Source organism: Deinococcus arboris, from assembly GCF_009755355.1.
GTDB classification, from domain to species: Bacteria; Deinococcota; Deinococci; order Deinococcales; family Deinococcaceae; genus Deinococcus; species Deinococcus betulae.
The window spans coordinates 1-56695 of sequence record NZ_WQLB01000023.1; the positions used below are offsets into that span (position 1 = coordinate 1).

The 56695-nt window shown below is 67.6% G+C and carries 52 protein-coding genes and 1 riboswitch (1 of these 53 cut by a window edge); of the genes, 27 read left to right on the forward strand and 25 right to left on the reverse strand.

The genetic code is table 11. The annotated features are described in order from the left end of the window. Positions 1-404, reverse strand: a 404-nt coding sequence (locus tag GO986_RS15190) for a hypothetical protein (protein WP_157460158.1), incomplete at its 3' end; no start/stop codon positions are given. A 169-nt stretch (positions 405-573) separates the two neighbouring features. Here GO986_RS15190 and GO986_RS15195 point away from each other — a divergent pair. From GO986_RS15195 to GO986_RS15230, 8 genes are all read left to right on the forward strand, one after another. Then, complete coding sequence (locus tag GO986_RS15195) at positions 574-1512, forward strand: hypothetical protein (protein WP_157460159.1); 939 nt, start codon at positions 574-576, stop codon at positions 1510-1512. Next, positions 1509-2003: a hypothetical protein gene (locus tag GO986_RS15200; protein WP_157460160.1), complete on the forward strand. Its 495-nt coding sequence runs from the start codon at positions 1509-1511 to the stop codon at positions 2001-2003. The genes GO986_RS15195 and GO986_RS15200 overlap by 4 nt, the downstream gene beginning before the upstream one ends. Positions 2004-2173: 170 nt before the next feature. Then, a complete protein-coding gene (locus tag GO986_RS15205) occupies positions 2174-2962 on the forward strand; it encodes a TIGR00282 family metallophosphoesterase (RefSeq protein WP_157460161.1) in 789 nt (262 codons plus the stop codon). A 38-nt stretch (positions 2963-3000) separates the two neighbouring features. Continuing rightward, complete coding sequence (locus GO986_RS15210; protein ID WP_157460162.1) at positions 3001-5496, forward strand: phosphoenolpyruvate carboxylase; 2496 nt, start codon at positions 3001-3003, stop codon at positions 5494-5496. Between the two features lie 214 nt (positions 5497-5710). Further along, positions 5711-8677: an AfsR/SARP family transcriptional regulator gene (locus GO986_RS15215; protein ID WP_157460163.1), complete on the forward strand. Its 2967-nt coding sequence runs from the start codon at positions 5711-5713 to the stop codon at positions 8675-8677. Positions 8678-9116: 439 nt separating this feature from the next. Next, positions 9117-9275, forward strand: coding sequence for a hypothetical protein (locus tag GO986_RS15220; protein ID WP_157460164.1), 159 nt, complete (start codon positions 9117-9119; stop codon positions 9273-9275). Then, positions 9272-9607 (forward strand): hypothetical protein, encoded by a 336-nt coding sequence (locus GO986_RS15225; protein ID WP_157460165.1) that lies wholly within the window; start codon positions 9272-9274, stop codon positions 9605-9607. Before GO986_RS15220 ends, GO986_RS15225 begins: the two co-directional genes overlap by 4 nt. Positions 9608-9686: 79 nt before the next feature. Further along, a complete protein-coding gene (locus tag GO986_RS15230; protein WP_157460166.1) occupies positions 9687-12665 on the forward strand; it encodes an AfsR/SARP family transcriptional regulator in 2979 nt (992 codons plus the stop codon). A 285-nt stretch (positions 12666-12950) separates the two neighbouring features. On the opposite strand, the gene GO986_RS15235 is transcribed toward GO986_RS15230, so the two are convergent. The 3 genes from GO986_RS15235 to GO986_RS15245 all read right to left on the reverse strand — a co-directional run bounded on the left by GO986_RS15235 (position 12951) and on the right by GO986_RS15245 (position 14876). After that, positions 12951-13208 (reverse strand): NAD(P)H-dependent oxidoreductase subunit E, encoded by a 258-nt coding sequence (locus GO986_RS15235; RefSeq protein ID WP_157460167.1) that lies wholly within the window; start codon positions 13206-13208, stop codon positions 12951-12953. Between the two features lie 121 nt (positions 13209-13329). Further along, the gene (locus tag GO986_RS15240; protein WP_157460209.1) at positions 13330-14106 is read right to left on the reverse strand and encodes a TerC family protein; all 777 of its coding nucleotides are present in this window, start codon (positions 14104-14106) and stop codon (positions 13330-13332) included. Between the two features lie 179 nt (positions 14107-14285). Further along, positions 14286-14876, reverse strand: a complete 591-nt coding sequence (locus tag GO986_RS15245; RefSeq protein WP_157460168.1) for a TetR/AcrR family transcriptional regulator — start codon at positions 14874-14876, stop codon at positions 14286-14288. Between the two features lie 159 nt (positions 14877-15035). Here GO986_RS15245 and GO986_RS15250 point away from each other — a divergent pair, with 159 nt between their 5' ends. Continuing rightward, the gene (locus tag GO986_RS15250; protein WP_157460169.1) at positions 15036-15677 is read left to right on the forward strand and encodes a phospholipase A2; all 642 of its coding nucleotides are present in this window, start codon (positions 15036-15038) and stop codon (positions 15675-15677) included. Between the two features lie 362 nt (positions 15678-16039). Here the strand turns inward: GO986_RS15250 and GO986_RS15255 are convergent, their stop codons facing one another. Both GO986_RS15255 and lysA read right to left on the reverse strand, forming a co-directional pair. Beyond that, on the reverse strand, positions 16040-16969 hold the full coding sequence (locus tag GO986_RS15255; RefSeq protein ID WP_157460170.1) for a nuclease-related domain-containing protein: 930 nt from the start codon (positions 16967-16969) through the stop codon (positions 16040-16042). A gap of 59 nt (positions 16970-17028) precedes the next feature. After that, positions 17029-18177 (reverse strand): diaminopimelate decarboxylase, encoded by a 1149-nt coding sequence (gene lysA / locus GO986_RS15260; protein WP_369409404.1) that lies wholly within the window; start codon positions 18175-18177, stop codon positions 17029-17031. Between the two features lie 280 nt (positions 18178-18457). Here lysA and GO986_RS15265 point away from each other — a divergent pair, with 280 nt between their 5' ends. Beyond that, positions 18458-19123, forward strand: a complete 666-nt coding sequence (locus tag GO986_RS15265; RefSeq protein ID WP_157460172.1) for a GntR family transcriptional regulator — start codon at positions 18458-18460, stop codon at positions 19121-19123. Beyond that, positions 19116-19958: a sterol desaturase family protein gene (locus GO986_RS15270; protein WP_198170706.1), complete on the forward strand. Its 843-nt coding sequence runs from the start codon at positions 19116-19118 to the stop codon at positions 19956-19958. The genes GO986_RS15265 and GO986_RS15270 overlap by 8 nt, the downstream gene beginning before the upstream one ends. A gap of 1 nt (position 19959) precedes the next feature. Here GO986_RS15270 and GO986_RS15275 read toward each other — a convergent pair whose 3' ends face one another. The 3 genes from GO986_RS15275 to GO986_RS15285 all read right to left on the reverse strand — a co-directional run bounded on the left by GO986_RS15275 (position 19960) and on the right by GO986_RS15285 (position 21826). Further along, positions 19960-20433, reverse strand: coding sequence for a hypothetical protein (locus tag GO986_RS15275; protein ID WP_157460173.1), 474 nt, complete (start codon positions 20431-20433; stop codon positions 19960-19962). A 175-nt stretch (positions 20434-20608) separates the two neighbouring features. Further along, complete coding sequence (locus GO986_RS15280) at positions 20609-21196, reverse strand: hypothetical protein (protein ID WP_157460174.1); 588 nt, start codon at positions 21194-21196, stop codon at positions 20609-20611. Positions 21197-21376: 180 nt separating this feature from the next. Continuing rightward, positions 21377-21826 carry a hypothetical protein gene (locus tag GO986_RS15285; protein ID WP_157460175.1) on the reverse strand — a complete coding sequence of 150 codons (450 nt, stop codon included), beginning with the start codon at positions 21824-21826 and terminating at the stop codon, positions 21377-21379. A 64-nt stretch (positions 21827-21890) separates the two neighbouring features. After that, positions 21891-21974, reverse strand: a riboswitch (cyclic di-GMP riboswitch). Positions 21975-22227: 253 nt separating this feature from the next. Between GO986_RS15285 and mnmA the strand changes: the two genes are divergently transcribed. After that, positions 22228-23406 (forward strand): tRNA 2-thiouridine(34) synthase MnmA, encoded by a 1179-nt coding sequence (mnmA, locus tag GO986_RS15290; protein WP_157460176.1) that lies wholly within the window; start codon positions 22228-22230, stop codon positions 23404-23406. 449 nt (positions 23407-23855) lie between these two features. Here the strand turns inward: mnmA and GO986_RS15295 are convergent, their stop codons facing one another. From GO986_RS15295 to GO986_RS15320, 6 genes are all read right to left on the reverse strand, one after another. Then, positions 23856-24224, reverse strand: coding sequence for a hypothetical protein (locus GO986_RS15295; protein WP_157460177.1), 369 nt, complete (start codon positions 24222-24224; stop codon positions 23856-23858). Positions 24225-24520: 296 nt separating this feature from the next. Continuing rightward, complete coding sequence (locus GO986_RS15300) at positions 24521-25444, reverse strand: D-2-hydroxyacid dehydrogenase (RefSeq protein WP_157460178.1); 924 nt, start codon at positions 25442-25444, stop codon at positions 24521-24523. Positions 25445-25800: 356 nt separating this feature from the next. Continuing rightward, positions 25801-26370, reverse strand: coding sequence for a GNAT family N-acetyltransferase (locus GO986_RS15305; protein WP_224572958.1), 570 nt, complete (start codon positions 26368-26370; stop codon positions 25801-25803). Then, complete coding sequence (locus tag GO986_RS15310; protein ID WP_157460179.1) at positions 26363-27424, reverse strand: 3'(2'),5'-bisphosphate nucleotidase CysQ; 1062 nt, start codon at positions 27422-27424, stop codon at positions 26363-26365. Before GO986_RS15310 ends, GO986_RS15305 begins: the two co-directional genes overlap by 8 nt. After that, on the reverse strand, positions 27405-28178 hold the full coding sequence (locus tag GO986_RS15315; protein WP_157460180.1) for an endonuclease III domain-containing protein: 774 nt from the start codon (positions 28176-28178) through the stop codon (positions 27405-27407). The genes GO986_RS15310 and GO986_RS15315 overlap by 20 nt, the downstream gene beginning before the upstream one ends. A 476-nt stretch (positions 28179-28654) precedes the next feature. After that, positions 28655-29227, reverse strand: a complete 573-nt coding sequence (locus tag GO986_RS15320; protein ID WP_157460181.1) for a hypothetical protein — start codon at positions 29225-29227, stop codon at positions 28655-28657. Positions 29228-29379: 152 nt separating this feature from the next. Between GO986_RS15320 and GO986_RS15325 the strand changes: the two genes are divergently transcribed. Beyond that, complete coding sequence (locus GO986_RS15325; RefSeq protein WP_157460182.1) at positions 29380-30549, forward strand: ATP phosphoribosyltransferase regulatory subunit; 1170 nt, start codon at positions 29380-29382, stop codon at positions 30547-30549. Then, a complete protein-coding gene (gene hisG / locus GO986_RS15330; protein ID WP_157460183.1) occupies positions 30546-31196 on the forward strand; it encodes an ATP phosphoribosyltransferase in 651 nt (216 codons plus the stop codon). The genes GO986_RS15325 and hisG overlap by 4 nt, the downstream gene beginning before the upstream one ends. Positions 31197-31237: 41 nt before the next feature. On the opposite strand, the gene GO986_RS15335 is transcribed toward hisG, so the two are convergent. Further along, a complete protein-coding gene (locus GO986_RS15335; RefSeq protein ID WP_157460184.1) occupies positions 31238-32425 on the reverse strand; it encodes a MalY/PatB family protein in 1188 nt (395 codons plus the stop codon). Between the two features lie 61 nt (positions 32426-32486). Here GO986_RS15335 and GO986_RS15340 point away from each other — a divergent pair, with 61 nt between their 5' ends. From GO986_RS15340 to GO986_RS15350, 3 genes are all read left to right on the forward strand, one after another. Beyond that, positions 32487-33206, forward strand: coding sequence for a 5'-methylthioadenosine/adenosylhomocysteine nucleosidase (locus tag GO986_RS15340; RefSeq protein ID WP_198170708.1), 720 nt, complete (start codon positions 32487-32489; stop codon positions 33204-33206). A 10-nt stretch (positions 33207-33216) separates the two neighbouring features. Further along, positions 33217-34161, forward strand: coding sequence for an LrgB family protein (locus GO986_RS15345; RefSeq protein WP_369409405.1), 945 nt, complete (start codon positions 33217-33219; stop codon positions 34159-34161). A gap of 355 nt (positions 34162-34516) precedes the next feature. Continuing rightward, the gene (locus GO986_RS15350; RefSeq protein WP_157460187.1) at positions 34517-35125 is read left to right on the forward strand and encodes a TetR/AcrR family transcriptional regulator; all 609 of its coding nucleotides are present in this window, start codon (positions 34517-34519) and stop codon (positions 35123-35125) included. 82 nt (positions 35126-35207) lie between these two features. Here GO986_RS15350 and GO986_RS15355 read toward each other — a convergent pair whose 3' ends face one another. After that, complete coding sequence (locus GO986_RS15355) at positions 35208-35960, reverse strand: helical backbone metal receptor (RefSeq protein WP_157460188.1); 753 nt, start codon at positions 35958-35960, stop codon at positions 35208-35210. Between the two features lie 101 nt (positions 35961-36061). Between GO986_RS15355 and GO986_RS15360 the strand changes: the two genes are divergently transcribed. The 3 genes from GO986_RS15360 to sppA all read left to right on the forward strand — a co-directional run bounded on the left by GO986_RS15360 (position 36062) and on the right by sppA (position 39355). Beyond that, complete coding sequence (locus tag GO986_RS15360; protein WP_157460189.1) at positions 36062-36703, forward strand: c-type cytochrome; 642 nt, start codon at positions 36062-36064, stop codon at positions 36701-36703. A 184-nt stretch (positions 36704-36887) separates the two neighbouring features. Further along, entirely contained in the window at positions 36888-37742 is an 855-nt protein-coding gene (locus GO986_RS15365; protein WP_232337832.1) for a group III truncated hemoglobin, read from the forward strand. A gap of 8 nt (positions 37743-37750) precedes the next feature. Continuing rightward, positions 37751-39355 (forward strand): signal peptide peptidase SppA, encoded by a 1605-nt coding sequence (sppA, locus tag GO986_RS15370; protein WP_157460190.1) that lies wholly within the window; start codon positions 37751-37753, stop codon positions 39353-39355. A gap of 49 nt (positions 39356-39404) precedes the next feature. Here the strand turns inward: sppA and GO986_RS15375 are convergent, their stop codons facing one another. The 4 genes from GO986_RS15375 to GO986_RS15390 all read right to left on the reverse strand — a co-directional run bounded on the left by GO986_RS15375 (position 39405) and on the right by GO986_RS15390 (position 42949). Continuing rightward, positions 39405-41195, reverse strand: coding sequence for a M3 family oligoendopeptidase (locus GO986_RS15375; protein ID WP_369409406.1), 1791 nt, complete (start codon positions 41193-41195; stop codon positions 39405-39407). Positions 41196-41301: 106 nt separating this feature from the next. Then, positions 41302-41604, reverse strand: a complete 303-nt coding sequence (locus GO986_RS15380) for a YciI family protein (protein WP_157460191.1) — start codon at positions 41602-41604, stop codon at positions 41302-41304. 142 nt (positions 41605-41746) lie between these two features. Continuing rightward, entirely contained in the window at positions 41747-42337 is a 591-nt protein-coding gene (locus GO986_RS15385) for a phosphate signaling complex PhoU family protein (RefSeq protein WP_157460214.1), read from the reverse strand. A 327-nt stretch (positions 42338-42664) separates the two neighbouring features. After that, complete coding sequence (locus tag GO986_RS15390) at positions 42665-42949, reverse strand: hypothetical protein (RefSeq protein WP_157460192.1); 285 nt, start codon at positions 42947-42949, stop codon at positions 42665-42667. A 130-nt stretch (positions 42950-43079) separates the two neighbouring features. Between GO986_RS15390 and GO986_RS15395 the strand changes: the two genes are divergently transcribed. The 4 genes from GO986_RS15395 (at position 43080) to queG (ending at position 48627) form a co-directional block, all read left to right on the forward strand. Next, positions 43080-44027 carry a LysR family transcriptional regulator gene (locus GO986_RS15395; RefSeq protein WP_157460193.1) on the forward strand — a complete coding sequence of 316 codons (948 nt, stop codon included), beginning with the start codon at positions 43080-43082 and terminating at the stop codon, positions 44025-44027. A gap of 120 nt (positions 44028-44147) precedes the next feature. Then, on the forward strand, positions 44148-45626 hold the full coding sequence (cysS, locus tag GO986_RS15400) for a cysteine--tRNA ligase (protein WP_198170710.1): 1479 nt from the start codon (positions 44148-44150) through the stop codon (positions 45624-45626). Positions 45627-45873: 247 nt separating this feature from the next. Beyond that, a complete protein-coding gene (locus GO986_RS15405) occupies positions 45874-46449 on the forward strand; it encodes a YcjF family protein (protein WP_198170711.1) in 576 nt (191 codons plus the stop codon). A gap of 1041 nt (positions 46450-47490) precedes the next feature. Then, positions 47491-48627 (forward strand): tRNA epoxyqueuosine(34) reductase QueG, encoded by a 1137-nt coding sequence (gene queG / locus GO986_RS15410; protein WP_369409407.1) that lies wholly within the window; start codon positions 47491-47493, stop codon positions 48625-48627. A gap of 295 nt (positions 48628-48922) precedes the next feature. Here queG and GO986_RS15415 read toward each other — a convergent pair whose 3' ends face one another. Continuing rightward, on the reverse strand, positions 48923-51154 hold the full coding sequence (locus tag GO986_RS15415; protein ID WP_198170713.1) for an alpha-glucosidase: 2232 nt from the start codon (positions 51152-51154) through the stop codon (positions 48923-48925). A gap of 140 nt (positions 51155-51294) precedes the next feature. Between GO986_RS15415 and GO986_RS15420 the strand changes: the two genes are divergently transcribed. Continuing rightward, complete coding sequence (locus GO986_RS15420) at positions 51295-52092, forward strand: glutaminyl-peptide cyclotransferase (RefSeq protein WP_439648715.1); 798 nt, start codon at positions 51295-51297, stop codon at positions 52090-52092. Between the two features lie 193 nt (positions 52093-52285). On the opposite strand, the gene tmk is transcribed toward GO986_RS15420, so the two are convergent. Then, entirely contained in the window at positions 52286-52942 is a 657-nt protein-coding gene (gene tmk, locus GO986_RS15425; protein WP_369409409.1) for a dTMP kinase, read from the reverse strand. Further along, positions 52939-53727, reverse strand: coding sequence for a Nif3-like dinuclear metal center hexameric protein (locus tag GO986_RS15430; RefSeq protein WP_198170715.1), 789 nt, complete (start codon positions 53725-53727; stop codon positions 52939-52941). Before GO986_RS15430 ends, tmk begins: the two co-directional genes overlap by 4 nt. A gap of 265 nt (positions 53728-53992) precedes the next feature. On the opposite strand from GO986_RS15430, the gene GO986_RS15435 reads away from it, so the two are divergent. After that, entirely contained in the window at positions 53993-54211 is a 219-nt protein-coding gene (locus GO986_RS15435; RefSeq protein ID WP_369409410.1) for a hypothetical protein, read from the forward strand. A gap of 254 nt (positions 54212-54465) precedes the next feature. On the opposite strand, the gene mqnC is transcribed toward GO986_RS15435, so the two are convergent. Beyond that, complete coding sequence (mqnC, locus tag GO986_RS15440; RefSeq protein WP_157460198.1) at positions 54466-55644, reverse strand: cyclic dehypoxanthinyl futalosine synthase; 1179 nt, start codon at positions 55642-55644, stop codon at positions 54466-54468. A gap of 230 nt (positions 55645-55874) precedes the next feature. Here mqnC and gnd point away from each other — a divergent pair, with 230 nt between their 5' ends. Continuing rightward, positions 55875-56695: the 5' portion of a phosphogluconate dehydrogenase (NAD(+)-dependent, decarboxylating) gene (gene gnd / locus GO986_RS15445; RefSeq protein ID WP_157460199.1), read on the forward strand. It continues 256 nt past the right edge of the window; 821 of the gene's 1077 nt are visible here — the first part of the coding sequence; the start codon lies at positions 55875-55877; the stop codon falls past the right edge of the window.

The window sequence follows — 56695 nt, forward strand, 5'->3', positions numbered from 1 at the left end:
GCGACCAACAAGACGGTCTGCTGCAAACCATCTATCTGGAATGGAGCCGCGTGCGCCCACCTGCACAGCCCCTCACGGCTGAAGGCAACGCAGCCAGACTCCAGCAGTTCCGGCAGAAGTACCAACCGCTGTTTACCCAGTTTGATCAGTTGGCGCGTATAGAAGATGCCCGTGACTACCTGCACGCCCAGTATCCAGAGGTGGCCCTGCTGTCCAAGAAACTTGGGTCTCCTGGACTGGCGGCAGCCCCCAACACTGCAGCAGCGAACGCCAAACTGGGCGGCCTGCTGAACACGGAATATGGCAAAGCCCGCCAGGCTATTGTTGCCCTGCGCACCAAGCTTCAAGGCGGCCACTTGCCCATTCAGCACATGGACGTTTTGCTGTATCAGGTGACTCAGCAAGAAGGCATTCAGACGGGCCCTGCGTCACCCAAGAGCCAGGCCGTGACGGCTTGGCTGGACAGTCAGAAACCTGTGGACCGATCTCGGGCTGACGTTGGCGTCAATAGGCTTTACCATTGCTGCTCTGCTCGCGCCGGAGTTTGTCTTGGCGGGCGCAGCGGCACTAGCTGTGACCGGGACCCTGACCACCCGCAACTTGTTGAGCAGTCAGACGCAGCGCGGAGTCTCCAATGCGCAGGCGATGGGCGGCCAGCCTCTGACGAGCGTAAGTCCGGAAGCGGCGCAGGCGCAGGTGGTGCTGGCCCAGGTTGACGCTCTGATGATGGGCGCTGGAGTCGCCGCAGCGGGCGCAGCAGGACTGAAGAACTTGGGGCCTTTATCAAAGAGTGTGCAGGGCCTGAGCAGCGGAGGCCGTTACCGCTGGGCGGCCGGCGAGGTCAATGCTGGCCGCCTGGGGGGCTACATTGCTGATGCCAGCCAAGATGCACGACTGGCAAAATTCCCAAGGAACGAGTGGCCCGCTGCAAAAGATTTCTGGCCAACTCTTCGGACGAGAACAGACGACGTACCCAAAATTGCCAAGCTGGTCGGTATGCCGGAAGAAGAGGTCCTTCTGGCCAAGCAACACCTGATGGTGCGGTATCAGCTCATACGGCTGGACGACGGCATTATCAGGGTTTCCAGATTTGAGCCTAATGTGGAGGACGCTATTCTCTGGCAGCGAGTTACGAACGGAGAAGAACTAAAGGAAATAGAAATAAAATATCTAAGAATGCTTGTCAAACATGAGCACGAGGAGGCAAAGATACTAAGTATCCATCCCGGTTTGATGACTGAATTCTTGGAAAAGGGAGACCTATTTGAAAGATTAGTGGTAGACTTAAAAATCAAGGGGCTTGATACGGATAAATTGCTTCTCGATGAAGGAAAATTAAGACCGGTTACTCCATATCGCTATGCTCATATTATCGCCCATCAGAGCGGAGCAAGGCAGCCCAATATTAATATAGGCGATATATACTCAGATATGGGCTTAATTGATGTTGATCTAAGATATCAACAATATATGCCTACAGCAAAGGGCAAAACGCTTTTAGGATTGAAATGAATAGAGATGATTTACTCTTACCGAAAGAACTTATAAATACTACTCCGGATAATCTAACGCTCCCTGTTGAAGGAATTTATACTCCAGAATTCTTACTTATAATTCAATTACGCTATTACTGTTTTTCCTCTGAAAATTACCCCCCCGATGAGTGGCTACCTAATATTAATCCATCATGGACACCTGTTAACGATGAGGAATTTTTTACTAAGCTTGAAACAATCTTAAAAGATTTAGTTGATTTAATTAAACGTGTTAAATATATTGACGAGGCGATAGATTTTATCAATAGAGATGAGCGAAATATTCCTCTTATTCGAGAAATAGTCAATCTCTCACGGGTACAATATAGAGAAATGCGCAAAATTGGCTTTGATCCCAAAAAGCTCCATAGAGCATCTCTTATTATATTCAAATTCATTAGTATAGTTGGTGATGGGTCAGAAGATGAGTTGAGAGAATTCGTTGGTGAATTGAATGAGTATAAATGACTTATTTTTTAAAATTTACGCTCCAATCATAAAAACTTAGCAAATTTTAATAGGTATTTTTAAATCATTCGAATAGTTCGAACAACGGTCGCCCAAACAAATATCAACTCGCATGGTGAATTTTGTCTGGCTTTGCCAACCTTCGTCCCTGCCGCGCTACCCTACGCTCCATGCGTGTGCTGTTTTTAGGGGACGTGTTCGGTCAGCCGGGGCGGCGGGTGCTGAGCGCCCACCTGCCTCAGCTGCGGGCTCAGGCCGATTTTGTCATCGTGAATATGGAGAACTCGGCGGGCGGCTTTGGGCTGCACCGTGAAGCCGCCGACGCCGCACTGAAAGCCGGGGCCAATTGCCTGACGCTGGGCAACCACGCCTGGCACCACAAAGACATCTTTACGATGATGCAGGACGAGGGCACCTATCCCATCGTTCGGCCCCTGAATTACAGCGATCCCAGTACACCCGGCGTGGGCTGGCGCACCTTCAACGTCAGGACGGCGGCCGGGCTAGAGAAACTCACGGTGGTCAATCTGCTGGGCCGGGTCTTTATGGAAGCGGTCGGCAACCCCTTTCTGGCTATGGACGACCTGCTGGAGCGGGACGACCTGGGCACGGTTTTCGTGGACTTTCACGCCGAGGCCACCAGCGAGAAACAGGCGATGGGCTGGCACCTGGCTGGGCGCGTGGCCGCAGTGATCGGCACCCACACCCACGTCCCCACCGCTGACACCCGCATCCTGAAGGGCGGCACGGCGTACCAAACCGACGCCGGGTTTACTGGACCGCACGACTCGGTGATTGGCAGCGGGCGGGACGGTCCCATCCAGCGCTTCCTGACCGAGCGGCCCCACCGCTTTGGGGTGGCCGAAGCCAGCCGCGCGGAACTGAATGGGGTGTTTGTCCAGATAGAGGGCGGCCGGGCCACCGGGATTGAACGGTACCGTTACATCGAAGAAGGCTAAGTGCGGGCCCCTGGCCCCACCCTGCCCGGAGGGCGCCTATGAGTATTCGGAGCGATGTCAAAACGCTGGGCCGCATGCTGGGCCAAGTGCTGAAAGAGCAAGAAGGCGAAGCGTTTTTCAATCTGGTCGAGCGCACGCGCGCCCTGGTGCGCGAGGTGCGTGCCGGCGGCGACGACCACGAACTGCGCGCCATGCTGGCCGAGCTGTCAGGTGCCGACGCGGGCAACCTGGCACGCGCCTTTACCTGGTATTTCCAGCTGGTCAATCTGGCCGAGGAATACGAGCGGGTGCGGGTGCTCCGCGCCGCTGGGGGCGTGAGGCCCCAGAGCCTGGAACAGGCGATGCAGGAACTCAGAACCCAGGGGCTCAGCGCCGAGGAGGTCGAGGCCCTGCTCGCCCGCCTGGACCTGGGCCTGACCTTTACAGCCCACCCCACCGAGATGCGGCGGCGCACCGTGCGGCGGCATCTGGAACAGGTGGCCCGCGCGCTGCCGGGGCTGGCAGAGGGCGGCGCCGAGGGAACGGCTGCCGAGCAGATCGCCGCCCATGTGGAGGCCCTGTGGCGCACCCCCGAACTGCGCCGCCTCAAGCCCACCGTGCTGGACGAGGTCAAGGGCGGCCTGAACTACGTGTCTAGCATCGCCGAGGCCCTGCCAGGGCTGCAGCGCGACCTGCAGCGCGCTTTCCGCGAGGTCTACGGCCGCGACACGGCGGCGACCCTGCCCCTCAGCTTTTCCTCGTGGATGGGCGGGGACCGCGACGGCAACCCGTTCGTGACGCCGCAGGCGACGCGTGAAGCGCTGGCCCTGCACCGCGAAAGGGCGCGTGAGGTGCTGCTGGGCCTGATCCGCCAGGCGTTTGCCGACCTCAGCCAAGCCGATGAGGACGGTCAGGAGGGCACACGCACCGAGTTACAGGCCCTCTTTGACGCCGTGCAGGCGGGTGAGACGGTGGCGCTGGTGCCGCGCCTAGAAGCCCTGGACGCCAGCCTCAGAGCCCAGGGCCAGCGCCGCAGCGCCGAACAGCTGCTGACGCCGCTGCTGACCGCCGCGCGGGTGTTCGGGCAGCACCTCGTGAGCCTCGACATCCGCGAGCACTCGGCGCAAACTGGGGCGGCGGTGGCGGAATTGCTGCGCGCCTCGGGGGTGGAGGCCGACTATCTGGCCCTCCCCGAACACGCCAAGCAGGAACTGCTGACACGCGAATTACGGTCTCGCCGGCCGCTGTGGCCGGCAGGCGAACCCCTACCCGAGGCGCTGGAAACCGCCATCGGCCCCATCCGCGAGGTGCAGGATGCCGTGCGCCAGGCTGGGCCGCGCGCCTTCGGCCGTTACGTCATCAGCATGGCCGAGTCCGTCAGCGACGTGCTGGAACCGCTACTGCTGGCGCGAGAGGTGGGCCTGCGGATTCTGCCCGTGCCGCTGTTCGAAACCCTGGACGATCTGACACGCGCTCCGCAGGTGGTCTGGGAACTGCTGAGCCTCCCCGAATACCGCACGGTTCTAGGCAGTGACGTGCAGGAGATCATGCTGGGCTACAGCGACTCCAACAAGGACGCCGGATTTCTGGCCGCCAACTGGGCACTGCACGAGGCCCAGCGCCAGATCAGCGAGGTTTGCCGCCGGGCGGGCGTGCGCTGGCGCTTTTTTCATGGGCGCGGCACCTCCATTGGACGCGGGGGCGGGCCCGCCAGCCGGGCCATTCTGGGCCAGCCGGCCGGCACTATTGACGCGGGCCTGCGCATCACCGAACAGGGCGAGGCGCTGGCCGATAAGTACAGCCACCCGGTGCTGGCGCGGCGCAACCTGGAACAGGCCCTCTACGGCCTGCTACTCTCGGCGGCGCGGCAGAGCAGTGACCTCAACCCCAGCTGGACCGATGCCATGACCCGCGCCGCCCGCGCCAGTGCCGGGGCTTACCGCGCTCTGGTGGACGACCCCGGCTTCCTGCCGTTTTTTGAGGCCGTGACGCCTATCCACGAGATCGCGCGCCTGAACATCGCCAGCCGACCGGTGCGCCGCCCCGGCGCCCCCACCCTGGGCAACCTGCGCGCCATTCCCTGGGTTATGAGCTGGACACAAAACCGCGCCAACCTCCCCGGCTGGTACGGGCTACTGGAAGGGTTAGACGCCATTGGGCTGGACACCGCCCGCGAGATGTACGCCGCCTGGCCCTTTTTCCGCACGGTGCTGGACAACGCGCAGATGAGCCTGGCCAAGAGTGACCCCCTGATTTTCGACGAATACCTGCGGCTGGACGGCGCGGGCGCACACCCATTAGCCGCGCAGCTTAAAACTGCCTACGCCCGCACCGCCGAGGGGGTCGCGGCGGTGGTGGGCGCGGAACTCATGGCCAACGAGCCCCGCCTGAAAGAAAGCATCAGCCTGCGCAATCCCTACATTGACCCTATCCACCGCATTCAGGTGGAGCTGCTGCGCCGCAGCCGCAGCCAGGAGGGCGGCCTGGACGCCTTCGAGCGGCCGCTTCTGCTGACCATTCAGGGCATTGCGGCGGGGGTACGGAACACCGGCTGAGATAGAGCGCCCCTGATCGGCTGAGTCAAGGAGAAGCCATCAGACCTTCGAATGAGCTGCGTCTGCTCACCCGAGCACGCTTGAGGACTCAACATCATTCGGAGTGCTGCTGACCCAGCAGCTTGCGGCAGAGCACCGCTCTAGAGAACATCCCCTCCACCTTGCTGCTCGGGCAGTCAGTGAGCTGACGCGGCCCTCTATACTGGAAGCTCCCATGACTGCCTCAGCGCCCGTTCATCCGTCTGTGGTCGTGCCCCGGCCTCTGCGGACCGAACTGGGGCGCTCGGCGCTGCTGACCACACTGGCCGCGCCTGGCCCAGAGGTGGTCGCGCTGCTGGCGCCGTCAGGCTACGGCAAGACCACGCTGCTGGCCCAGCACGCCCGCGCCCTGGGCCGGGAAGCCCTGTGGCTGAGCCTGAGTGCCAGCGACTCCGAGGTGGAATTCTTTGTGGCCTCGCTGACCCGCGCCGTTCGGCGGCTGGGGCCAGTGCCTGAACTGGCCGCCGGCACCGCCCCCGAGCGCGCCGCTGACGCCCTGGCCGGGCACCTGCTGGACCACTGGCCGGGCGTGGGCCTCTACATTGACCGCACCGAACTGCTCAGTCCCCTGACCGGGCAACTGCTGGCCCTCTTTCTGGAGCCGCTGCGGGGCACGCGGGTCTTTCTGAGTGGCGTGGCGATGGACACGCTGCCGCTGGCCCGCTGGACCGCTGCCGGGCAGGCGACGGTGCTGGGCGCCGCACAGTTGGCCTTCAGCGCGCTGGAAAGCGAGGCCTTCCTGCAGGCGCGGGGGGCCGCCCAGGAAGCGCAGGCGGTGGTTGCCGCCCTGGAAGGCTGGCCGGCGGGGGTGGCCCTGGCCGCCGGGGGCGCCCACACGACCCTGGACCCCAGCGACCTGATGCGGGAGGCCCTGAATGTGCTGCCGGGCGCCCTGCGCAGCGGGCTCCCCGAGGCCAGCGTCCTGAGCGAATGGCACGACGATCTGGTGCGCGAGCTGGGTCTGCAGTTGCCCGGCGGCTGGCTGGACACGGTGCGCCGCGCGGGCCTGCCCGTCACGCCGCTGGGACGCGGCTGGTACCGGCCGCATGGGCTGCTGCTAGGCACCCTGGAAGCTCAGTTGAGGCGCGACCCCGCCCGGTTTGAGGCGCTGCACGCGGCCCAGGCGCGGCGCCTGGCGGCCACCGACCCCCTGGGCGCACTGGGGCACGCCACGCTGGGACAGGCCCACACCCTGACCCTGGAACTGGCGGCGCAGGTGCTGCCGCGCCTGAAAGACCGGGGCGAATTCTCGCTGATGCACGCCACTCTGGAAGGCCTGCGTCTGCCAGACGAGCCGGCGTGGCTGCGCGAATACCGCGCCGTGGCCCGCATCGAAGCGGGTCAGCCTGGGGCCGGAGAAACTGAACTGCGCGCCCTGCACGCCGAGGGTCAGACAACTGCACTGGGCTTTACCTCGCTGGCGCTGCTCGCCACGCGCCGGGGTGAATTTGCCGAGCAGCTGCGGCTGGCCGAACTGGGTCTGGCGCTGTTTCCACCCGAGCAGACCCGCTCGCTGACCCTGCAGCGGGCTGTGGCCCTGATTTCGCTGGGGCAGGTTCACGACGGCCTGCGCGTCTGCGAGGCCGCCGCCGCCGAGGCCAGAGCGCGCGGCGCCCCGCTGGACGAAGCCGCCGCCCTGACCATGAGCCAGTACGCCCACCAGATGCTGGGCCAGTGGCCCGAGCGGGCGCAGGCTGTCGCGCGGGCGTCGGCCCTCTTGCAGGAGCAACGTCAGGGCGCGCGGGCCGTGCCACTGCTGAACATCCTGGCTGAAGAGGCCCTGCTGCGCGGCGAGCAGGCCCAGGCGCACACGCACCTTGCAGAAGCGCTGGAGGTCGCCCGGCGCAGCAGCCCCGTCATGGAGCCGCAGCTGCTGCTGACCCGCAGCCAGCAGGAGGCCGCCGCTGGTGACCTGAAGGGCGCGCAGGCCACACTGGACACCGCGCTGGACACCGCCGGGCGGCTGCGCCTGGATGTTCTGCGGCCCTTCCTGCGGCTGGCCCAGTTCGAGGTGCTGCTGAATCTGGGGGCGGCGGACGAAGCTGAAGCCGCCTATCAGGACGCCGCCGCCCTGCTGAGCGGCAGCGGGCGGCAGGCGGCGCTGCTGCCTTTTGCCAGCGGACTGCGGGCCTGGACACGCGGCGAGTGGGCACTGGCCCAGAGTGCCCTGACGGAAGCCACGCAGCAGCCGGGGCGCACCCAGCCGGTCCGGGCGCAGCTGTATCTGCTGGACCTTGAACGCCGGCAGCGGCCCCTGACCGCCGCCGATGCCCAGCACGCCCGAGCCTGGCTGCTGGGCCTGAATGCCGGCGCCCTCCTGGCCCTGGACCGGGTGGCGCTGGCCCCTCTGGCCGCCAGCCTGAGCGCGCTGGACCCAGGGCACCCGCTGGCCGTGCTGGCAGGGGACGCGGCCCCGCCGACACCCGGACCCCTGCTGGCCTACCCCCAGCTGGACGTGCGGGCGCTGGGGCGGGTCCAGGTGACGGCCAGTGGTCAGGCCGCGCGCCTCCCGCTGGCCAAATCCGCCGAGGTGCTGGTGTGGCTGGCCTGGCACGGCGCGGGCAGCTCCGCTGAGATCATGAACGACCTGTGGGACGGCTCGCGGCAAAGCAAGCACCACGAGTATTTCCGGGTGGCAGTGCGGCGGCTGCGCGCCGCCCTGACACAGGCAGGCGGCTGGACCTTTGACCCCGTGCCCTACGACGGCCAGCGCTACCGCCTGCACCCCGACCTTCAGGTCACGCTGGACGCCCGCACCGTGATGACCGAAGCGGCGCGGGGCGTGGACGGCCTGACTGCCGCCTTAGATGCCTACAGCGGTGACCTGCTCCCCGGCGCCGAAGGTGAGTGGGCGCTGCGGCTGCGTCAGGAGGTGCGCGCGGCCCTGCTGGATGCGGTGATGGACGCTGCCCGCGCCCATCCCGGCGAGCAGTCGCTGGGGGCGCTGCGCCGCGCCGCTCTGCTGGAACCGGCCGCCGAGGACATCAACCTCACCCTGATTGAGACCCTGCTGCCGGGTCAGCCGCAGGGCGCCCTGGCGGCGTTCCGCACCTACGCCCGGCAGCTGCGCGCCCTGGTGGACGAAGATGTCCCCGAAGCACTGGTGCGGCGCCTGCGCGGTCTGGGCCTGCCTCTGCCCTGAAGCCGCGTCTCCATCGGTAGAGCTGAAGGTGTTGAAGTCGAGGGCTGTTCTAGGTTGGGTCAAACCACTCACAGCGGAAGCCAGAGCGGCTGAGGAGACTTCTCAGCCGCTCTGGGCAAACGACAGGCCTTCCTGAAAGAGGCAGAAGGGGAATGAAGGGGTGCCGTTGGCTTCGAGCTGAAACTGACAGCTGCTGTCAGAGTCTCGGCCCTGGGACAAAGGAACGCCACAGAGCAACCTCTTGCTCAGCGTTGGCGGTTCCTGGGAACTGGCGCCCAGGCCAGGCCATCAGTGCGCTTCTAGAGGTTTGCTGCCGAAGTCACACAAGCCCATCCCCTCACTGGGAATATGAAGATCAGCCTAAGCTCCGCTCAAGAGTTTCCCAGGGTATTCCCAGGGGGTTTCCTAACCTGAACTCACTTCAGGACAAGGAGACACCATGAACATCATTCGCACCCTGCTGTCGACGCTGGCCCTGCTCCTCATGTTCGCTCAGCCCCCAGCCCAGGCCACCAGCGCGCCGCCCCAGGTCCAGATGGAAGGCGACCAGACGATTGACCCGGTGTGGCCGCCCATCTGGTGGCCCTTCTGCCCATGACCGCCTCCACGGCGCCGCGCCGGTATGACCTCGCCCTGGATCTGGCCTGCCAGACCATCGCGGCCTGCCTGGACCGCGCGCGCCTGGCGGCCCCCGAGCGCACCCGGTTGCACGCTGCCCTTCAGGACCTGCGCCGCACCTGGGGCACACCCGCGCCGCTTGAGCCTCTGCTCCAGACGCTGGGGCTGGCGCTGGCCGACCTGCCCGACGACTGCGCCCTGCCGGCCCGCGTCAGCCTGCACACCATCCGCCAGTGGCGCTGCGAGGTGCAGGAGCCGGGTGCCCTGGGGGCCGTGGGGTGGCCCAGCGGCCTGGCCAGCGCGGCTTCCTGATTCTCTGCGTCTCCTATTGCCGTTGTCCTGGTCAGCCCTTCCCTCTCGCCCCTGCCCTGCCCACCGGAGGCCACCGCGTATGACCGTTTCCCCGTCTCCACGCCACGCCCCAGCCAGCGCGCAGGTGCCAGCGCCGCTGCCCGGTGAGCTGCCGCGCGCCGCGCTGCTGGCCGAGGTCACGCAGGCCAGCCGGCGCATCACCGCCCTGATTGCTCCGGCGGGCTACGGCAAGACCACGCTGCTGGGTCAGCTGGCCCGCGCGGCGCAGGCAGACGGGCAGGCCACCGTGTGGCTGACCCTGACCCCAGAAGAGGCGGACCCGGCGCGGCTGGCGCAGGAACTGGCGCGGGTATGCGCCGCTCTGCCCGGCTTCCGGGACGACGCGCTGCGCCGGGCACTGGCAGCGGGTGGACCCAGCGAGCCGCTGGCCCAGGCCCTGGCCCGCGACCTGAACGACCTGCCGCACAACCTCCTGCTGATTGTGGACCAGACCGAGGCGCTGGGGGCAGCGGGCAGTGCGTGGCTGGGCAGCCTGCTGGGCGCGCTGGGCGAGGGTCACCGCAGTGCGCTGGCCGGCTTTGACCTGGGGCCGCTGCGCCTGGGCCGCGTGCTGGCCGGCGGCGGGCTGCACCTGCTGGACAGCGAGCGACTGGCCTTTAGCCCGGCGGAAGCCGCGCAGTTCTGCGCGCAGCATCCGGGCGCGGTGAGCGCAGTTCATGACCGCTGGCCGCTGGGGCTGGCCCTGTGTGCGGCAGGCGCCGAACTGGGCAGCGCCCTGACGCCGCAGGCCTACCAGGAAGACCTGCTGGCCTTGCTGCCGCCCCCCCTGGACAACCTGCTGGACGCCGCCGCCGTGCTGCCCGTCTGGACCGCCGCCGAATTCCGCGCGCTGGGCACCGAGCCGCCCGGCGACTGGGCCCAGACCCTGCTGGGAACGGGCCTGCTGCTGCGCGCACACGGCGACGGCACCTACCGCCCCCACGACCTGCTGCTGGCCGCCCTGCGCCAGCGCCTGGACCGCCGTCCCGACGCGCGCCCGGCCCTGTGCCGCCGCGCCGCCGCGCGCGCCGCGCAGGATGACCGCCCCCTGGAAGCCATCCGCCTGTACCTGCAAGCGGGCGACCCCGCGCAGGCGGTGCAGGTTGCCCAAACCTACGCGCCGGCCCTGGAAGAGCAGTGGGCCTTTGACCTGCTGCGCGAAGTGCTGGCCAGCCTGCCCTACGCGGCCCTGACCCCCGAACTGCGCGTCAAGTTCTGCCTGTGCCTGCTGCATTTTGGCGAGGTGGTGCGCGCCGAGGCGCTGCTGCGCGACCTGCGCGGCCTCCCCGAGGTGCGGGCTGAAGCGCTGTTTCTGCTCAGCGTGGTGGCCTCGCGGCGGGGCGACAGTGCCCGGCAACTGGCCCTGGCCGAAGATGGCCTGAGTGCCCAGCCCAGCGACCGCGTCCGCACACGCCTGATGCGGGTGCAGGCCAGCGCGCTGAATGTGCTGGGCCGGAGTCAGGACGCCCTGCCCATCGCCCACGAGGCCCTGGCCCTGGCCCTGGACACCGCGCAGCCCGGCGAGCGGGCGCACCTGCTGGCCCTGCTGAACGCCCTGCACGCCTTTACCCGCACGCCCCTGGCCGAACGCGAGGCCGTGATTCGCGCGGGAGTGCGCGCCTACCAGCGCGCGGGGCTGCCGCAGGCCTGCACCCGGCTGCACGCCTCTTTGGCCTACCTCTACCGCCTGCATGGCCGCCTGCAAGACGCGTGGAATGAGTTGCAAGCCGCCCTCACCCTGGAAGGCACCCACCCCACCCCGGACGGCTGCCTGATGCTGGAGGCCCAGGCCGACCTGCATCGCTGGAACGGCGACGACGCGGCTGCCGGCGCCGTGTATGCCCAGGCCCTGGCCGCCGCCGAGGCGCAGGGCGTCAGCTATGTGCAGGCCGCACTGGGCTACAAGCTGGCTGAACTGGCCCTGCGGGCGGGCGACAGCGCCCAGGCCGGCGCGCACCTGACCCAGGCCCGGTCCTGGGCCTACGAACAGCCCGGCACCTGGACCCAGGGCGCCGCCCGCTTTTACGAAGGCCTGTTTGCCGCGCTGCGCGGCGACGACGCCGCCGCCCAGGCGCATCTGCGCGTGGCCCTAACCGACGCGCGCCTGGGCCTGGAAGAACAGGTGCGCGCCCGCGCCTGGCTGCTACACCTGGCCCCCACCGACCAGCCGCTCCCGGCCGACGAGGTGGCCGCCCTGGGCGACCTGCTGACCTTTCTGGGCAGTTGCGCCGCCCTGCGGCTGGATCAGCCAGCCCTAACCCCGCTGTATGCGCGGCTGCCGGGCCACTGGCCGGGGCTGGAGGCCCTGACCGGCGGCGCCGCTGCCCCGCCGGCCACCCCCCTGGAACACCAGCGGCTACCACTTCAACTGTCTGTGCTGGGCGGCGGCGTGCAGGTGCAGATCGGCGGGGCCCCCGTGCGGATCGCGCACAGCAAATCGGCCGAGCTGCTGGCGTGGCTGGCCCTGCACGGCCCGGCCACCCGCGAACAACTGGTGGACGCCCTGGCCGGTGGCGGCAGCGAGCAGCGGCACATTGATTACATCAAGGTCTCGGTGCGCCGCCTGCGCGCGGCCCTGAGTGAAGCGCCGGGGGTGGGGTTCAATCCCCTGGAATTTCGCGCCGGGCAGTACGCCCTGGCCGACGCCTTCGAGGTGCAGGCCGACGCCCTGACGGTGCGCGCCGCGCGCTGCAGCTGTGACCCGGCGGTGCTGACGCGCGCCCTGGACGCCTATACGGGCCCCCTGCTGCCCCGCCTGGACAGCGCCTGGGCCGACGAGGACCGGCTGGAATTAGAAGAGGAAGTGGTCGCCTGCGCCCTGCGCCTGGCCGAACTGGTGCGGGCGACAGACCCTGAACTGGCCGCGCGCGCCTACCGCCGTGTGCTGGACCTGGACCCCCTGCAAGAAGACGCCGCCGAGGCGCTGGTCAGCCTGGTCGGGGACCACGGCCGGGCCAGCGAGGCGAAGCACCTGGGCCGCATTTGCCAGCGCCGCTTAGAGGACGGGCTGGGGGCATAGGCGGCAAGGAGCGGTCTACCAGATGAGGAGGGCTTCCCTTTCGGGCCACGTAAGTACGGCGCCTCCAATGAACTCTGGCCTGTGACAGGTCACAACGGTTCATGCCGAGTAACCCTGAACATCTTGAGAGCAGTTCAAGCAGGCAACAAAGCAGTCTGAGAGGCCCGGCGTGGGCAATCCAAGGCTGTTCTGAGGTGTGGGAGGCATAGACAAAACTCCCTACATCCAGCACCCAGAGGAGCTTTCACCCCGCAGCAGTTTGACGCGGGTGGGCGACGCCCAGTCCTACCGCACCCAGCGTTTCATCAGGGTCAGGAGGCGCTCTGGGGTCACCTGGCGGTATTCCACCTCGCCCACGCGCACCAGCGGCGCGTCCTCGGGACGAACGCCCGCGCCGCACTGCGCCAGCACCAGTTCCACGTTTCCGTCGGCTGTCACCATGCCAGGGCTGATGCGAAGAGCCGTCCACACGGCGTCCAGCAGGTTTTCGCGGTCTTCGGGGGCAAGGTATTCGGTGCAGATTTCCAGACGGGTGACGGGCAAGGGGTCGGCCTCCTTCAGGCGCGCCCATGCTAGCCCATCTGCCGCCGGGGCACCGCAGATGGGCCGCCCGGTGAACGCTGGGCGGCCCTCCTCAACTGCCAAATCGCTACTGTCTTTGCACCTACGAGGCGTCTGGGTGACGGCCGCTTTCGTGCAGAGGCACAGGCTTGCCCCGGCGCGCCCGCAGGTTCAGCATCTCGACGGCAATGGCAAAGCCCATCGCAAAGTACGTGTAGCCCTTGGGAATCTTGAAGCCAAAACCGTCGGCAATCAGGTTCACGCCAATCAGGAGGAGAAAAGCCAGGGCCAGCATCTTGACGGTGGGATGGGCCTGCACGAAGTCACCGATGGGCCGCGCCGCCACCAGCATAATCATCACCGTCACGACCACCGCCGCCACCATCACGCCGATGTCGTCAGCCATGCCCACCGCCGTAATCACCGAGTCCAGGCTGAACACGATGTCCAGCAGCATGATCTGCCCGATGATGGCCGCAAAATTGGCCCCGGCGACCTTGCCCGCCGTCGGCCCCGCGTCATGGGCGCCGGGACCCTCAAGCTGCTCATGCATCTCCTTGACGGCCTTGTACAGCAGAAAGAGGCCGCCGAAAATCAGGATCAGGTCGCGGCCACTGAACCCCTGCCCAAAGACCGAAAAGAGATCGTCTTTCAGGCGGTAAATCCAGGTGATCGAGAACAGCAGGCCCAGGCGCATCACCATGGCGCCCAGCAGGCCGATGGTGCGCGCCCGTTGCTGCTGCTCGGGGGGCAACTTGCCCGCCAGAATCGAGATAAAGATGACGTTGTCGATGCCCAGCACCACTTCAAGCAGCAGCAGGGTGCCGAAAGCCAACCAGGCTTCCGGCTGGGAAATCCAACCGAACAGGGTTTCCATCAGTTCAGGCTCCAACGCAGAGGAAAGACAGACGCTGCCACGCACGCCTGAGGATGCCGCTGGGGTCAGAGACCGAAACCGCGCCCGTGCGGCGCGCCGACCTCATGGTGGCGGGCTAACCGCCGGGGGTTCATGTGTACTGGCTTAAGAGGCTTTTAGACTGAGGGGCAGGTCCGGTGCCGTCAGGCGTGAGCAGCAGCGCCATCCAGAAAGACGGCCAGCAGCGCGCGGGCTGTGCCCTGGGGGTCAGCGGCCGGCGCCCCTGTGACCAGCGGGTAGGTCAGGGCGAGAAAGGCGCGGGCCAGTGTGGCGGGCGCGATATCACCGCGTAGCTCGCCGCGCGCCGAAGCAGCTTCAAAGAGGGCGCTCAGGCCGCCCACCCAGACCCGGCGGTAAGCCTGTTCAAAGGCTGCGCGGCGCTCCGGCGAGACGTGGCGCAGTTCACCGGCCAGTTGCAGGCCCACGCGCTGCTCGGGGGCGGTGGCCAGCAGTTCGTGAACCAGGGTGTCCAGTTGTAGGCGGATGCCCACCTGCGCCTCGGCCGAAGCCACCAGGCGGCTCAGGCCCGCCAGCGTGCCGTCCAGCATGGCCAGGAACAGCGCTTCCTTATCGGCGTAGTGGTGGTACAGGGCCGGCTTGGTCACGCCCACCGCCTCGGCGACCTCACGCATGCTGACCCCGTGGTAACCGCTCTGCACAAACAGCCGCGCGGCTTCCTGCTGGATACGGGCGCGGGTGGTGTCGGCAGGCGCAGTCACGGGCGGAACGGTCATCGCCCTGCATGATACCCGCCGCGCCCAGTCCCTCCCGCAGCAGTGGCCCCGCCTGCGCGGCTGTGACTTTTTAGACTCCCATTCTAGACATCCACCTGACAAACGTTTATAGAATTAAAGACGCACCACAATTCAAAGCCTGCTCGACAAGGAGTCCTTATGCGCCGAACCCTGGTTCCCGCCGTCATCCTTTCTGCCCTTCTTGCCGCCTGTGGTCAGACCGCACCCCAGACGGCGGCTACCGGCAGTGAGGTCAGCGCCTACGCCGCCCGCCCCGAACTGCAGGACGCCGACAGCCAGGCGATTCTGGCGCGCTACAGCAATGACCCCGAGCTGCTGAAGTCCCTGCAAGAAGCCTACGGCGAGCGGCCTACGGCGCTGAGCCTGCCTGCTGTGCCGGCCCTGACGGGGCTGGACTACGCCAGTGACCGCCTGGCGTATGTCAAGCGTGTGGGCTGGGGCACGGTGAGCAACTACAACGGCCAGTACAGCGCCTATGCGGGCACGTCCTCGCCCTACACCGGCCTGGACTGGAGCCGCGACGGCTGCAGCGCCCCCGACGGCCTGGGCCTGGGCTACCGCGAGGATTTCCGCCCGGCGTGCAACGTCCATGACTTCGGCTACCGCAACCTCAAGGTGTACCAGCGCACCGACGCCAACCGCAAAACCACCGATGAGGCCTTTCACACCAACATGAAGACCATCTGCGCGGCCAAGAGCTGGTATGCCCGCCCAGCCTGCGTCAGCGCGGCCTATGCGTACTACCAGGCTGTGCGCGTGGGCGGCAGCGGCAGCTTCTAACACAGGGGACGCGGCTGGCGGAAGACACTGCTGGGGACAGGGTCACTTCACCCTGTCCCCTTTTGGTATGGCACCGTGGCGGCTGAACCTAGAGCAGAAAGCCTGGGTCAGGCGCACAGCTGCACCGGGCTATGGTACGCCACGGCCTCCTACCTACACCAGTCGGGCCGCCGAGCAACGCCCTCATGCGGATGCCGCTTCATTGCAGCACAGCAAAGACAGGCACCGTCTGCGCTTCTATATCACGCAATCCACAGCTGTTCCTTCTCGCTCTCCTGCGGCGCTTTTCAAGTCTGCTGCGCCGCTTTCCAAGTCCGCTCGGATTCCACCCAGCATGCTGCTCGGTTCAATCGGCGTCCGGATCAGCCGGGGTTTGTCCAGTAAGACCAGCGGTGCCCGCCAGAACAGGTGGCCGTGAACTGTAGCCCCGCCTTGCTGAGACGGGCTGGCTGACCGCACTCGGCACAGACCGGTTTGGCGGGCGTATTGCCCGAGCAGTCGCCGCACTTCAGGTAGTAACCGTATTTGCCGTACTGCACGCTGAGGTGGGTGGAGTGACAGTCGCGGCACCTCACCGGGGGCTGCGGGCGGGCCTGCGCCTGCCTCTCCTGCGAAGTGCGCACCGGCGCGCTAGCGGCAGGGCGCTGCGGCGGCTCGGGAGCAGCCTCAGCCGGGGTGTGCTGGGCACGCAGAAACGCCTGTATGCGCGTCAGCTCTGCTTCGGTCAGGCCGAAGGTGCCGAAAGTTTTTTCAGCCTCCCGTTCAATAAGGCTCTTAACGCGGTCTGGGATCTGGTCGGCCTTGACCAGTTCGGGCACGTCCCGCTTGCGGGTAATGCGGCCCCCATCGGAAATAGCCACCAGCACGTCCCGCCTGACACCCGAAAAGGTCCGCTGTTTGAGGCCCAGCAAAGAGCGGTCCATCAGGTCTGTGGTGTGGTCAGCCAGCAGGGCCAGGAGTAAATCAAGTTGCCGCCGCGCCTGCAAGACCGGCGAGGCCATACCGCGCCCCTGGCGGTTCCACCAGCGGGTCCATTCCCCCTGCTCGTTGATGCTGACCTGGCCCGCCACACTCTTGCTTTCGACCACCACCAGGCCGTACCGGTGCAGCACGAGATGGTCCAGTTGCGCGACCTCGCCTTTTCGCTCCAGACGCAGATTATGAAAAACGAATTTGCGCGGGTCTTCACCAAAAGCCCTTTTCAGGTAAAAGGCCATCTGCCGCTCGGCCTCATAACCTGCCCGGCGCAGGGGATCAGTGAACTGCTGCGGTTCCAGCTCTTTGACGATCATGACCCGCCAAGCCTAGCGCGAAGCAGGCCAAAAAGCCCCTGTCAGCCGTGAAAAAAGCCTCATGCTAGGCTTTCTTCCAACCGCCAGATGTCCTGCGGCGTCTCGCGCCCGCGAATCACCGTCCACGCGCCGGCCTCGTACAGCACCTCGGCGGGGCGCGGGCGGGTCAGGTAGGTGCTGCTCATGGCCGCGCCGTAGGCGCCGGCCTCGTCAATGGCCAGGAGGTCGCCAGGCTGCGGCGCCGGCAGCGGCACGCCCCGCGCCAGCAGATCGCCGCTTTCACAGGCGGGGCCAGCTAGGTCCCAGGGGCCGGTGCCGGGGCGCGACCACAGGGGCCGAACCGGATGCTGCGCGCCGTACAGCATGGGGCGCAGCAGTTCAGTCATGCCGGCGTCCACCAGGGCAAAGGGGCGGCCCGTGACCTTGGTGCCCACCACGCGGGTCAGCAGCGTGCCGGCCCCTGCCACCAGGTAGCGCCCCGGTTCCACCCACAGCTGGGCGCCAAAAGCGGCGGCGGCTTCGTGGGCGGCGCGGGCGATGCCGTGTAGATCGGCGTCCAGGCTCCAGCCGCCCCCAGCATCCAGCACTGCCAGTTGCCCCGTGTGCGGGCGCAGGGCGCTCAGGCGCGCGAAGGCGGCCGTGAAGTCCCCAGCGTCCCGAATCGCGCTGCCGATATGCACGTGGAGCCCCAGGGCCTCGTGCCCGGCGTCCCGCAGGGCCTGGAGGACGCGCGGCGCCTGGTCGAGAGTCACCCCGAACTTGCTGCTGGCGGCCCCGGTGGCCAGGTGGTCGTGCGTGCTGACCTTCAGGGCCGGGTTAACCCGCACCAGCGCCCGTGAGGCGGGGGGCAGCAGCCCCACCTCCTCTTCCCGGTCCAGAATGAAAGTGGCGCCCAGCCGCCCGCCCTCGGCGTATTCCAGGGCCGTTTTGGCCGGACCGTTAACCAGCACCTGCTCGCCTCCTGCGCCGGCATGGGCGGCGCGGGCCAGTTCTCCGGCGCTGACGCACTCGAAGCCCACACCCGAGGCGTGCAGGCGGCGCAGCAGGCTCAGGTTGGGGTTGGCCTTCATGGCGTAATACACCTGCGCGCTGCCGAACGCCGCCCGCACGCGGGCCAGAGCGGCGTCCAGTTCGGCGGCGTCGTAGACGTACAGGGGCGTGCCGTAGGTCTGGGCTGCGGCGTGCAGGGCAGAGTCGGGAATCGTCACGCGGCGAGTGTAATACGGACACCGGTGCAACCGGTTGCACCACCCGTGAAACCCGAGCGGACTCCCAAAACGGCGCAGCACGCCCGGAGAGGTGCGCAGAGCAGCGAGCAGGAGGACAGCGGGCGCCAGGCGTGGAGTTGAGTCATTCGCGCTCTCCCGCCCGGTCAGCAAGGTAGACGCCATTCATCTCACTGGCCCCACCCCGCTTGACAGGCCGCAGAGGTCAGCCCAAACTGGTCAGACCACTGACCACTCTGCTTAATCCTCCGGAGGCCCACCCATGACCCTGCCCCTGCGCCCCGCCCTGCACGCTGAAGACACGCTGCTGTCGCGCCTGCTGGACGGCACCTACCCACCCGGCAGCCTGCTGCCCGCCGAGCGCGAACTGGCCGCCAGCCTGGGTGTCACCCGCCCGACCCTGCGCGAAGCCCTTCAGCGCCTGGCCAGAGACGGCCTGCTGGAGATTCGCCAAGGAAAACCCACCCGCGTGCGGCACCCGGAAGAAGGGGGGCTGCGGGTCCTGGCCCACCTGTCGCGCACGGGCGACCTGGGCAGCCTGGTGCCGCACCTGCTGGACCTGCGCGCCGCGCTGCTGCCGCACTGGATGGCCGCTGTGCACGACCCGGCCCGCTTGCAGGCCCACCTGGCCGCTCCACCCACCACCGAAGCCCCCGAGGACTTCACCGCCTTTGACTGGACGGTGCAGCACCTGGCCGCCGAGGGCAGCGGCAATCCCCTGGCGCCGCTGCTGCTGGGCGCCTTTCATGAGGTCTACGGGCGGGCCGGGCCGCTGTACTTTGCTGCCCCCGCCGCCCGCGAGCGCGCCCGAGACCACTACCGCGCCCTGCACGCCGCGCTGGCACTGGGGCCAGCCGCCGCGCGCCAGGTGGCCCTGACCACCGCGCTGGATAGCGTGGCGCTGTGGCAGGAGGCGGCCCGTGGTTGACCTGCTGCAAAAGGCCGTGCCCATCTTCGTGCTGTCACTGCTGATCGAGTGGGCCGCCTACTATTTTCTGCGGGACGACCATGATGGGGACAGCGCCGACCCCAAGAAGGGCTACGCTCTGCGCGACACTGCCACCAGCCTGAGCATGGGCGTGGGCAATCTGCTTATCAACGTGGTCTGGAAGGGTGTGGTGGTGACCATCTACGCCGCGCTGTACGAACTGACCCCGCTGCGGCTGCCGCCGGGCGCCTGGTGGGTGTGGGTCCTGCTGTTCTTTCTGGACGACTTTGCCTACTACTGGTTTCACCGCATCAGCCACGAGGTGCGCCTGTTCTGGGCCAGCCACGTCGTTCACCATTCCAGCCAGCATTACAACCTCTCCACGGCGCTGCGCCAGACCTGGGTGCCGATGACCGCGCTGCCCTTCTGGCTGCCGCTGGCCCTGCTGGGCTTCGAGCCGTGGATGATCTTGCTGGCCCAGTCGTGGAACCTGCTGTACCAGTTTTTCGTTCATACCGAGCGCGTGGGGCGCCTGCCCCGCCTGATCGAGTACGTGTTCAACACCCCCAGCCACCACCGCGCCCACCACGGCAGCAACGACGTGTATCTGGATAAAAATTACGCGGGCATCCTGATGCTCTGGGACCGCCTGCTGGGCACCTTTCAGCCTGAAACCGAGCGGGTGCGCTACGGGCTGGTGCAGAACATTCACACCCACAATCCTGTCGGCGTGGCCTTCCATGAATTTGCAGCCCTGTGGCGTGACGTTCGGCACGCACGCGGCTGGCGCGAGCGCCTGAACTACCTGCTGCGCCCGCCCGGTTGGAAACCGTGACCTACTGACCCCAGCGCAGCGTGCTGGCCACCTGCGCGGCCAGCCTGTCCCAGACAGCCCGCCGCGCGACCGGATAGACCACCAGCACCGCCGCCTCTTCCCCGTTCCTGACCAGCACTTTCTGATAGAAGATGCGCCCGTCTTTCTGAAAGCCGCTCAGGACAAACGCGCCGGGCAGCAGCCGGCGGTAGGTCAGGCGCGCACCCTGCTCCCGCCAGCCCTGCGCTGAGTGGGCCATCCAGGCGGCCGGGGTGGCCTGATTCAGCACGCCCGGCGCGTGGCTGCCCCAGACGCTGACCTTCACCTGCCCGTCGGCACTTTGCCAGCTCTGGCCGTCGCCGTTGTCGGGTGAGCGCTGGGCCTGTAGGCCCGCCGGCGCGGCCACAAGGTAGCCAAAGCGGGCGTTGCCATACGCCGTCAGGGGCGCGGCCAGGGCCGCAGAAGCCAGAACAAGAGCGGCAGGCCACAGGCGCATGCGCCCAGCCTACCGCGTCTGTCTTACGGGCTCCGGTAGAACCGGGCCTTCTCCCTGGTGAAAGTCGAGCAGAGTGAGTAGGAGAAACGACGGACAGCCGCGAGACAGAGGCGCAACCGGCGCCCTTCTTTTCTGTCTTGAAGCGGCCGTCTGTGTCACCCCCAGGGGCGCGCCCCTACCACGACATATTGACGCCCACGCCGCCGCCGACCTGCCCCGTCTTCGTGTCCACGCTGAGGTTCACCGAGGCGTTCCAGCGCAGGTCCAGCGGTGACTGGGGCACGCCACTGATTCCATAATTCATGCTGGCGCGGCTGGATGAGGGCGAGTAATTGAGAGACAGCGACTGGTTTACCGTTTTGGCCGCCGCCACCGTGTACGGGGCCGAAGCCACCAGTTGCCCTTCACTGTTCAGAAACGACAGCACGCCTGAATGCGGGGCCGTTGCCAGCAGGGTCACGCTTTGCAGGGTGTTGGCACTCAGGATCAGGCGCTCGTCGCCCGCCTGGCGCGGTGTCAGGCGGGCGTCACTGGCGCGCACGCGCACCTCGGCATTCACGGGGCTCAGGACCGAAAAGGTCAGCATGCCGGCGCTGTGGCCGGGGGCCAGCCGCAGGGCCAGCGCCGCCGGCTGCACCCCAAGCGTGCGCGCCACCTCCAGTTTGGGGGCGGCGCCTTCTTTGACCGTAATGCCCACGGGCGGCGCCGAGAACTGTGCCTGCGCGCCGCCCAGACAGCAAAGAACCAGGAGGAATCGTTTCATGGCTTCCCTTACGGCTTCCGGCTAGAACGCCACCACATCGCAACAGCACCGATATGCAACCTCCACGCCCGGAACCCGTCTTTCTCTCTGTGGTCGGATAGAGTCGTCGTTGCCAACGAGTCAACCGGAGCCCGGATGAGGTGGCGCGCCGGGCGGCTCTGGTCCCGGCGCGCCCGCCCCTCAGCTGTAGTCGCTCGTGCCTTCCAGGCTGAAAGTCACGGTGACGGTCTTGCCCGCCGTCGCCGAAATGGCGGCGTCGCTGGGCAGGCCGATGGTGTACTGCAGTTCGCCCGTGCCGCCGGGGGCCAGGGTCAGGCTGCCCGTGACGGCCGTCACGATCACGTTGCCCTGGTAACTGCCCGTGACCGCCGAAGTGCCGGTGACCACGATGGGCCGGTCGGTCGTGTTGGTGACTGGCACGCTGATGGTGTAGGTGGCTCCAGGCCGCAAGGCCGAGGCGTCCAGATTCAGGGCTGTGTCGGGCACCTCAAAGTTCACGGCCTCGCCGTAGGCGCCGCTGGCGGTGACCGTCATGGAGGCGCGGTCGTAGGTGTCGCCGGTCGAGGTCTCGGCCAGGGCAGAGGGCAGCAGCAGCAGGGTGGTCAGGGCCAGCACAGAAAATTTACGCATGGGGAAACTCCTTGCCAGACGCAGGGTCTGGACAGTTATCGCTGGCCTGCCTGAGACAGAAACAGCGTGGAAAAGCCGGTCGCACCACTGGCTCGGCGCGTTCCAGGTGCCCGGATACAGAACGCGTTTCGTCGCCTCTTCTCGTCTGGAGGGTCCGGAGCGAGATGGGGCAACTATAGCCGCGCCTTCTCACACCCTCGTCACGCTGGGCTCAGGGTTTGAGGATGAAGGCGGAGGGAGTATCCGCCGTCTGGGTGAGTGTTTTTCGGGCTTCGCTTTTGAAACCGCTTCCTGACTGCGCTTTGTCAGACGAATCGGGCACAAGATGAAGGCCGCCCGGCTGGCAATTGCCGCGCGCCTCACTCCGGGTTGTGCGCCCCTCTGCTAAGCTGCCCGGCTGTATGAGCGCGCCTGCCCCCCTGCCCCAGCCGGTCTCCTCTCCTGCCACAGCCGCCGGGGAGCGCGTGCTGTGCGCCATGTCCGGCGGGGTGGACAGCAGCGTGACGGCGGCGCTGCTCAAGGACCAGGGCTATCAGGTGGTGGGCGCCATGATGCGTTTCTGGCCCGACGACAAGCGGGTGGACACGTTCGACACCTGCTGCTCGCCCGACGCCGCCTACGAGGCCCGGCGCGTGGCCGAACAGGTGGGCGTGCCGTTTTACCTGCTGGATTACCGCGAGCAGTTTCAGCGCCACATCGTGGGGCCGTTTCTGGATGAATACAGTAAGGGGCGCACGCCCAATCCCTGCGTGAACTGCAACACCAAGGTCAAGTTTGACGAGCTGGTGAAAAAAGCCAAGATGCTGGGCTGCCGCTACGTGGCGACCGGGCACTACGTGAAGCGCGTGGAAAATGCGGCGGGCGAGGTGGAATTCTGGCGGGGCGACGACCCCCGCAAGGACCAGACTTATTTCCTGTGGGGCACCCCGCGCGACGCGCTGCCGTACATTCTGTTTCCGGTCGGCGAGCTGGAAAAGCCGCGCGTGCGTGAAATTGCCGAGGAACGCGGCCTGCTGACCGCCCGCAAACCCGAAAGCCAGAACATCTGCTTCGTGCCGGGCAAGGTGCAGGACTTTGTGGCCGAGCATCTGCCCCAGGCCCAGGGCTACATCCGCGAGATTGCCAGCGGCGAGGTCGTGGGCGAACACCTGGGCACGCAGTTTTACACCCTGGGCCAGAAGAAGGGCCTTGGGCTGTACCAGACCCACCGCGTCCGGCATGTGGTTCACCTGGACCCGGCCACCAACACGGTCTGGGTGGGCGACCACGACGAGTGCCTGTGGCCAGGACTGCGCGCCAGTAGCGCGAACTATCTGGTGGACCTGGCCGAATTGCCGCAGGAGCTAGATGTGCAGGTGCGCTACCGCACGGCGCCCGTCAAGGCGCGTGTGGTGCGGGCCGATGAGCACGGCTTTGAGCTGGCCTTTGCCGAGCCTCAGTTTGCTGTGGCCCCTGGTCAGAGCGCCGTGCTGTACGCCGGGCCGCGCCTGCTGGGCGGCGGGCTGATTGAAGACCATACCCGCGAGCTGCCGCCCCTAAAGCCCGCCCCGAAGAAGCGTCCCGCTGTACAGCTGAGCTGAGGGCAAAGGCCGAAGAGGCACTGACGCTTAAGGTAGGAGATGACAGAGGGCGGCTGCGGCGATAGCCAACGGTCCCGCTGGCAGAGAACGCCAAACAGCAAGCTGAAGATTCCAGCGGCTATTCGAGCTGCTGCTGGCTCTGCTCAGGTGTGGCCACATCTGGCCCCCGGCCACGCTCATACGGCTTCCGTCTGTTTCTCTGGCAAACCGGGAGAGCGCCAGGTGGCATACCCCACGCCCGAAAGCCGTTTGGCACCTCATCACACTGCGGCGCAGCTTTTCAAGTTCGCTTGGATTCAAGCGTTTTTGTAGACGATTGAATCCGGGTCCGTCTCATAGCGGAACTCAGCGTGGTTGAGAGGTATGATCTTCAACCACGCTAAGGCGAACACAGTTAGTCTCTGCAACAGACAGCGGCAAAAGAGGAGTGAAGAGGCGTCGCTGGCCCCTCAATGGAACTGGCAGCCGCTGTCAGGCCCCGTAACCTTCAGATGCCGACGAACCTCGGCCAGACCCATCAGCAACCCAGCCCGGCTGATCAGGCCAAACGGCAGAATCTCGGGCAGCAGAATCAGGGGCAGACTTAGCCACAGCCACCGCCGCCCCGTCACCACCAACAGCGCGCCGTACAGCACCACCGAGGCCAGTCGGGTGGCGTACATCACCCCAAACGCAACCACCTGACCAGAGCGCCCAACCGTCAGCATGGGCAACACCACCAACAGCACCCCCAGCACACCAAACCTCAGCGTCCAGCGCCACAGCCGCCAGCCTCGCTGCTGGTGCTGGCTATCCAGGCGGGTCATTCGGGGCGTCATCTCAGGGCCACCGGGGGACATAGCAAGCTGTGCGGGCGCAGGCGGCGGGGTAAGCCGGATAACTCCGGGTCAGGGCGGCCTCCTCGCGCCCAGCCTTGACGGGATGACATCCCCAGTAGGAAGGGCCACACTCTAGCAGTGCTCCCCAGTCACCAGGTCTAGCAGGGGCGTCAACTGTCGGCTCAGGATAAAGGCACTCCAGACGGGCAGCTGTGGGTCTCCGCGTCTGACCAGTCAGCCGTTCAAGCACCGGGACTGCCCATGTCACCCCTCACTCAGCAGCGGCTGGGCCGACATCAGTACGCCTGGCCCGGCTCCACGCGACCTTCGGGGTCGCGGCCCTGTTGCAGGTCAATCAGAAAGTCGCGGGTCAGCGCGGCGCCTCGCGCCACGAGGTCAGCGGTGGTGCTGGCAATGTGGGGGGTCAGAATGACGTTTGGCAGGGTCCACAGCGGGTGGTCAGCGGGCAGCGGCTCGGGGTCGGTCACGTCCAGCACCGCGCCGCCCAGGTGGCCAGCCTCCAGCGCCGCCACCAGGTCGGCCGCGACGACCAGGCCGCCGCGCCCCACGTTGCACAGCCACGCGCCGGGATTCAGCCGGGCCAGCACATCGGCGTTCACAAGTCCCTTTGTCTCCGGCGTCTGCGGCAGCAGCAGGACCACCCAGTCGGCCTGCGACAGCAGTTCGTCGCGCTCGGCCTCAGAGGTGCCGCTGCGAATCCCACTGACCTCGGCGCCGTGCGGCGTGAGCAGCGCCTCCAGCTCACGGCCAATGTGCCCGTGTCCCCACAGCACGACCCGCGCGCCGTCCAGGGTGGCCAGCCCCGACTGCCCCGGCGAAGGCGGGGGTGCCCACTCACGGCGGGCCTGGGCGTCCCGGAAGAGGTGCAGGCCGCGTGACGCCGCCAGCACTCCGGCCAGCGCGTGTACCGCCACCGCGCGGCTGTGCAGGCGGCTGGCGTTGTACAGGGTCACCCCCTCTGGCAATTGCCCCTGCACATGCTCGATGCCCGCTGTCAGGGTCAGCGCCCAGGCCAGCCCCGGCACCGCCAACAACCGGGCGCGGGTGTCCGGGCCAGTCAGCCACAGCACCGCGCCGTCCGCCGCCCCTTCGGGCACCTCGGTACGGGTGTAGAACGCGAGGTCCACGCCAGGGACGCCGCCCTCATCGTGGGCTGCCAGGGCACGGAAGTCGGGCAGGTCGGGAACAAGAACGCGCATGTCCCGTATTTTGCCCCGTTCCTCAGACGCCGCAGAGCAACCTCAACCGGCGCTCAAGACTTCAGGGGGAGGACATCTGAACATCGTCCATCTCTCCCTGTACCACGCTGGCTGTTCACATGAGAGACCGATTCCGTCTGCTTCGTTGAAACATCGGAAGAGAATCAACGTGTCAACTTCACGCCTGTCAGCCCAGTTTTTCTTCCTCACGCTCTGCTGCGAAGCGCTCCGAGCCTGCTGGGCTGCTTTCCAAATCCGCCCGGATTCCATCGGGTGTGCAAACGACTGAAGCCGAGTTGATATGACACTCGTCTCAGGCTGCGGAGTGCTGTATCAGAGTCCCCAGACCCTGCTCGTCAACTCTCACCAGCCTCGCCCTGCGCTGTCAGCCAGGCCTGCCGGGTCAGCTCCATATGGACGTCGGTGCGGCCGGGGCGGGTGGTGCGGCCCACCTCGTGAAAGCCGCAGGCAGCAAAGGCCCGCTGCGCGCGGCGGTTGTGGGCAAAGGTGGTCAGGCGAATACGGGTCAGCGGCGTGTCGCGTTCCTCAAAGGCCCAGCGCACCAGCGCCCCCACAGCGGCGCGGCCGTAGCCCTGACCCCACAACGCCGGCAGCCCAATCATGACGCCCAGGGTGGCGGCCGTGGGGGTCAGCGGGGGCGGCGGGCGCAGGTCGTACAGTTCGGCGCTGCCGATCAGCTGCCCGGCCTCGTCCAGCACGCCAAAGCCAGCGCGCTCGCCGGTGCGTTCCTCGTCCTGCATGACGCGGCGAAACAGCCATTCCGGCATGCGGATGGGCCGGGCGTCGTTCCAATCGGCCAGTTCGCGGCTGCGAAAAAACCCGTGCAGCGCGCGCCACTCCGGCGGCGTGAAGTCCAGCACCGGCTTGAGGCTCACGCGCGGCACTCCTGGCGCGGCTTCAGTCACGTGGAGGGCTCGCCTCCGGCCCCGGCTGCACCGTGCCCAGCGCGCGGGTCACGTCGCGGGTCAGCCGCTCCAGATGAAAGGCGTCGCCCTCCGCGCGCTCGACCCGGCGGGTCGGCAGGTCCATGACGAGCAGCGCCAGGACCTCGCCCCCGGCATGGCGCATGAACACGCCAGGGTGCTCTGCCAGCGCTTCTTGATCCGCCGCGCCCAGCAATGACCAGGCCGGATCGGCAGGGGTCAGCCCCAGGTGAGCGGTGGGCAGGCGGTGGGCGCTCAGCGCGCCGTCCAGCCACGCCAGGGCGCCGGGTTGCCCACCGATCAGCCCCTGCTCGATGTGCGGGCGCGGCTGGTTGTAGCGAACCGGGCGACCGTCGCGGCGGCGCAGGTCGCCCCCAGCGGCGCGCAGCAGGGCGTGCCCGGCGGCAATATCCCACTCGCTGCGCGGCGACATGGTAAAGGTCACGTCGGCCTGACCAGCGGCAATGCGGGCCAACTTCAGGGCAATGCTGCCGCTGGGCACCATGCCGGGCAGCGGCACGGCGTGCAGTTCGCGGCTGTGCTCGGTGTCCGACACCGCCACCCGCCACTCCGGGCCAGCCGCCGCCGGGGACACGGGTTGACCATTCAGGGTCACGCCGGCCCCCACCACGCCCGCAAATAATTCATCGGTGGCCGGGGCATAGACCACGCCCAGCACGGCTTCACCGTCCACAGCCAGGCCGATACTGACGCAGTAGTCGGGACTGCCGGTGGAAAACTCCTTGGTGCCGTCAATGGGGTCAATGATCCAGACCCGACTACGGGTCAGGCGCTCGGGGCTGTCGGCCTCCTCTTCTGACAGCAGGCCGTCATCCGGAAAGGCCTGCGCCAGGCCGCGCGTAATCAGCGCAGAGGCCTCGCGGTCGGCAGCGGTGACCGGGTCGTCGGCGCTGGTTTTGTGTTCCACGGTCAGGCCCACGCGCAGGTGAGAGAGCAGCAGCGCGCCGGCCTCGCGCGCCAGCCGCTCGGCGGCCTTTTGCTCAGGGGCTAAGAGGTCAGAAGAAAACGTCGTCATCTGCCTCCGAGGATAACGGCCGGCCCCCGGACTTCGGCCCCAGCAGCGCCGCCGAGGGGCACAGCTCCTGCAGGACACAGCGGTCGCAGCGCGGATGGCGGGCGGTGCAGGTGGCCCGGCCATGCCGCACCCCGGCGACATGTAGGGCCAGCCGGTCGGGGGCCGTGCGCGGCGTCACTGCGTCGTACCAGCGCGTGACGCGCGCGGCACTCCAGGCGTCCGGCACCCACTCCAGCCGCCGCGCCAGCCGGTCCAGATTGCCCTCGACCGGCATGGCCGCGCGGTGCAGGTCAAACAGCAGCAGCAGGCTGGCGGTGTGCCGGCCCACCCCCGGCAGACTTTCCAGGGCGGCGCGGGCCTGCTCGTCCGTCAAGTCGGCCAGGTCGCCCAGACCCAAGGGGTGGCCACCTGCCTGGGCGCGCTCGGCCAGGGCCGTCAGAAGGCCGTACAGGTGCGCCGCTTTGGCCCGGTGCAGGCCACCGCCCGCACCCTTCAGGGTGGTTTCTATACCGTCGGGGCCGTCCAGCAGCGCCGCTTCCCAGGCGGGATAGGCCGCCCGCAGCGCACGAAACTGACGGTCGGCAGCCTCACGGGTATTTTGCTGACCCAGGATGGTGCGAATCAGTTCATTCAGCAGGTCCGGCTGACGGGTGCGGGGCAGCGCCGCGCCGTCCGGCAGATAGGCTGCTGCCAGGCGGCGCGTGACTTCCGCGAGGGTGTCAGGCACCGAGAACACTTCAGGAACGCGCGGCATCTCTGGCAGGCTAGGACGGCGCCGGCACAGACACCGTGGCGGCGGGCGCGGTTGACTGGCACCACGGGGAAATCGGGCGGCCGGGTCCTGGGCAAACCTCAGCGGATTTCACACGGCTCCCGAAAAATTCTGGCAATGCACTGCGGAATTTTTCCGACCAGACCTGGACAGCGGCGCCGCAGGCTCGGAGAGCTTCGCAGAAGAGGGGGCAAGAGAATGGACCTCCGCGCCTTGGAGAAACCTCTGGTGGTGGCCCGGAGATTATAAAAATGGACGGAGGCCACATCAATGGCGCCTACGCCGCCTGCCGGCTGACCCTACTGTTTCATCCGCTCAGTGCTGTCTTTGCGGCGAGACCCTTTCATCTACTGTTGTGGCTCAAATCCAGTCTCAAGCCTAATCGCATGAACCACGACAGCCCCCGAAGGAACCTATTCACTATGTCACCCTCTGAGCCGTCTCTCTTCCTTCAGGCCTTACCGGGCGCGCAGGGCGGTGCGGTTGCCGGCTGTATCAATAGCCTGAATATCGGCCCAGATGCCGGTGGTCTCGGCGTAAAACTCCACGCTCTGCCCCGGCGTGATGTTCAGGCGGTTGCCGTCCACCGTGATTTGCGCCACCCGCACGTTGTCCGTCACGGTGCCGGCCACGCGAATCACGGTGCCGCTGCGTTCAAAGCGCGTGACCTTGATGACCGGGCGCGTGGGGTCCACGCTGACGGGCAGGACCAGACTGGAGGTGTTGCCCGCCGCGTCCTGGGCGGCGATGGTGTAGCGGCCGGTGGGGGTGCTCAGGACCGCCTGAAACTGAAAGCGGGCAATCTTGTTGCTGCCCGGCTGGATGGGAATGGGCTTGCCGTCCACCGTGATCTGCGTGACACCCACATCGTCCAGCACGTAGCCCTGAATCAGAAAGCGGGCGCTGGTGCCGCCGTTGCCTGCGCCGCTGGTCACCGAGATGCGCGGCTTGAAGGTGTCGGTGGTGCGGGCGCAGCCGCCCAGTGTCAGGCTCAGGGCGGCGCCCAGCAGGGCAAGGGCGGACAGACGCATACGGGGAGCAGTATAGAGGCCGCTGGGGACAGCGGCGGTGGAAGAGGCCAGGCGTCAGGCAGAGAACACCTGCGGCCCAACCCACCTGAGGCACACCGTCCTGCCCCACCCGTCTTGACGGCCTGACCCCCACTCCACTCGCCCGCCCTACAATGCCCGGCGTGAGTTCTGCCGTCCCCACCGACCCCGCCGCGCCGCGTCTGGCGGCCATTCCCGAAGGCACGCGCGACGTGCTGCCCCCCGAGTGGGCGCAGCGCGAGGCCATTCGCGCGCAGCTGTCGGCCTGCTTCAGCCGCTGGGGCTACCGGGGCGTGGAGGTCCCAGCCCTGGAATACGCGGCGCCCCAGCATCCGCAAGACGCCCTGGCCTTCAAACTGATTGATTCGGGCGGGCAGGTGCTGGCGCTGCGCAGCGAATTCACGACGGCGGTGGGGCGCCTGGCCCGCACCCGCTTCCCGCAGGGGCCGTATCCGCTGCGGCTGCAGTACAGCGGCCGGCTGTGGCTGCGCGCCCTGAGCAGCGAACTGGGCCGCCTGCGCGAATTTAACCAGCTGGGTGTGGAGCTGCTGGGCGTGGCGACGCCAGCCAGTGACGCTGAACTGCTACACCTGGCTGCCGCCGCCCTGGACGCGGTGGGGGTAGGGGCGCAGCTGGAAGTGGGGTACCCCGGCTACGTGGACGCCGTGCTGGAAGACGCCGGCCTCCACGGCCCGGCGCGCGCCGCCCTGCACGACGCGGTGGACCGCAAAAGTGGCGCCGATGTCGAACTGCTGGCCGGGCAATTCAGCCTGGACACCGACACCCGGCGCACCCTGCACGCCCTGACCGACCTCTACGGCGGCCCCGAGGTGCTCGACGCCGCCGAGGCGCTGGCCGGTGGCGAGCGGGCGCGCGAAGCGGTGGCCCACCTGCGGGTGGTCGCCGCGCGCTACGGCGGGCCGCTGCTGTTTGACCTGGGCGTCAGCCGCCGCTACGGCTACTACACGGGCCTGACCTTCCGGGCCTACGCGGCGGGCATCAACCAGCCGGTGCTGGGCGGCGGCCGGTACGCTCTGGACGGCGGCGCCCTGCCCGGCGCCGGCTTCGCCCTGGGCCTGGAGCGCCTGATGCGCGCCCTGGCGCCCAGCCTGCCCCCCGAGCCAGAGGTGGTGCTGGCCCTGGACCTGACAGCCGCCCAGGTGGCCCGCGCCCAGGGGCTCTATGCCGAACTGGCCTGGACCGACGACGAGGCGCAGCTGCGCGCCTTTTGCGCCGCACGCGGCATTGGGCGCTGGGTCAAAAGTGGCCCGGCCGGCGCCGAATTTACGGCGGTGAACGCATGACCCCGGCCCCCACCCACGGCCCGCAGCACCTGACCCTGGCGCTGCCCAAGGGCCGCATTCTGGAAGAAGCCGTGGCCCTGCTGGCGCGCGCGGGCCTGCCGCTGACCGTTCCCGAGAAGTCCCGAGCCCTGCGCCACGAATTTCCGGGCGTCACTGTGCTGGAGCTGCGCAATCAGGACGTACCCGTCTACGTCGACCTGGGCGTGGCCGACGCAGGCATCGTGGGCAAGGATGTGCTGCTGGAATCTGGCCGGGCCGTCTACGAACCGGTGGACCTGCGCTTTGCCGGGTGCCGCCTGTCCCTGATTCGGGAGGTCGGGGCCTCGGGCGACATCTCGCGGGTGGGCACCAAGTACCCCCGCGCCGCCCGCGCCTACCTGAACGCACGCGGCATCCCGGCCGAGATTGTCAAGCTCAGCGGCAATATTGAGCTGGCGTGCCTGACCGGCCTGGCCGACGCCGTGGTGGACCTCGTACAGACCGGCAGCACTCTCAGGGCCAATCACCTGGAAGAAGTGGACGTGCTGTTTCACTCCAGCGCCCGCCTGATCGTTAACCGCGCGGCCCTGAAGGTGCGCCGCGAACGCCTGCGCCCCCTCATTGAGGCCCTGCGCGGGCTGACGCAGGACGTGGAGGGTGGGGAGTAGAGGCCGGCACAGCCCCCGACCCATTTCCTACGCCCCACTGCCTACTGACCGAACGCTGCGGTCATCCGTTCCAGCGCCTCGGCCAGCAGCGCCCGGCTGGTCGCAAAGTTCAGGCGCACGAAGCCCTGGTACTGGGCCTTGTGCGCCTCATGGGCAAAGATGGGACCGTCATGGACCGCGACGCGCGCTTCTTGCAACAAGAACGCCTGCATGTCGCCCGCGCGGGGGTGGGCGCGCAGGTCCAGCCAGGCCAGGTAGGTCGCCTCGGGGGCCTGCACGCGCGCCCAGGGCCAGTGGGTGTGCACGTACTCCACCAGAAAGTCGCGGTTGCCGCGCAGGTAAGCCAGGGTTTCCGAGAGCCAGGGGCCGCCCTCTTTCAGCGCGGCGCGCCACATGGTCACGCTCAGGGCGCTTTCGTGGCCCATCAGGCCGCCTGCTGCCCGGCGCACCCGCGCCACCAGGGCCGCGTTGTGGCTGACCATCGCGCCGATGCCCAGCCCCGCCGTGTTGTACGCCTTGCAGGGCCCAGTCAGGGTCAGGGTGCGGCTCTGCACGCGCGGGTCGGCGGCAAAGGCCTCAAAGGGTTCACCGGTAAAGCGCAGGTCGGCGTGCAGCTCGTCACTCATCACGAACAGGTCGCGCGCCAGCACCAGCTCGCGCAGGCGGCGCAGTTCATCGGCGGTCCACACGCGCCCGGTGGGGTTGTGCGGGTGGCACAGCAGCAGCAGCCGCGCCCCGCGTGAGGCCGCGTCCAGCGCCGCCCAGTTGATCTCGTAGCCGGTGCCCGTCTCGCGCAGCGGCACCCCCGCCACCCGGCGCCCCTGATCGGTGATGCTCAGGTGAAAGGGGTGGTAAATGGGGGTCATCGTGACCACCGGCTCGCCGGGGCTGGTCAGGGCGTGAACGGCGGCGTAGATGCCCGGCACCACCCCCGGCAAAAAGGTGATGCCCCCTTCGGGCAGGTCGCCCAGGCCCTGACCAGCGAGCTTCTCACTCAGGGCGGCTTTCAGGGCTGGGTCGCCCATCAGCTGCGCGTAGCCCAGACCATGCTTCAGACGGTCTTCCAGCGCGGCCACGATGGGCGGCGCCACCGGATAATCCATGTCGGCGATCCACAGCGGAATCACGTCTTCGGGGTGCAGCGTCCACTTGAACGAATCCGGGTGGCGCAGGGCGGCCTGGTCCAGCGTGTCGCGCGGGTCGAGAACCGGCGGAGGGGCGTCCGTCATGCGCCGAGCATACGCCCGCTGTCTGAGGAAAGGCGGGGCGGCCCACAGTATGCTGGGCGCCATGCTGGCGATTATCGGTGCGATGGACGAAGAAATTGAGGTCTTGCTGGCCGACTTGCAGGCCCGCGAAGACCTGACCTTTCCCGGCGTGACCCTGCACCGGGGCGCCCTGGACGGCGTGCCGGTGCTTCTGACGCGCGGCGGGATCGGCAAGGTGAACGCCGCCATGACGACCACCTACCTGCTGACCCAGGGGGCCACCCGCATCATCTTTACCGGCGTGGCCGGCGGCGTTCACCCGGACCTGAAGGTCGGGGACATCGTGGTGAGCACCGACTGCGTGCAGCACGACGTGGACGTGACGGCGCTGAACTATCCCATCGGCACCGTGCCAGGCGAAACGCCGTCCTGGGCCGCCGACCCTATCCTGCGCGCGGTGGCCCTGGAAGCCGCCGGGGAGGTGCCGGGCGTGCGCGCCCTGGAAGGCCGGGTGGCCAGCGGTGACCAGTTCATCGCCTCACGAGACGAGGTCGGGCGCCTGTGGACCGCCTTTGGCGCCGCCTGCGCCGAGATGGAAGGCGCGGCGGTGGCCCAGGTGTGTGCCAAGGCGGGCGTGCCCTTTGTGGTCATCCGCTCGGTCAGCGACACCGCCGACCAGGACGCCCAGGTGGATTACCACGAGTTCATGCCGCAGGTGGCCCGCCACGCCAAACAGGTCGTGCGCGGCATGCTGGCCCGCCTGAGCGGTCAGGCGCCGGCCGCTGGCCCCAGCGCGGGCTAAAGAGGCGCCTGTGCCGGCCCCAGCGCGCTTTGTCCTGGGCCTAGGCGTGCTGCTGGCATTTGCCGCAGCCGGCCAGGCCCTGGCCAGCGGGCTGAAACTGCCGCTGCCCGGCCCGGTGCTGGGGCTGGCGCTGCTGTGGGCCGCTCTGGCGCTGAGGCTGGTGCGCCTGCACTGGATCGAGGACGCTGCCGACGGCCTGCTGGGCGTGCTGGGGCTGCTGTTCGTGCCCGCCACGGTCGGCTTCGTTCAGTTTCTGGGTGCGGGCGCGGCGTGGGCACTGTGGCTGCTGGTGCTGACCGCCGGGCTGCTGCTGGCGTTTGGGGTGGGCGTCCTGGCCCAAACCCGCGCTAAAACACCGCTGGCCAACCCGACCCTGGTGGCGACCCTGCTGGTGGCCGGCGCGCTGTTGGTTCTGGCTGTGCCCTACGCCCACTACGCGCAGGCCGTGCAGCCCCTGACCAGCTTGCTGGCCCCAGCGGTGGTGGCGCTGGCCGCGCCACTCTACCGGCACCGGGCGCTGCTGCGCCGGCAGTGGCAGGCACTGGGGTTGGGGGGAGCGCTCGGCACCGGGTTGGCCGTGGCCGCCGACGCTGGTTTGGCCCACCTGCTGAACCTGGCCCCGGAGGCCCAGCGTGCCCTGCTGACCGCCCCCGCCACCAGCCCGGTGGCCCTGCAACTGGCGCCGCTGACCTACGCGCCTCCTGCCCTGGCCGCCACGCTGGCCGTGCTGTCGGGCCTGGTGGGCGCGCTGGTGCTGCCGTCAGTCCTGACCCGGCTGGGTGTGGGGCACCCGCTGGCCCGCGGCGTGGCGCTGGGCGCGGTGGCCCACGGCATCGGCACTGCGCGGGCACGCGAGGAACACGCGCAGAGTGGCGCGGCGGCCTCGGTGGGCATGGGGCTGGCGGCGCTGCTGGTCACCGGGTTGGTGGGGCTCTTGACCCGGCTGGGGGGGTAAGACGGCGAGACCCAGGCCAGAGAGCGGGCACACCCTGAGGCAGAGCCCGGAACGTATGGGGCATCAAAGGCAGAAGGTCAAGTCAAAGCGTTCGGCTGGGTTGCGGTGGCTAAGGTCATCTGGCAGGTCTCTGTAGTCAGGACAAACTCATGCCCCCCATCGCTTCTTTGTTGCTTGCGCGTTCACCCCCACAGGTGACCACCAATCAGCCCAGACATCAGCCGGTGAGCCGATCACACGGGTCAAGGGCCTTCTGCCAGTTATACCTAACCTCATGGCCAAACCAGACAAGTCAGCACGTGGTCTGGCCCAGGCTGGTTGACGCCGCCCCCTGGCCTCCGGGATGCTGGGCGGCATGGCGCGCAAGGTCAACCCCATTCAGGACCGCGCCCGCCGCGCCGCCCTGGAACGGGCCGCGTACCTGGCCATCTACGAGCGGGGCTACGCCGACGTAACACTGGCCGACATCGCCGCCCACGCCGGGGTCAGCCGGGGCACGCTGGTTTACCACTTCGGCAGCCGCGCGGGGCTGCTGGGCGCCGTGATGCGCCGGTTCTCGCGCACGATTGCCGTCGCCACCCGCCGCGCCGTGCGGCAGGCGACCACCCCCGACGACAAGCTGCGAGCCTACGTCGAAAACCAGTTTTATGGCGTCGAGAACACCCGCCGGTTTTATACGGTGTCCCTGGATTTTCTGGCCGCCGCCACCCGCGACCCTGAACTCATGGCTGTGCAGCGCGCCTTTTTAAAAGAGTCCCTGGCCGTGGACCTGGAACTGGCCCGTCTGGCGGGCGAGACCGGCGCCCCAGGCCGCGCCCGCCTGCTGCGCGCCATCGTGGAGGGCCTGAGTGTGCGCTTCCTGGCCGACCCCGAACCCGATCTGGCCCAGTACCGGGCTGACTGCCTGACGGGGCTGCGGGCGGTGCTGGACAGAGGGGTGGAGGGCGGAGGTTGTGGGATGTAGGAAAGGCAGCAGCACAGTTTCATCTCACGTTCTTCCCGCGCATCGCCGCATGCCAGCCACGCCCCTCATCTGTTCCCACTCCCTATAGGCCACACCCCACCACCCGGCTGTCTATCGCTGCCCGAATCTGCCGCGCCCCCTCAATCAAACGGGGGCCAGGGCGGCCCAGCCCACTTTCGGGCACCGCCACCACCGGCACGCCCAGTCCCCGCGCCTCGATGACCTCGGGGCGCAATTTTTTCACGCCGCACCATGAACATACGATCAGGTCGGGCTGCGCCTCACGCACCTGCTCCAGCGTCAGGGGGCGGCTGCGGCCCTCCAGGTCGGCCAGGGCGTTGACAGCGCCCAGCCCTGCCAGCAGGTCCGTCACCCAGGACTCGCGGGTGGCGGCAATGATGGGCCTGGGCCACCACTCCACCAGCACGCGGGGGGCGCGGGGGGCAGGGCGGTGCAGGGCGGCCAGCTCGGCCTCCAACGCCTGGGCCACCTCCTCCCCCCGGCCCGGCAGCCCCAGCAGCGCCCCCACCTGCCGGATGCTGGCCACGGTTTGCGGCACGCTCGTCGGGTCCAGGATGACCGTCTCCAGGCCGGCGGCCTGCACCGCCTCGACCACCCGCTCCATGCCGGGCACACTCAGGGACGCCAGCACAAGGTCGGGACGGGCCGCCACCAGCGCCGCCACATCAATATTCAGGTCGGGCCCCAGGCGCGCGGCGTGGTCCAGCCCCGGCGCGTCACTGTGACTGTCGACCGCTACCAGCAGGTCCGTGGCCCCCAGGGCGTGCAGGATGTCGGTGTTGCTGCACGTCAGACTGGCCAGGCGCGGGGACATAGACCGCAGTCTAGAGCGGGCCGCCGCGCCCGTGTCCAGACCCCACGAAGTGCGCGCCAGCACGGGCAAACGCCCCCTGACCGTATGGTAGGCTCGGGGGTATGAAGAACACGTTCGCCGTCACCATGACGCTGCTGCTGGCCCTGACGCTGGGCGGCTCGATTGCCGGCTACCGCATCGCCACCACGCCGCACCACGAGGAAGAGGCGCACAAGGAAACCCCCACCCCAGGCAGCGAGGAAGCCCCCAGCCCCAACAGCGCGGCCACGGGTGCAGAAGGCGACGCCAGCGCGCAGGGCGACGTGAGGGCCGAGAACGACGGCGGCACCCAGGCCGGCGAGAACGGCGCCGTGATTGCCAGCAGCGACCTGAAAACCGGCGACACCCCCGCCGCCAGCACCGAGGGCACCGCCGAGAACACCCCGCCCAGCGAAACCGTGGGCCAGACGGGTCAGGAACCCGCCGACACGGCCGCCGCCGCCGAACCCGAAGGGGACCCTTCTGCAGGCGGCAAGCTGTTTGTGGGCAACTGCGCCGGGTGCCACGGCCCCGAAGGCCAGGGCGGCGTCGGCCCGGCCCTGAGTCAGGTCAAGGAATGGAACCTGGCACAGTTCACGGCTGTGCTGCGTGAAGGCAAGACCCCCGAACGTGAACTGTCGGCTGTCATGCCCCGCTTTAGCGAGCAGCAGCTGACCGACTCGGACATTGCCAACATCTACACCTTCGTCAAGACCCTCAACTGAACAAGGGCGGCGGGCGAGCGGCCTTCCCTTGCGGGGGGCCGCTTTGCCGTTATCCTGCGCCCATGGAATGGGGCTCTCAGCGGTCCTCTGAAAGGTCAACTGCCGACCCGGCACACGACGGTGGGATGAGCACAAGACAGAATGGCATGGCGGCCCACACGGCGTTCTCGCAGAGGCGTGCTCGATGACTGCCAGCAGCCCGCTGACTCCTGGGCCACTGCTCTCCACCTCTCCCCTGCCGGACTGGCCAGGCGTAGAGGAGGCCACTCTGACGGCACTGCCCTGTGCGGGCGCCCTGCTGCTCCCCCACGACGGTCTGCCGGTCGCCGATGTGCAGGGCCAGCCGGCGCGCTGGGCGGCGCTGAATCTGGTCAGCAGCGCCCTGCGGCGGGGCGTGCCGGTGCTGGGCTGGGGCTCGGGGGCCGCGCTGCTGGGGCGGGCGCTGGGCGCCGCCGTCACGGCGGGTCAGCCCGACTGGTCCGCCGCTCCGCGCGGCGCGCAGGTCCACGGCTGGTCTGGGCTGGTACCGCGCCACTGGACGCTGGGCCGCGCCGTCGCCTGGGCTGACCCCGAGGTGCCCCCGCAGGTGCGGGCCGATTTTCTGGCGGCCCTGCCCGACTGGACCTCGCGCGCCCCCGCCTCACCGCTGGAGGAGGTAGGAGGCAAAACGGCCCTGCGCGCCGTGGTGGCCGAGTTCTATGCCCGCGCCCAGGCCGACCCGCTGCTGGGCCCTGTATTTACGGCCCATGTTCAGGACTGGCCCGCCCACCTGCACCGGGTCACCGCCTTCTGGGTCACGGTGCTGGGCGGCGCCGAGAACACCGCCCCCCCCTGGCGCGGCAACCTGAACGCCGCGCACGCGGGCCTGGGGGTGCGCGGCGAGCACCTGGCCCGCTGGCTGGCGCTGTGGGCGGCCACCGCCCACGACCTGCTGCCCGCTCCGGCCGCTGGCCTCCTGGCTGCCCGCGCACAGACCATGGGCGCGCGCCTGGGCACACGACCGGGCCTGCGGGGAACTTCTGGGCGCCCACCCCCGTAGCCTGGGGCATGCCCAACATTCCGTTTCTGAGCAAGGCCGACGACGCTCTTCCCGGTGGCGTGACCCGGCCCACCTGGGTCGTGCTGGACCTGGCCGGCCCCTACCCCGAACGCCAGCCGGGCAACCCGGTGCAGGCCCTCCTGAGCCGCACTGAGACCCTGGAAGCCCTGGCCGGGCGTATCCAGAAACTGAAGGGGGCGTCGTGGCTGCACGGCGTCCTGGTGCGCTTTGGCGAGTTCACAGCGGCGCCCGCAGCGGCCCACACGGTGCGCGGCCTGCTGCATGACCTGGCGCAGAGCACACGGGTGGTGGCCTACCTGCCGCACCTGAACATGGTGAGCCTGCTGGCCGCCAGCGGCGCCTCCGAACTGGTCGCGCCGGAATCTGCCGAGGTGAACCTGAACGGCTTTGGCCTGGAAAGCACCTTCCTGGGCGAATTTCTGAAAAAACGCGGCATCGAGTTCGAGAACCTGCGCATCCGGGAATACAAGGCGGCCCTGACCCGCTTCTCGCAGGACCACATGGATGATCACAACCGCGAGCAGCTTCAGGCGTATCTGGACGGCCTGGAAGGCGCCTGGGCCGCCGACCTGGCCAGGGCGCGCGGCGTCAGCCCCGAGCAGGCCGCCGCCTGGCTGGACGCCGACCTGACCAGCGCGCAGGGCGCCCTGGACGCCGGGCTGATTACCAAGGTCGCCTACGAAGACGAGCTGATCGGGCCAGCCTCGCGTCCCTTTGGGGCGGTGGTGAACTGGCTGATGCCTGACAAGCAGAGCAGCAAGAAGGGCCGGGTGGCGGTGGTGCCACTGGTCGGGGCCATCATCACGGGCAAGAGCCGCATCAACCCAGTGCCTCTGCCGCTGCTGGGCGGCCCGATGGCCGGGTCCGACACGGTGGTCGCCGCGCTGAAACGCGCCAAGGAAGACAAGACCACGCAGGCCATCGTGCTGTACGTGAACAGCGGCGGCGGCAGCGCGCTGGCCAGCGACCTCATCTGGCGCGAGGTGCAGCAGAGCGAGAAGCCCGTGGTCGTGGTCATGGGCGAGTATGCGGCCAGCGGCGGCTACTACGTGGCGGCACACGCCAAGACCATTGTGGCCTCGCCGTACACCCTGACCGGCTCGATTGGCGTGGTCAGCGGCAAGCCGATTCTGGAGGAATTCAACCGCCGCCACGGCCTCAACCCCGAGCGCGTGGGCCGCGACCGCGCGCTGATGTTCTCCCCGGCCCGCCGCTACAGCGACGAGGAACGGGAACACGTGGAAAAGGGCATTCTGGAGGTGTACGACCGCTTTATCAGCCGCGTGGCGCAGGGGCGCGGGCTGACCAAAGAGCGGGTCAATGAGCTGGGCCGGGGCCGCATCTGGAGCGGCCAGGACGCCCTGGACTACGGATTGGTGGATGAGCTGGGTGACCTCAGGACCGGCCTGGCCCGCGCCCGCGAACTGGCCGGTCTGCCGGAAGACGCCCCCGCCTGGAACGTGACCCCCAAGGGCCACGGCCCCCTGCCCGAGTTTGCCCAGGAAGCCGCCCGCGCCGCCCAGGTGAGCCTGTGGCCCTTTGGCAGCGAGCGCGTGCTGGCGTGGTTTGACCAGGACATCAAGGTTCGGTAAGTGGTGAGTGGGAAGTGGGTCGTCGCATCACCACCCCACTTCCCACTCTCTACTTCCCGCTTACCCCTTCGTACGCCTCAATCTGGCGGCGAATCATGTTCAGGCTGCCTTCCCAGAAGGCCGGGGCGTGCAGATCAATGCCAAAGCGCGCGGCCAATTCCAGGGGCGTGGCCTGACCGGTGGCGGCCAGCAGCGCGTCGTAGCGGGCCTGGAAATCGGCTTCCTGGCCCTGCGCGCGGGCCTGTTCGTACTGCGCGTACAGCCCCAGGCCGAACAGCAGGCCGAAGGTATACGGGTAGTTGTAAAAACTGCGCCCATAGTAGTGCGGCTTGACCGCCCACATGTAGGGGTGAGGCGTGTTCAGGGCGTCGCCGTAGGTCTCGCGCTGCGCCCAGACCATCAGGTCACTGAGGTCGCTGGGGTTCAGGTCGCCGCCCACTCGGCGCTCAAACACGGCCTTTTCGAACAGGAAGCGGCTGTGAATGTCCACGACCACCTGCGCGTGACCCATCAGCTGGGTTTCGAGGACATACAGGCGTTCCTGGCCCTGGGCCGTTTCCAGCGCGGCATTCTGAATAATCGTTTCGCAGAAGATACTGGCGGTTTCGGCCAGGGTCATGGGCGTTTCGCGCTGCAGGGGCGGCAGGTCGCCCAGCTGGCGGTTGTGGTAGCCGTGGCCTAACTCGTGGGCCAGGGTGCTGACCGAATCCAGGCTGGGGTCGTGGTTCATCAGAATGCGGCTGTCGCTGCCCTGCCAGCGCATGCAAAAGGCGCCGCTGCGTTTGCCGTCGCGGGGGCCCGCGTCAATCCAGTCCTCCCGGAAGGCCTGGGCGGCAAAGTCGCCCAGCGCGGCGCTGTAGCCCCGGAACTGGCGCTCCACGAACTCGGCGCCCGCCTCATAGCTCCAGTGAGTTTCGCTCTTTCCAGCAGGCGCAAACAGGTCCCACCAGTCCAGTTGCCCTTTCCCGAGCCGCGCCGCCTTGGCCCGGAAATAACGGCGGAAGTCCGGCAGCGCGGCCACCACCGCCGCCTGCATGGCGTCCAGCGTCCCCTGGTCTATGCCGTTGTTCAGCAGACTGGGGGCCACCACGTCACCATAGCCCCGGCGCGCGGCTACCGTGCCGGACTCGCCCTTGACGCCGTTCATGCAGGCGGCAAACACGACCTCCTGGGATTTCCAGGCAGCAATTTCGGCGTGGTAGGCGTCCTCGCGCACCTGGGCGTCGGGGTCACTGGCCAGGGCGCGCAGAGCGGTCACAGGCAGCCACTGGCCCCGGAACTCACCCCTGAGCGTCGAACTGACGTTGCCATGCAGTTTGCCCCAGCCGCCGCCGCTGGCGGGGTGCAGACGGGCGGCCAGGTCTTCCTCGGGCGGGGACATCATAAATTGCGCGTCTCGCACGGCATCGCGCAGAGTGTGGGCGTGGGCGCGGGCCACCTCGCTCTGGGCCAGCAGGGCGTCCAGCTCGGCCGCGCTCAGGCCACCGACCCAGGCAGTGAAGCGCGACCGCAGCGGTCCCAGCGGCAGGGTCAGGGTGGTAAACGCTGCCATCTGGGCCTGCGCCGCCTCGTCACGGCTGTCGGTGGTCACGAAGGCCGCCACGAACGCGCGCAAGGTGCCTGCGCGCCGCACCACCTCATTCATGCCGTTCAGAGCGGCCTCAAGTGCCTCGGCCGTCACCGGCGACCCAGCGCCGATGTCGTGCCCGTCAAACAGGGCTTCGAGGGCCACGACCTCGTCACGCAGGGCGTTCAGGTCGCGGCTCAGGGCTGGGTCCTTCAGGCCTGCATACAGGTCGTCCGTGCGCCAGCGGGGCATCTCGGTCTGGGTTGTGGTCACGGTTCAGAGTGTACGGCGGGGACCCGGTCAAGCAGGTAGGCGAGAACGCCTAGTGGACCGCAACTTCTTCTAACCAATCGTCAGAAGGCCGCTGGTGGCGAATTGGTCAGTGATCAGCTTCAGAGGCAAAAAACGCCTCGGCGCCCGCTGCAACTCTGGCAGGCCTGAATTCAATCACCTCATAGGCAGCCAGATCCGCCTGCGCAAAGGGGTCTTCGGCCAGAACGCTGTCCAGGGCCTCACGGCTGAGCCCACGCACCAGAATCACCCCGCCCGTTCTGGGCACCTGAGCCCCCGACGCCACAAAATGGCCGGTGGCGTAGTGCTGTTCCAGAAAGGCCCGGTGGGCTTCCAGCAGAGGCTCAACTGCACTGAGCGGCTGGATGTACTGCAGCAGAACGACAAACATTAAAGACCTTTTTATCCTGTTCGGCGTCTGTGGCGCTCCTGTGAGGTCAGGCTGCGCTGTCTTAGAGAGCCTGCCTCTGCTGCACAGCCCTGTCAGGCCGCTCATCCAGCACCCTGGAGGATGGAGGCGCTGCGTTCCGCCCTCAGGCCTCACGCTGAACGATGAGCACTTCCAGCCGCTCGGCCACGTTGACCAGATGGTCGCCCAGACGTTCCAGGTTGCGGGCCATGCGCCCGGCGGTCAGGGCGACCTGGGTGTCTTCGGGGCGTTCCAGCAGCCGGGTCAGGCTGGCGCGCTGCATCTGCTCGTACAGGGCGTCAACCTGTTCGTAATCCAGGCGCATCACGTCGCGGGCAGCCACCAGATCGCGCTCGGCAAAGGCGTAGGCCAGCGTCTCAATCATGTGCGAGAGCAGCCGCACCAGTGGCAGCGCGTCTTGCAGGGTGGCGCTGCGGGCGCGCGGCGCGAAGGTTTCCAGGTCGCGCGCCACGTTGAAGGCGTAGTCGCCCACCCGTTCCAGATTGGTCAGGCTGCGGAAGACCATCAGGTAAAAGGCCAGGTCGTCCTCGGCCAGCCCTGACCCGAAGGCCTGAAGGCACAGGTCCTCCAGTTCGCGTTCCAGCGCGTCCGTCTCGGCTTCCAGCGTTTCGGCGCGGGCCGTCAGACCCGCAAACTCGGCGCGGGCGTTGGCGTCACGCACAGCGTCCAGCAGTTCCAGCGAGATGCTCAGCATTCGCAAGAAGCGCGCCGTGACCAGGGCGGCGCCGTCCGGGCGGCCCGTGGGCGGCGCGGCGCGCTGGGCGGTCGAGCGGACACCATTCGTCATGCGGTCAGTATGGTGCCGCGTTGTGATGGGCGGGTCAAGGGGCCGGGGCCTGGAGCTTCATGGATGCGGAGGGGATGTGGCCAGGCAGGCGCCTTGACCCTGATACGGATTTCGTCTGTGACGCAAACAAATCGGAAGAGGCGCGATTTGCGAACTCCACCCCCGAAACCCACTGCGTCCATTCTCTCCGCTCGGCTTCAACTGTTCTTGCAAACTATTGAAGCCGAGCCCGCCCTACTGATGCAGGCGCACGGGGCCCAGCGGCGTTACCCCGGCCGCCGCCAGAGCGGCGCGCAGGGCGGCGGGGCCGCTTTCGGCCGGGTCCTGGGGCGTGGCCTGAACGGTCAGGTCGCCCAGGCGGGCCACTGGCCAGGCGCGCAGCGTCCAGCCGGGCACCGGGGGCAGTTCGGCGGCGCCGGGGGTCAGCACTTCCAGCACGTAGGTCAGGTGACTGACCTCCTGGGGTGTGCAGGGCAGGGGCAAAAAGGCGGGGGTGGTGGGGCGCAGGCTGGCGGTCATAGGGTCTCACCTCTTGCCTCCCAGGGTGCGCCTGGCGGCACCTCTTCGCCATCGGCGCGCACAGGCACAGGGCCGGGCCACCATCGGCAAACCCGATACACCGGGGAGCCAGCGCGCTCTAGACTGGGTCATGACCCCTGACCGTCACGCGGCGCTGCCCACCCTGGCCCAGTTGCGCGCCCTGCTGGCCGTGGCCGATGCAGGCGGCTTCAGCGAGGCGGCGGCTGAACTGGGGGTGTCGCAGTCGTCCCTGAGTGAGGCGGTGGGCAAGCTAGAAGCCCTGGTGGGCAAGCCGCTGCTGCGCCGCAGCCGCAGCGGCACTTCGCCCACCCCGGCGGGCGAGCGGCTGCTCCTGCATGCCCGCACCGCCGTGCAGGCGGCCAGCGACGCGCTGCTGGCCGCCCAAGACGACCGCGCCCTGAGCGGAACCCTGCGCGTGGCCTCGTTCCGGTCGACCGCCACCCACCTGCTGCCTCCGGCCCTGGCGGCCTTCCGGGCCCAGCATCCCGGCGTGCGCGTGACCCTGCTGGACGGCGATACTGGCAGCGAGGACCTCGTCCGGCGGGGCCAGGCCGACGCCGCTATCGTCATTGAGGAGCCGCAGCCGGGCCTGCGTCTGCTCCCCCTGGTGGTGGATGAATACCTGTTCGTGGCGCCCGCGTCGCGCGGCACCCACCCGGTTCAGCCCGAGGAACTGGCCAGCAGTCTCCTGCTGGCGCCCGGTCCCAACGCCTGCAACGCCCGCCTGATGACCTACCTGCGCCGCGCGGGCGTTGACCCCGAAGACGCGACCGAGATCGGTGAAGACAGCGTGATTCTGGGCATGGTGGCCCACGGCCTGGGCGTCAGCGTGATGCCGCGCCTGGCCCTGACCCCCCTGCCGCCCGGCGTGGTGGCCCTGCCGCTGCCCGAACCGCTGCTGCGGCCCCTGGCGCTGGCCACGCTGCCGCACCGCGCGGGGTTGCCGCTGCTGCGCGCCTTTAGCGCCGCGCTGCTGGAGGTGCTGCGCCGCGCCCCAGAAGCGCCGGCCCCCGCGCCCACGCCAGAGCTGCCCGCGCGCCCGTCTCTGCTACATTGACCCTATGACGACCCTGTGTTGCCCCCTGTAGCGGTGACGCAGCCCTGGTCTGCACCGCGCCCCCCATCCTCTTGGCGGCGCGGTTTTTTATGGTCCCCTTTCCGCCTTTCAGGAGCCCTCATGACTGACCACCCGCCCCGGCAGCCCGACCCCAGCATCGTCCTGTACGACACCTTGCAGCGCCAGAAAGTGCCGTTCGTGCCCACCACGCCCGGCCGCGTGGGCATGTACCTGTGCGGGCCGACGGTCTACAGCGACGCCCACCTGGGGCATGCCAAAAAGGAAGTGGCCTTTGACGTGATTCGCCGCGCCTTTGTGCATTTTGGCTATCAGGTGCGCTACGTGGCCAACATCACCGACGTGGGGCACCTGCAAAACGACTCGGATGACGGCGAGGACAAGATGCTCGCCCGCGCCCGGCTGGAGCAGCTTGAGCCGATGGAAGTGGCCGACAAGTACATGTGGTCGTTCGTGAAAGACATGGAGGCGCTCAACGTCCTGAAGCCCAGCATCAACCCCCGCGCCACCGGCCACATCACCGAGCAGATTGCCCTGATTGAGGAACTGGTCGAGAAGGGCCATGCCTACGAGTCGGAGGGCAGCGTCTACTTTGACGTGCGGTCCTGGCCGGACTACGGCAAGCTCTCGGGCCGCAAGCTGGACGACCAGGAAGAAGGCGTGCGCGAGGCCGTGCGCGAGGACAAACGCGACCCGCGCGACTTTGCCCTCTGGAAGAAGGCTGAAGCCGGCCACATCATGAGGTGGGAGTCGCCGTGGGGCGTGGGCTTTCCCGGCTGGCACATCGAATGCAGCGCCATGAGCCTGAAGTATCTGGGGGAGGGCTTTGACATTCACGGCGGCGGCCTGGACCTGCAATTCCCGCACCACGAGGCCGAGATTGCCCAGGCCGAAGCCGCTGGCCACGCCTTTGCCCGCTACTGGATGCACAACAACATGCTGACCATCGGCGGCGAGAAGATGAGCAAAAGCAAGGGCAACTTCCTGACCATCCAGGATGTCCTGGCCCAGCACGACCCGATGGTGGTGCGCTTCTTGCTGGTGGGCAGCCACTACCGCTCTATTACCGAATTTAGCGACGCCGCCTTCGAGAGTGCCCGCAGCGGTTACCGCCGCCTGAGTGAGGCGCTGAACGAACTTGAGCGCCGGCTCGGCAGCGCGCCTGACGGTCAGGACGCGGCGCTGGACGCCAAAATTGCCGGCCATAGAGCGGCCTTTGAGGACGCCGTGCGCGACGACTTTAATACGCCCAAGGCCGTGGCGGCCCTGTTCGGCCTGACCACCGACCTGAATGCGGCGCTGGGGGCTGGCCCCGTCCCCCGCGCCACCCTGGAACGCGCCCGCGCTGCCTACCTGGACCTGGGCGGTAACGTGCTCGGCCTGTTCGCCGGTGGCGGCACCGCCGCGCGCGCTCAGGACGACAGTGGTGTCGTCAGCGCCTTGATGGAGCTGGTCCTCAAAGCGCGGCAGAACTACCGCCTTAATAAGCAGTATCAGGAAGCCGACGAGCTGCGCGACACCCTGACCCGCGTGGGCGTCACGGTCGAAGACACCAAAGACGGCCCCCGCTGGAAGCGCTAGGCGGCGCCTTGATGAGCCCCGCGTGACAGAACCGCCTGCATTGACCTCAGCTGCCTGTCAGGAAGATGTCAGTGTTGGGGCCTACGATAAAGGCTGAGTGGTGACCCCACCCTCATCCTTCCCTCCAGAAGGACACGCCGACCTCCCCCCGGGCGTGTCCTTTTTTCGTTCCTTGCGGGACGGGGCGGGGCAAGCCTAAACAATTTGATGGTGGGCAGCCTGGAGGGGGCAGGGGTACACTCCGCGTATGCTGCCGCCGCTCGTTAAACAGATGCTGGACAACTTTAACCTCAATGTTGACCCCGAACTGTCGCGCGAGGACAACGCCGAAGAGGTGATTAAAAGCGCGGCGCTGCTGTCGGGGGCGATTGCTGTGGAGCCGATTCCCTTCGCCGATCTGCTGCTGATTACCCCGGTGCAGGGCAAGATGGTGCTGCATATTGGCAAGATTTACGGCTTTGACATTACCCCCGAGCGTTCGCTGGAAATTGCGCGCGAAATTGGCGTGACCATCGCCTACGGCATGGCCGCGCGCCAGGTGATGCGTGGACTGGCCAAGCTGGCGCTGCCCGTGATTGGCGGCCTGATTACCGCGCCGGCGGTCTACGGCTGGACCTTCGCGCTGGGCCGCCTGGCCCAGAACTACTTCGAGCGGCGCGCCCAGGGGCTGCCGGATTCTCGCCGCAATCAGGTGCAGGTGGTGCAGGAGGCCAAGCGCGATTCCCGGCGGGTGCTGCCCGGCGCGCAGGACTTTACCGATCTCGCTTCTGAACTGCGCCGCCGGGCCGAACAGAAGGGTCAGGGCGGGCCGCCCCGGCACTAGGCAAAGAATCTTCAGCGTCCAGGGAAATACGCCTGGGCGCTTTTTTATGCCCTATGAATAAGGTACGAAACGCCACGTCAATCGTGTGCAAAAGCGATGGTGCACCTGTAGAAACCAAGCGGATTCAGGTGTGACGGTGTTCGCACACAAGCAGCGACCTCGAGATGTTGACGTGAAGACCTTCCGCTGAGCCAAGAGGATGGGCAGGGTTCACAACAGAACCCAAAGCCACTCTGAGTTTTCTCCAACAGCTCTGGGGGAAGTGAACTTGCTAAGTGTCGACTCAGAATGAATGGCAACTTCTGGGAGAGGCCGGTGGGCTGTCAACCTGAATTGACCTGCAAGGTTCCGAGGCATAAACAGCGTCGTGACCTGTCATTCCGGGCGGCTGCTCATGGGGCTCGGCTGAAACTGTGGTGATCACCGCGGTGCCGCAACAGCCTGTTTGAAAAAACACTCGCTCGTCACTTCGTACCCTCGGCCAACCACTGACTCATAAGGAACGCAGTCCGCCAGCTCCCAACCGAGCCCTCCTAACACGTTGAAGAGGCTGAGGCCGGGCGCCGTTACATCAACGCGTTTCCCAACGATTTTCGCTACGAACGTTCGGAAGCCTTCCGGATCGGGTTTACTCAGATCAGGTTGTATATAGATCTCGGAACGACGGCTAGATTCCCACCTAGCAAGGAAGCTCTGAGGCTGTGTCAGTGCGATTTTGGGGTTGACTGGATAAGTGTAAGCGAGGTACAGCCGAGCATATTCCCATTTCTGGCTCTGGGGACTCTGGGCGACGCTGCAAGTCGCCAGGAGAAACGTTGTAACCCAGAGAAATCGTTGCACACCTCAGCGTACACAGCTGTGTTTGCGCAGATGCAATGACGAATTGCGCCTGACAAGCTACACAGCAACGCCTTGTCACCGCTGGGGCGCTAGACAACCACCCTCACCCTGATCCCGTCAGAAGACGGCGCCCAAGCCCCTTTAACAGCCGCGTGGCTTGCCTCGCCTTTGCCGGCCCAGTCAGGCGGCATACTGCCCCGCGTGAGCGCTGCCGAGACTCTGGCCGACCTCGCCCACGCGCTGGGGGCCGACGCGGTGGGCTGGGCGCCGGCGCTGGTACCGGCTGCGGCAGTGACCGAGTACGCCAGCTGGCTGAAGGCCGGCCACCATGCGGGGATGGCCTACCTTGAGCGGCAGCTGCCAGCCCGCGCCGAGCCGGCCAGTCGCCTAGAAGGGGCCCGCAGCGTGCTGGTGCTGGGGGTTTCGCACGCCTTCGAGCCGCCGCCTATCCCGGCTGGGGGCGTCCGGGTAGGGCGGGTGGCGCGCTACGCCTGGACCCCTGATTATCATGACCAGCTTCAGCCACTGCTGACCCGGTTAGAAGAGGAGGCGGCCAAGCTGGGCGTGCGGGCGCGCGGCTACGTGGACCACGGCCCCGTGATGGAGCGTCTGTTTGCTGCGCAGGGCTTTCTGGGCTGGCGCGGCAAGTCGGGCATGCTGGTCAGCACGTCACTGGGCGCCTTCGTGACGCTGGCGGTCCTACTGACCGACCTGCCGTTTGAAGGCGAGGCGACCCCGCACCCAGACCGCTGTGGCCGCTGTACCCGCTGCGTCATGGCCTGTCCTACCGCCGCCATTGGCCCCGACCGGACTATCGATGCGCGGCGCTGCGTGTCTTACCTGACAATTGAACACCGGGGGCCAGTGCCCCTCTCGCTGCGGGCCGGCATAGGCGACTGGCTGCTGGGCTGCGACGTGTGCAGCGAGGTCTGCCCCTGGAGCGGCAAGGCCGGGCCGCTGGCGCGCTTGCTGCAGCCTGTCCCCGACCTGGCCCACCCGGACCTGAGCAGCCTGTTCGGCATCAGCGAGCGGCAGTTCGAGCGCCGGTTTGCGGGCAGCGCCCACCTGCGCCCCCGGCGCAAGGGCCTGGCCCGCAACGCCCTGACGGTCCTGGGCAACACCCGCGCGCCTCAGGGCTGGCCTCTGCTGCTGGCCGGCGCCGCCGACCCCGCCCCAGAGGTGCGTGACGCGGCGGCCTGGGCCCTGGCCCGGTGGGACGAATGGGCCGAGGTCGAACAACTGCGCCGCGACCCGGATGAGCGAGTGCAGGCCACAGCCAATGCCCTGTGCGAGAACCGGGACCAAGAGGGGTCAACTGCCCTCACTGGACTAGCCTAATGAATCCGAGGGCTGGCCGCAGACCCTCACAGAGTCCCGACCCTGCTCACGTCAAAGCCGGATTGAATCGGCGGCGACCACACGGACGCTGACCCGACCGTCTGCAAAACGCTGAACTCCGAGTGGACTTGGAAAGCTACCCAGCAGGCTCCAAGATCTTCGCAGCAGAGCGAGAAGAAGCCAAACGGACTGCCGCGCGTGAAGTTGGCCAATCGGTGACTTACCGATACATGCACGAAACACACGGAATCCTTACTACTCCCTCTTCCGCAAGAAGCGCCGAAAGACCTCCGGCTCATTCGGAATGTTCCAGTTCCTCTCCTCTCACCTCGTTCACCGCGCGCAGGGTGGCCAGCAGCGCTGAGTTGTCTTCACGCACAAACACGGCGGGCTGCCCCAGCGGCGAAGGCACCCGCACCAGTTGCCCGCCAGCAAACACCTGCCCGGTCCAGGCATGGACCCAGCGCGGCCCGGCCGGCAGACGCACCCGCGTCTCGTTCTGGCCGGGCCGCAGAGCTGGGGCCACCAGCAGGTCCGGCCCCAGCAGATAGCTGGTGGGCTGCGCCTCAAAGGGTTCGGCAGGGAACTCGAACCAGACCGGGCGCAGCAGGGGCGTGCCGTCCCGCTGCGCCCCGGCCATCAACCCGGCGCGGTAGGGGGCCAGAGCCGCGTACAGCCGCGCGGCCCGGGCCAGCGCCGGCAGAGTGGCGGGGTCGTATGCCTGGGCATTGTCGGCAGGCCGGTTGCCCTCATGGGTGCGCAGCAGCGGCGTGAACGCGCTGAACTCCAGCCAGCGCGCCAGCACTTCCGGCGAGCGGCGAATGTTGATGGGCACCTGCGTGACCGTGGTGTAGCCGCCCGCATCGGCGTGGTTGAGCGTCATGCCGCTGAGGCCCCCTGACAGCAGCCCCGTCAGCGCCGAGCGCAGGCCATCGTGTGCGCCCCAGTTCACCAGCTGGTCACCCGCCCAGAAGGCCCCGGCCTGCCCCGGCGAGGTGGTAAAGGCGCTGCGGTGAAACACCAATTTGTCGCCGCCCAGTTCAGCAGCCAGTTCACGGTTCAGGCGCGCCCACAGCACCGGATAGGCGTTGTGCAGGGCCGTGGCCGTGCCGCGCGCCGGGCGGGCGTCCAGCGGCAGACTCTCGCCAAAGTCGGCCATCCAGCCGTCCAGCCCCGCCTCGGCAATGGCGTCCCGCAGCACCTCCTTGAACCAGGCATACGCTTGGGGGTTGCTCAGGTCCACCAGCGCCGCGCTGAACGAGGTGTTGCGCTGGTCATAGACAGTGCCGTCCGCCTGTTTCAGCAGGAAACCGCGTTCGGCGGCCTCACGGTAGAGGTGGCGGCGAACATTCGACTTCTCACCTGTGTCGGTCAGGAAGGGATTGACGTAGCCCAGCACGCGCACGCCGTCGGCGGCGAGGTCACGGCGCAGCTCGGCCCAGCCGGGGTAGTGGGCGGCGTCCAGTTCCCAGTTCCACCACAGCTGCTGGCCAAAGCTGGTGGTGCGCCGCCCCACCCAGTCTTGCAGCCACAGGCCCGCCACGGGCACCCCGGCAGCCTTCACACGGGCGTAGACCTCGCGCACACGCGCCGTTCCGCCCTGCACCCCCAGCAAGGCGCCCTGGCTGGTCCAGGCAGGCAGCGGGGCCATGCGACCGGTGTCGGCGGTCAGGGCGCGCGTCAGGGTACGGGTATTGCCTGCGGCCAGACGCAGATGCAGCGAGGCGCCCGTCATTTCCAGGCGCCAGCGCCCGCCGCGCGTGTCCAGGGCGCCGGGCACGGTGTCCAGGCTCCAGATGCTCTGACCGCTTCCCTGATCGTCCAGCAGGCGCAGGTGGGGCATGGGCGCGTAACTGCTGTGCCAGGCGCCGCCCGCACCGTTGTTCGTCAGATTGGCCAACCAAGTCAGCGGCTGCTGCCCGCGCCCCACGCCCTGCTCGCTGACCAGCACCGGCAGGCGCCGCCCCCGCAGATTCAGGGTGCTGAACTGCTCGCCGCCGCCCATCACGCGGGTGTGCCGGGCCAGGCTCCCCGCCGCGCCCAGCCCGGTCAGACGGGCGCCGTCCGTGACCACTACGCGCACGTCTAGCACCTCGCCCTCGGCGCGCAGGCGCAGCGTGTACGGCAGGGTGCGGCCATCTGGGCAGGTCAGGGTACCAGTGCTCTGCGCCTGGGCTGGCCCGGTCACGCGCAGAGCACTCAGGCGCTGCGCGGCACACACCTGGCCCCGGCCTTCGCGTACCCGCACCATGCCGCGCGCCTCGGTGTAGGCCACGGGCCGGTCGGTGGCGTACAGGAAGGCGGCGCCCGGCCCTGCCGACCAGACCTCATACCCGGCGCGGGTGACCCGCCAGCCCCCCTGGGTGGTGACGGTCAAGGTGCCCAGGGTGACCGTCTCAGCCCTGGCCTCCAGTGACCCAGGGCCCGGCGGCGCCGTCACGCCCCGCCCATAGCCCAGCAGGCCTACGGCGGCCAGCACGCCCACCAGACTCAGCACCGCCTCTTTGCGCCTCACACCCCAGTTCACGCCCTGCATCCTGGCACGAAGGCTGGCCGCATGAAGAACTTCTGGGGGCGTTTTCCCTCGCAGGCCGGGCGCCCGGCGACTACCATAAGGGCGTGCGCCTGCTCCGCTTTGCCCCGCTGCTGACCCTGCTGACCGTGCCCCTGACTGCCGCCCTGACCTCCCAGACCACTGCGCCCACCCTGACCCCCACCGTCACGGCACGCTACGCCCATGACCGCGCCGCCTTTACCCAGGGGCTTCAGTACCTGGGAAGCGGCGTGTACCTGGAAAGCACCGGCCAGGTGAGCCAGTCCGGCGTGCGCCGGGTGGACCTGAAAAGCGGCAAGGTGCTGGCGCAGGTCGCCACCCCTCTGGGCAGCGCTTTTGGCGAGGGCGTGGCGGTGCTGGGCGGCGCGGCCTATCACTTGACCTGGCAAGACGGCGTGGCCTTTACCTTTGACGCGCAGACCCTGAAAGAAACCGGGCGTTACCGCTACAGCGGCGAGGGCTGGGGCCTGACCACCGACGGCAAGGCGCTGATTATGAGTAACGGCAGCGCCGCGCTGACCTGGCGTGACCCAAAGACCTTTCAGGTTAGGCGCACCCTTCAGGTCACTGACCAGGGCCAACCGGTGCGCAACCTCAACGAACTGGAATACGTTCAGGGCAGCATCTACGCCAACATCTGGCTGACCGACCGCATCGCCCGCATTGACCCCCAGACCGGGCGCGTGACCGCCTGGCTGAGCGTGGCCGACCTGACCCGCGAGGCCAGCACCGCCGCCACGCGCAGCGGCCGTCCCCTGACGTTTGACGATGTGCCCAACGGCATCGCCTACGTGCCCGAACGCGGCACCCTGCTCCTGACCGGCAAGCGCTGGGGGCTGATGTTTGAGGTCAAGGTGCCGGGCGTAAAACCGGAGACCGGGCTCAGTGGCCGGGCGGCGCCCAGAAAATAAAAAATAAGGCCGGCGTCTGCGTAACGGAGAGAAAGAACATGACTGGAAGCGCCAGCGCTGCCAGGCACCTCCGGGTTCAGTAGGTCAGTGGGGTTGAATGGCGTTGGGTCGCGTCCAGCCAGCGCGCGTCATAACCAGCGGGTGAAGTACAGAGGCGTGCTGCGAGGTCCCTCAAACAGCACGCCCTCAGGAGCTATAGGTTCTGCTCTGCGACAAGCGGCGCCCCGCCGTCGCCTAGTCGGCCTGAAACGGCTGCCCAGATGGCCGCGTCCAGTTCGTCTTCAGACTGGGTGGCGTCCAGCACCAGAAAGCGCGCAGGGTCAGCGGCGGCCAGTGCCAGGAAGCCTCCCCGCACCCGCTGATGAAACCCCAGGTCGGCCTGTTCCAGCCGGTCAGGCTGGCCCCGGCGAGCAGCGCGGGCCAGTCCCAGAGCCGGGTCCAGGTCCAGCAGCACGGTCAGGTCGGGGGTCAGGCCACCCGTGGCGGCGGCAGTGATGCTGGCCAGCAGCGGCGCGGGCAGCCCCCGTCCGGCGCCCTGGTAGGCCAGGCTGGAATCGGCGTAGCGGTCGCACACCACGACCTCTGCGCGGGCCAGCGCCGGGCGCACCACCTGGGCGACCAGTTGCGCGCGACTGGCCGAATACAGCAGAAATTCTGGCAGGGGGTCCATGCTCAGGGCCGGGTCCAGCAGCACCTCGCGCACCCGCGTGCCCAGAGGGGTGCCGCCCGGTTCGCGTGTGACGGTGTGGGCTCGCCCCGCCGCCGTAAGGCGCCGCGTCAGCCGCGCCAGCTGGGTACTTTTGCCCGCCCCCTCCGGCCCCTCAAAACTGAGGAAGAAGCCTGGCCTCACAGCCCGGTGGGATGGTGCAGGAACTGCCAGGGCAGGCCAAATTCGTCTTCCAGGCGGGCGGCCAGGGCGCGCACCCCAAAGACCTCGGTTTCGTAGTGGCCAGCGTAGACCACATTTACGCCGTACTCAAAGGCGTCGTGAAAATGCTTGTGCTCGGGCTCGCCGGTCAGGAGGGTGTCCAGGCCCGCCGCAGCCGCTTCGGGGATGCTGCCGGCGCCGCTGCCGCTCAGTACACCCAGACGGCGCACGGTGGGCGAGCGCCCGCCCCCGTGGACCAGGCAGATTTCGCCGGTCAACTTCTGCACGCGGTCGGCAAAATCCTGCAGGGTCTGCTCAAACGGCAGCTCGCCGGCCAGGCCAATCTTGCCGCCGGCCCACTCACCAAACGGCTGGGTGTGTTGCAGGCTCAGGGCGCGCGCCATCATGGTGTTGTTGCCCACTTCGGGGTGGGCGTCCAGGGGAATGTGGGCGGCGTAGACGTTCAGGTCGGCCATCAGGGCGGTGCGCACCCGCTCCCGGTGCGGCCCGGTGATCGGCAGCGGCTGGCCCCAGAACAGGCCGTGGTGGGCAATCAGCAGGTCGGCGCCGCTGTCGGCCGCATGTTGCAGGGTCTTGAGACTGGTGTCCACACTGACGGCCACCCGGCGAATCTGCTCGGTGCCTTCAATTTGCAGGCCGTTGAGGCTGGGGTCTTTGAACGCGCCGATGTTCAGGTACTCGCCCAGCCAGCGCACCAACTGGTCGCGGGGCACCTCGCCGCGCGTGGGAGAAGAAGGAAGCGACATAACCGCCATTCTAGAGCCGTCTGGTAACGGCTGGCCCAGAGAACAGCAATCAGAGGATTCATTGCCAGAGACGCGCTCGGTAAGGGATGACAGGCCAAGCTGAGAGCTGCCCAGTCTCTCCACCTCACTCTCATGCTGACCGGCTGTTCAATTCCAGATGCACGAATCATCAATATGGCGTATGAAAAACGTCATAGACACGGCTTATGCTGGGCCTATGAGCATCACCCGTCATTTCAGCGATACGCGGACGGAGACAGGCCGCGTGAGAATTCTTCTGCGCGCCGGTCTGGTTCTGCTGAACGCTGAAGGCGCTGGGTGGCACCACAGCAGTCAGCATGCCTCTTTGCAGGACGCTGCCCTGGAACTGGCCATGCTGCCTCAGCTCGGCGCCGACCTGTATGCCTGCGCCCTGAGTGATCTTGAGGAGCAACTTGCCAAAGAGGGCGCTGCACCCGACGAACCCTTCTGGGGCGCGGCTTGAGCCAGCGACGATAGCCCCCACGCCAGCCGCCTCCCTATTGGTGTAAGTCAGGCGTGGGACCACTCAGTTGCGGGCAGGGTGCTTTGGCCTAAAAGACTGCTGACTTCAGGCAGGTCCTCAGGACTCGTCCACACGCTGGAAGGAACGGGATACTCCTTCCAGCGCAACTCACCGCCTGGACCATGACAGCGAGACGCAAGCCTGAGGCGGTGAACCTCCCCTGACTTCACGGGACCATCGACTTTGCCCTGTTGTCAGGACGCGGCGCCCACCGCCCGCTCGGCTTCGGGGTTCTGCTCGGTGCGGTTCAGGGCGGCGTCTACATCAGGCCAGGCGATGATCTGAAAGCGGCTGTTGCGAATGGCCGGGGTAAAGCCCGCGTCCACCGCGATGCGAATCAATTCGCGCACGGTGGCGCTGTGCCGGCCGTGCCCGCCCGCCGCCGAGACCACATTTTCTTCCAGCATGGTGCTGCCGAGGTCGTTGGCGCCGTAATACAGCGCGGCTTGCGCCACCTTGAAACCCTGCGCGGGCCACGACGCCTGAATGTTGGGCACGTTGTCCAGGGCGATGCGGGCAATCGCCAGCTGCTCCAGGTACTCGTGGGCGGTGGCGCCCGGCGCCTTGCCGTGCAGGCGGGTGTGCTCGGTTTGCAGCGTCCACATGGCAAATCCCGAAAACCCATTGCCGCCGTAGTCGCGCAGGGCCCGGTCCTGCTGCTCCCGGATTTTGAGCAGATGGGCGGTGCGCTGGGCGTAGGTTTCACCAAAGCCAATCACCATCGTGGCAATGGTATACAGCCCCTTGCGCTGCGCGGCGTCAATGATTCGGAACCAGTCGGCCGAGCGGATGCGTGCCGGGGCAGCTTTAGCCCGCACTTCATCCTCCAGAATCTCGCCGCCCGCACCCGGCAGGCCGTCCAGCCCGGCGTCAATCAGGGTGTCGAGCAGATCGTCCAGAGACAGACCAAAGCTCTTTTCCATGAACAGCACTTCTTCCGGGGAAAAGGCGTCAATGCGGATGGTGGGGTGGTGCGCCTTGACGTGGCGCAGCAGGCCTGTGTAGTAGTCCAGACCCAGCTCCGGGTTCACGCCGCCCTGCAAGAGGATGCGGGTGCCGCCCACCGCCTCCAGTTCTCGGATTTTGGCGCTGATCTCTTCATAATCCAGCGTGTAGCTGTCTTTCTGGCGCCGGGTGCGGTAAAAAGCGCAGAAGTTGCAGCCCACGTTGCAGACATTGGTGTAGTTGATGTTCCGGTCAATCAGGAACGTCACCGTCTGCGGGTCGCGCCGGGTCAGGCGCAGGTGATGGGCCGCCGCCGCCACCTCGGGCAGCGGCAGGCCGTACAGCGCCTCTATCTCGGGGGCCGACAGCCGCTCGCCGCTGGCGGCCTTGTCGAGCAGTTCGGAACCGGTCAGGGCGCAGGCGCTCATATGGCGAGCGTAGCACCGAGCCGGGGTGGCATTCGTCCACAGAGGGGCAAAGGTGCTGGAGCACTCGGGAGGAAAGCCCCGACCTCTCCCCTTTCACCCCAGGTTTCGGTTCGGGGCAGGCCTGCAAATGCGGCACGTATAGTGCAGGGCGGAAAAGACCCGGCGCTGGAAGCGGTTCTCTGTGTCTCCAGCTGCTGCGGCTTCGGCGCCGTGGTCTGGGAGGGCACGCTATGAAAATCGGCATGATTGGGCTGGGCAAGATGGGCGGCAACATGGTGCTGCGCCTGACAGGCGGCGGCATTGAGGTCACCGGCTTTGACCGCAACCCCGACAGCGTGGCGCAGATTGAGGCGCAGGGGGCGCGCGGCGCCCGCAGCATGGACGAGCTGATCGCGGCCCTGGGCGAGCCCGGCACGCGGGCGGTGTGGGTCATGGTGCCCGCCGGACAGATTACCCAGAGCGTGATTGACGACCTGGCCAGCCGCCTGGCCCCCGGCGACATCATCATTGACGGCGGCAACAGCAACTACAAAGACACCATGAAGCGGGCCGAGGAACTGGCGACGCGCGGCCTGCATTTTGTGGATGTGGGGACTTCTGGGGGCGTGTGGGGTCTGAAAGAAGGCTACGCCATGATGATTGGCGGGGCCGAAGAAGCCGTCGAGCGCCTGCGCCCGGTCTTTGAGGTGCTGGCGCCCGCCGCCGAGCGGGGCTGGGGCCGCATGGGGCCGGCGGGCAGCGGCCACTACGTCAAGATGGTTCATAACGGCATCGAGTACGGCATGATGCAGGCCTACGCCGAGGGCTTTGAGCTGATGAAGGCCCACCAGACGTTCGGGCTGGACATGGCCCAGATTGCCGAGCTGTGGCGCCACGGTAGCGTCGTGCGGTCCTGGCTGCTGGACCTGACCGCCGAGGCCCTGAACAACAACGCCGACTTCGAGCAGCTGTCCGACTACGTGGCCGACAGCGGCGAGGGCCGCTGGACGATCATTGATTCCATTGAGCTGGGCGTGCCCACCCCCGTCATCACCCTGGCGACCCAGATGCG

Coding starts and splice junctions, on each gene's coding strand:
- GO986_RS15200 (WP_157460160.1), top strand. CDS start 1,509: ATGAATAGAGATGATTTACTCTTACCGAAAGAACTTATAAATACTACT.
- GO986_RS15205 (WP_157460161.1), top strand. CDS start 2,174: ATGCGTGTGCTGTTTTTAGGGGACGTGTTCGGTCAGCCGGGGCGGCGG.
- GO986_RS15210 (WP_157460162.1), top strand. CDS start 3,001: ATGAGTATTCGGAGCGATGTCAAAACGCTGGGCCGCATGCTGGGCCAA.
- GO986_RS15215 (WP_157460163.1), top strand. CDS start 5,711: ATGACTGCCTCAGCGCCCGTTCATCCGTCTGTGGTCGTGCCCCGGCCT.
- GO986_RS15220 (WP_157460164.1), top strand. CDS start 9,117: ATGAACATCATTCGCACCCTGCTGTCGACGCTGGCCCTGCTCCTCATG.
- GO986_RS15225 (WP_157460165.1), top strand. CDS start 9,272: ATGACCGCCTCCACGGCGCCGCGCCGGTATGACCTCGCCCTGGATCTG.
- GO986_RS15230 (WP_157460166.1), top strand. CDS start 9,687: ATGACCGTTTCCCCGTCTCCACGCCACGCCCCAGCCAGCGCGCAGGTG.
- GO986_RS15245 (WP_157460168.1), bottom strand. CDS start 14,876: ATGACCGTTCCGCCCGTGACTGCGCCTGCCGACACCACCCGCGCCCGT.
- GO986_RS15250 (WP_157460169.1), top strand. CDS start 15,036: ATGCGCCGAACCCTGGTTCCCGCCGTCATCCTTTCTGCCCTTCTTGCC.
- GO986_RS15255 (WP_157460170.1), bottom strand. CDS start 16,969: ATGATCGTCAAAGAGCTGGAACCGCAGCAGTTCACTGATCCCCTGCGC.
- GO986_RS15265 (WP_157460172.1), top strand. CDS start 18,458: ATGACCCTGCCCCTGCGCCCCGCCCTGCACGCTGAAGACACGCTGCTG.
- GO986_RS15275 (WP_157460173.1), bottom strand. CDS start 20,433: ATGCGCCTGTGGCCTGCCGCTCTTGTTCTGGCTTCTGCGGCCCTGGCC.
- GO986_RS15280 (WP_157460174.1), bottom strand. CDS start 21,196: ATGAAACGATTCCTCCTGGTTCTTTGCTGTCTGGGCGGCGCGCAGGCA.
- GO986_RS15285 (WP_157460175.1), bottom strand. CDS start 21,826: ATGCGTAAATTTTCTGTGCTGGCCCTGACCACCCTGCTGCTGCTGCCC.
- mnmA (WP_157460176.1), top strand. CDS start 22,228: ATGAGCGCGCCTGCCCCCCTGCCCCAGCCGGTCTCCTCTCCTGCCACA.
- GO986_RS15295 (WP_157460177.1), bottom strand. CDS start 24,224: ATGACGCCCCGAATGACCCGCCTGGATAGCCAGCACCAGCAGCGAGGC.
- GO986_RS15300 (WP_157460178.1), bottom strand. CDS start 25,444: ATGCGCGTTCTTGTTCCCGACCTGCCCGACTTCCGTGCCCTGGCAGCC.
- GO986_RS15310 (WP_157460179.1), bottom strand. CDS start 27,424: ATGACGACGTTTTCTTCTGACCTCTTAGCCCCTGAGCAAAAGGCCGCC.
- GO986_RS15315 (WP_157460180.1), bottom strand. CDS start 28,178: ATGCCGCGCGTTCCTGAAGTGTTCTCGGTGCCTGACACCCTCGCGGAA.
- GO986_RS15320 (WP_157460181.1), bottom strand. CDS start 29,227: ATGCGTCTGTCCGCCCTTGCCCTGCTGGGCGCCGCCCTGAGCCTGACA.
- GO986_RS15325 (WP_157460182.1), top strand. CDS start 29,380: ATGCCCGGCGTGAGTTCTGCCGTCCCCACCGACCCCGCCGCGCCGCGT.
- hisG (WP_157460183.1), top strand. CDS start 30,546: ATGACCCCGGCCCCCACCCACGGCCCGCAGCACCTGACCCTGGCGCTG.
- GO986_RS15335 (WP_157460184.1), bottom strand. CDS start 32,425: ATGACGGACGCCCCTCCGCCGGTTCTCGACCCGCGCGACACGCTGGAC.
- GO986_RS15340 (WP_198170708.1), top strand. CDS start 32,487: ATGCTGGCGATTATCGGTGCGATGGACGAAGAAATTGAGGTCTTGCTG.
- GO986_RS15350 (WP_157460187.1), top strand. CDS start 34,517: ATGGCGCGCAAGGTCAACCCCATTCAGGACCGCGCCCGCCGCGCCGCC.
- GO986_RS15355 (WP_157460188.1), bottom strand. CDS start 35,960: ATGTCCCCGCGCCTGGCCAGTCTGACGTGCAGCAACACCGACATCCTG.
- GO986_RS15360 (WP_157460189.1), top strand. CDS start 36,062: ATGAAGAACACGTTCGCCGTCACCATGACGCTGCTGCTGGCCCTGACG.
- GO986_RS15365 (WP_232337832.1), top strand. CDS start 36,888: ATGACTGCCAGCAGCCCGCTGACTCCTGGGCCACTGCTCTCCACCTCT.
- sppA (WP_157460190.1), top strand. CDS start 37,751: ATGCCCAACATTCCGTTTCTGAGCAAGGCCGACGACGCTCTTCCCGGT.
- GO986_RS15380 (WP_157460191.1), bottom strand. CDS start 41,604: ATGTTTGTCGTTCTGCTGCAGTACATCCAGCCGCTCAGTGCAGTTGAG.
- GO986_RS15385 (WP_157460214.1), bottom strand. CDS start 42,337: ATGCTGAGCATCTCGCTGGAACTGCTGGACGCTGTGCGTGACGCCAAC.
- GO986_RS15390 (WP_157460192.1), bottom strand. CDS start 42,949: ATGACCGCCAGCCTGCGCCCCACCACCCCCGCCTTTTTGCCCCTGCCC.
- GO986_RS15395 (WP_157460193.1), top strand. CDS start 43,080: ATGACCCCTGACCGTCACGCGGCGCTGCCCACCCTGGCCCAGTTGCGC.
- cysS (WP_198170710.1), top strand. CDS start 44,148: ATGACTGACCACCCGCCCCGGCAGCCCGACCCCAGCATCGTCCTGTAC.
- GO986_RS15405 (WP_198170711.1), top strand. CDS start 45,874: ATGCTGCCGCCGCTCGTTAAACAGATGCTGGACAACTTTAACCTCAAT.
- GO986_RS15430 (WP_198170715.1), bottom strand. CDS start 53,727: ATGTCGCTTCCTTCTTCTCCCACGCGCGGCGAGGTGCCCCGCGACCAG.
- mqnC (WP_157460198.1), bottom strand. CDS start 55,644: ATGAGCGCCTGCGCCCTGACCGGTTCCGAACTGCTCGACAAGGCCGCC.